A 55,740-nucleotide genomic window follows, 5' to 3' on the forward strand; every position below is an offset into this window, starting at 1 on the left:
CCCGTCGAGGACATGCCGTTCCTCGAGGACGGCACGCCGGTCGACATCATCCTCAACCCGCTGGGCGTGCCCGGCCGAATGAACATCGGGCAGGTCCTGGAAAACCATCTCGGGTGGATCGCCGCCCGCGGCTGGGACATCTCCGGGGTGCGGGAGGCCTGGGCGCAGCGCCTTCGGGAGAAGGGCTACGAGCGGGTCGAGCCGCGCACCAACGTGGCCACGCCGGTCTTCGACGGGGCGAACGAGGAGGAGATCGTCGGCCTGCTCGGGCACACGCTGGAGACCCGCGACGGCGACCGGCTGGTGCGTGAGAACGGCAAGGCACTGCTGTTCGACGGGCGTTCCGGGGAGCCGTTCCCGTATCCGATCGCCGTCGGGTACATGTACATCCTGAAGCTGCTGCACCTGGTGGACGACAAGATCCACGCCCGGTCCACCGGCCCGTACTCCATGATCACCCAGCAGCCGCTCGGCGGTAAGGCCCAGTTCGGTGGCCAGCGCTTCGGTGAGATGGAGGTGTGGGCGCTGGAGGCCTACGGCGCGGCGTACGCCCTGCAGGAGCTGCTGACCATCAAGTCCGACGACGTCCTCGGCCGGGTCAAGGTCTACGAGGCCATCGTCAAGGGGGAGAACGTCCCCGAGCCGGGCATTCCGGAGTCCTTCAAGGTGCTCATCAAGGAAATGCAGTCGCTGTGCCTGAACGTCGAGGTGCTCTCCAGCGACGGCATGTCCATCGAGCTGCGTGACACCGACGAGGACGTCTTCCGCGCGGCCGAGGAACTCGGCATCGACCTGGCCCGGCGCCCGAACGAGGGCGCCATGTCGGTCGACGAGATCTGACCCCGACGTGCTGGTGCCCGTGTACGGCGGGCACCAGCCGGGGTCACCCGGAGCCCGGCGGCGCCGGAGCGGGCACCTCACTCACGCGCAGGACGGCGCGGCAGGCGCTTAGGCCCCGCTCCGGGGCTTGTGCCTATGGGCGGCGGCTGGTGGCTCAGGCTCTGCCTCGGGGCTTGTGCCGTAGGCGGCGGTCACCTGCTCGCGCAGGTCGCGGGGGAGCAGGTCGGCGGCTGCGCGGATCGCCTCCTGACCGGTGTCGTCGGCGTGTGGGGCCAGCCTTAGCGCGAGCCGTACCGCGCGCTCACGCAGAGCCGGGGTGTTCACCTCGAACACCGGAGCCAGCGCCCGCACCGCGCCGCCGCCCCTCGGCGCTGGCGTGCGGGCCAGCCACCGCACGGCGGCCAGCACGAACTTCTTCTCACGCCGGTACGCCAGCGCCCCCACGGCCTCGGCGAACAGTTCGTCGTCCAGCAGCCCCGCGCTCTCCGCCCTCCCGAGCTCCTCCAGCGCGAGCTGGACCAGCGGCGGCGACGCCCTCGGCAGCAGGCGGACGAAGCCGACAACCGGCAGCTCGTCCGGCTCCGGTGCCAGCAGCCGCCACAGCCGGACGAACGGGGTGATCTCCTCGGCCGGGCCGTCGGCCAGGAACCGTCGGGTGCAGCCGCCGATCAGCGTCGCACGTGGCACCCGGCCCTCGTCGGCCAGCACGGCCAGCTCGGCCAGAATGCTCTGCCCCGAGTTCCACCGCTCGTCCATGTCCAGCGGGCCGGCCACGCCCTGCGCCTCGAAAAGGCGCGGCGCCATGGCGTCGAGCAGCGGATCGCGGTCGAGGCCGACACGGTGCCAGCGCCGCCGCAGCATCAGCCGCCACACCCAGCCGACGACGAAGGCGTCGCCGTCCGGCGGCTCGATGCCGGTCTCGGCCACCAGCGCGGCGGTCAGGTCCCAGCCGGGCATCCCGTCGTCGCCCCGCCGCGACCTGCCGGTCGGCGGGCGCAGCCGTTCCGCCAGCCGTACGGCCAGCTCACGACGCCACTCCACGCTACGGCGGCGCAGCACGGACGTGAGCCGGTGCGCGTCGCGCTCGGCGTCGGCAGGGCGGCGCAGTTCCCTGCGGTTCAGCCAGGTGGCCACCTGCTGGGCGCCGGTGAAGCAGGCCGCGCCCGCCAGCCGGTAGCCGGGCGCCAGGCCCTCGATGTCCCGGCGTGCCTCGACTCCGCCGTGCAGCTCCTCGGCCAGGTGGCCGGGCAGCTGGATGGCTACCGCGCGCCGGCCCAGGTCGTTCAGCCCGTCGAGGAACGTCGCCAGCTCGTCGGCCTCGCCCGCCTCTATACGGTCGAGTACCTCCTGCCAGGGGTTCACGCGGGTGCCTCGTCAGCCGAAGCGGTGCGGGCCGTCACCGCGGCCCGTCCCAAACAAGCGATCATGGCCGGGACCATAACCACCGCCCCCGACAATCCCGGCGCTACGTCATGCGACCGGCGGGCCGAGCCACCTGCCGTCGATCATGATGTCGCGCTCGGCGAGCTCGTTCACCTCGCGCCAGGCCTGCACATGGAGCGGGACAACGCGGTAGTACGGGTAGGAGGCGCCCTGCTTGCGCGGGTCGAACCCGGCCTTGGCGGCGAACGCGTCGGCGACCTCGACCGGCAGTTCGGCGGACGGGATCACCTCACCGAGCTCGCCGTGGATCAGGACGACGTCGCGCGTGGGCCCGAGCGCCACCCTGATCCTGCCGGTGGACTCCAGGAATCTGGCCGTCGGGTTCGTCCTGGCCGTGGAGATGAGCATCGCCTCGCCGTCCCACAGGAACGACAGCGGCATCAGGTACGGCAGGCCGGCCGGATCGGCGGTCGCGAACCAGGCGTCGACGTCGCGGTCGAGCCGGTCCAGGGTGTCGCGGATACGTCGGCCGAGGTCACGGGCTGGAGGTTGCACAGAGGTCAGAGTAGCGCCGGGCGCACACGCACGCGCCGTCGGGAGCCGTAGCGCACGTGCACGGGCAGGGCGCATGTACGCGCGCCATTCACGAATCCGTCAGTGCGCCGGAGTAGGGTCCGAGGAGTTATCAACGCGGAAGGGGTCTATACCGTCATGACCACGCACACGCTCACGACTCCCGACGTGGACCTCGTCTACGACGTCCACGGCCCGCTGCCCACGGCCGACGGACGCCCGCCGCTGTTCCTGATCGGCCAGCCCATGGACGCCACCGGCTTCAGCTCGCTGGCCGAGCACTCCGCCGAGCGCACGGTGATCACCTACGACCCGCGCGGGCTCGGCCGCAGCACCCGTAAGGACGGCCGGGACGATCACACGCCCACCACGCAGGCCGGCGACGTGCACGCCATCATCGAGGCCCTCGGCGCGGGCCCGGTCGACCTGTTCGGCAGCAGCGGCGGCGCGGTGACCTCGCTCGCGCTCGTGGCCGCCCACCCCGGCGACGTGGCCACGCTGGTGGCGCACGAGCCGCCGCTCATCCCGGTGCTGCCCGACGCTGATGCGGCCGAGCGGGCCAGGGCGGGCGTCCGCGAGGCGTACGAGAAGAACGGCTGGGGCGCCGGCATGGCCGCGTTCATGGTGATGACCGGGTGGAAGGGCGAGTTCACCGACGAGTACTTCGCGCAGCCCGCGCCGGATCCGGCCGCGTTCGGGATGCCGGCCGAGGACGACGGCCGTCGCGACGACCCGCTGCTGTCCGACCGGTCCTGGGCGGTCAGCAGTTACCGGCCCGACGTCGCCGCGCTCGCCGCGGCCCCGACACGGATCGTCGTCGCCGTGGGGGAGGAGTCGGCGGAGGTCTTCACCGGACGGACCGCGGTGGCGACGGCCGAGCTGCTCGGCCAGCAGGTCACGGTCTTCCCCAGCCACCACGGCGGCTTCCTCGGCGGCGAGTTCGGCTACGCTGGCCAGCCGGAGGCCTTCGCCCGCAAGCTGCGCGAGGTCCTCAACGGCTGAGCGTCGAAGGGGCGGGGTTATTCTCCCGATATGTGCTGATATTGGCCAGTATGGCGCGCTTGGTTTCGGCCGCACCGCCGGGCAGGAGGAGCGTGCCGCCCGCCCGCACCGCGACGGCACGCTGTAGCAGAGGGGCCGTGCTCGCCGGACGCCTGGAGCCAGGAGATGATCGACACCCCAGGGCGCGTCACACGTGGGCTGTCTCGGGGAGAAATCGATGCGAGGAGGTCAGGGGGGTGGAGGCGACTGGCGCGCTGGCGGAGGCCGACTGGCGGGCGCATCGCCCCGCGATCTTCGGGGCGGCCTACCGGATCCTCGGCACCGTGGCCGAGGCCGAGGACGTGACGCAGGAGGTCTGGCTGCGGGCCGCCGCCGCGGACCTGTCCGGGGTGCGGGATCTGCGGGCCTGGCTGGTGACCGTGTCCGCCAGGACGTCGTACAACGTGCTGCGGTCGGCGCGGGTCCGGCGCGAGTCCTACGTGGGCCCCTGGCTGCCGGAACCACTGCTCACCGGCCCCGACGCCGCCGCCCAGGTGCTGATCGACGAGTCGGTGAGCACCGCGATGCTGGTGGTCATGGAGACGCTCACGCCCGCCGAACGGGTCGCGCTGGTGTTGCACGACGTCTTCGACTTCCCCTTCGACCAGATCGCCGACGTGCTCGGGAACACGAGCGCCGCCAGCCGTAAGCTCGCCTCCCGGGCGAGGGCGCGGGTCGCGGCGGCCGAGGAACCGCCCCAGGCCTCCAGGGCGGAGATCGAGCGGGTGCTCAAGGCGTTCAAGGCCGCCGCCGACGCGGGGGACATGGCCGGGCTCATCAAACTGCTGGCCCCCGAGGCCGTCTACGTCGGCGACGGCGGCGGCAAGGTCACCGCGGCGCGCAGGCCGCTCCAGGGCGCCGAGCTCATCGCCAAGCTGGCCGTGCGCACGATCGAGATCCTGCGCCCCGACGCTTATCGGATCATCGAGGTGAACGGCAGGCCTGCCATGGCCACCTACGCCCGGGGGAAACTGGTCTGGGTCGACACCGTGGAGGTCGCCGGCGGGCGGATCACGGCGTTCAGGAGACTGGCCAATCCCGAAAAACTCGCTCACCTCGGTCACATCCGAACGCCCTGTCTTGTCTCCCTGCCGAAACCCCCGTTCCCCGGGGGTGAAAGCTGAGAGAGGACGGGACGATGGCTCACGTTGTGATCATCGGAGGTGGCTTCGCGGGCGTGTGGAGCGCGGCGGGAGCGGCGCTGGCCCGCGCGGACGCGGACCTGCGCATCACGCTCATCGCGCCGAACGAGCACCTGGTGCTGCGGCCACGTCTGTACGAGCCGGAGCCGGACCTGGCCAAGGTGGACCTGAGCAGGGTTCTCGGCCCGATCGGGGTCGAGCATCTGCGGGCCACGGTGAGCACGATCGACACCGGCCGCCGCGTCGTGGTGGCCGACGGCGTGGAGATCGGCTACGACCGCCTGGTGCTGGCGGCGGGCAGCAAGCTCGTGCAACCCCAGGGGCTGCCCGGCGCGGAGAGGCTCTTCGACATCGACACCCTGGACGGGGCCCGGCGACTGACCGATCATCTACGGGAGCTCGACGACTACTCCGCCGTGGTCGTCGGCGCCGGTTTCGTCGGGCTGGAGGCGGCGACCGCGCTGGCCGCGCGCGGCCGGGTGCTGCTGGTGGACCGGTCGCCGGTGGTCGGGCACCAGCTCGGCCCCGGCCCGCGCGCGCACATCGAGGCGGCGCTGGACGAACTGGGCGTCGAACGCCGGCTGGCGACCACGGTGACGGAGGTCGGCGACGGGTACGCGGTGCTGTCCGACGGGACCAGCGCCGCGGCGGACGCGGTGGTCTGGTCGGTCGGGATCCGCGCCAGCGAGCTCACCCGGCAGATCTCCGGCGAACTCGACCACCTCGGCCGGGTGCCGGTGGATCGGACACTGCGCGCGCTGCCGGAGGTGTTCGCCGCCGGTGACACGGCCGCGGCGCCGTTCGACGACGAGCACACGGTCATGCAGGCCTGCCAGCACGCCACCCCGCTCGGCCGGGTCGCCGGGTACAACGCCGCGGCCGACCTGCTCGGCCGGCCGCTGCGCGACTTCACGCCGGCTCCCTATGTCACCTGCCTGGACCTGGGCGGCGCCGGCGGGCTGTTCACCCGGGGCTGGGACCGCAGGGTGATGGCCTCGGGCGCCGCGGGCGCGGACATCAAGCGGCAGATCAACCAGCACATTCACCCCCCGGTCGACGACGCCGAGCTGATCCTCGCCGCCGCCGACCAGGTCTACCTGGCCCTCCCGTTCTTCCCACGCGCGGAGGAGGAGGCCGCCTGAGCTTCACTCACGGTGCGGCGGCCCGCCGGGCCGCCGCACCGGGCGTCATGGGGTGCCGGAGCGGCAGGTCGGGGTGGTGTGGAACTGAACGGACGCGCCGCTGCCGTCGGAGACCACGGCGCGGATGTCGTACCGGAACGTGGGCTGGCAGCCGATGCCCACGAAGCTGCGGTTGTCGAAGGCCGGGATGTGGTTGCCGTTGACGAACCAGCGGATGGCGACCGGCGCGGTCGCGCCGCTGAAGGAGACCTCGCAGAGGAAGCGCCGGGCGATCGCCTCGCAGCTGCCGCTGTCGAGGGTCAGGGCCATCGCGCTCGCCGACTGGGTCGTCGAGGCGGAGGCGGCGGAGGTGAGCGCGCCGGGCGCCGTGAGCAGGCCGGCCGCCAGCAGGGCCGGTAGTGCGATTTTGTACGACTTACGCATTCCAATCTCCTTTTGGGTGATCGGTTCTCGTGTGGCGACGGGATGGCCCGTCCAACCCCTTGCTTCGCTGGGTCGGGGGTCGCGGATGAAGGGGCGGCCTCAGTGTAGAGATCTCAGAGCGGCCGCCGGGAGGTTTCCGGCTCGGCGTACGGGACGCCGGCCGTACGCGATCTCAGCAGGATGACCAGAGCCTCCCCGAGCAGTCCGGCGCCGATCGACAGCGGCATGGACCTGGCCTCGGCATGCATCCCCGCCGCCACGGCCAGCACGCCCACGCCCACGCTGATGGCCAGCGTGACGGCCCAGACGACCAGGGTCTTCCAGGTGTAGCGGTGCCACAGGACGCCTTCGCGGGCGTACACGATGGTGGTGGCGGCGCGGATCACGCCGAAGAGCACCCCGAGCGCGATCGTGACGACCAGCCACCCGAGGTCGGCCGGGGACAGGTGCCGCTGCAGCAGGCCGTGCGCGCCGATGGCGACCATGACGACCGGGGGCACGTAGACGTCCTTGGCGATGAGCGGCCGGCCGCGCATCCGCCCGGCCACGACGTAGCCGATCAGGCCGACGATGAGGAGTATTTTTAGCACGTCCATGCCAAATAAAATAGCAGGGGTGTGCTATAAAGGCCATATGCCGAAGGTGGTCGATCCGGAAGCCCGCAGGGACGAGGTCGTGGACGCGGTGTTCCGCGTGGTGCGCCGCGCGGGCTTCGAACACGCGTCCCTCCGCAACGTCGCCGAGGAGGCCGGGCTCGCGATCGGCTCGGTCCGGCACTACTTCGACAGCCACACGGACCTGATGGTGTTCGCGATGCGGGCCTCGCTCGACCGGGTGGCCGCGCGGCTGATGGAGCGTGTCGGGCCACTGCTGGCCGAGCAGGACCGCGACGCCAGGGCCGAGGGCGCGGAGCGGATGTTGTCGGAACTGCTGCCGCTCGACGATCAGCGGCGGGACGAGACCACGGTGTGGCTGGCGTTCGCGACGGCCGCCCGCACCCGGCCCGAGCTGGAGCCGCTGGCCAGGGAGTCCTACGACGGCATGCGCACGCTGGTGCGCCGGATCGTCGACGGCCTGGCCATGCGGCGCCCGCTGGACGCGGAACTGGAGACCGAGCGGCTGGCCGCGCTCATCGACGGACTGACGCTGGAGGGCGTGCTCCGGCCGGACCGGATGACACCCGAGCTGATGGCCCGCACCCTGCACCACCACCTCCGGACACTCACCGGCCACCCGTGAGGCGGGAATCTGCGGGCTTGCGGCGCGTCCGAGCACCTGTCGCACGTGGTGCGCCTGATCGGCCTGCCCTGGCAGGATCGTGCGCGGGACCCGTACTGGGCTGACCGGGGCTTCTGACTGGGGGCTCGGTGGGCTGGCACGAGGGGGCGGCGGAGTTTCGTCGGGTGGCACGAAGATGCGGCGGCGGGCAGGTACCACTGTTCGTGCATGAAGAAAGCAGCGGTGCTCGCCGCCCTGGCTCTGGTCACGGCCGCGTGTGGTGGCGGGGGCACGCAGGCCCCCGCGGGTGGTCCGGTCGCGGGCGGCACGTTCACCTACGCCCTGTCCGCCGACCCCGGCGTGCTCGATCCGGCCACCGGCGTGCTCGGCGCGACGAACCTGGTGCTGTCGGTCGCCTACGACACCCTGGTCGCCAGCACCGAAGACGGCGCGATCGTGCCAGGTCTCGCGGAGAAGTGGGAGGTCAAGCCGGACTCGGTGACCTTCACCCTGCGCAAGGACGTCACCTGTTCCGACGGCTCCAAGCTCACCCCGGCCGACGTCGCGCAGAACGTCAACCACATCGCCGACCCGGCCACCAAGTCGCCCATCTACGGCGTCCTGCTGCCGGTCGGGATGAAGGCCGTGGCCGACGACGCGGCCGGGACGGTGACGCTGTCCACGCCCAAGCCGTTCTCCTTCATCCTGCAGAGCGCCGAGAGCCTGTTCATCGTCTGCGGCAAGGGCGTGAAGGACCGCGCGTCCATCGCCCGCGCCACTTCCGGTACGGGCCCGTACGTGCTGAAGTCGGCCGCGCCCGGCGACTCGTACACCTTCGAGGTCCGCAAGGACTACGCCTGGGGCCCGAACGGGGCCACCTCGAAGGGGCTGCCGGACAAGGTGGTGCTGAAGGTCGTGCCCAACGAGCAGACCGCGGCGAACCTGCTGCTGGCCGGGAGCATCAACGGGGCCACGTTCTACGGCGCCGACCGTACGCGCCTGGAGGCGGCGCCCGGCATCGGCAAGATGTTGCCGTCGGCCGGTCAGCACCAGTTCTTCTACCACCAGGGCGAGGACCGTCCCACCAAGGACCCGGCCGTGCGCAAGGCGCTGACCCAGGCCGTCAACCTGAAGGAACTGGGCGGAATCGCCACCGCCGGGACCGGCAGGCCGGCCACCGGCATGGTCGCCGAGCCCCGGCCGTGCAAGGGCGACAGCGTGGCCGGTCACGTGCCCGCCTTCGACGCCGCCGCCTCCGCCGCGGGGCTGGACGCCGCCGGGTGGAAGGCGGGTCCCGACGGGATCCGGGTCAAGGACGGCAAGCGGCTGTCGCTGCGCTACCTCTACGTCACCACCAGGGGCGCGGGCATCCAGGCGGCCGCCGAGTACCTGGCCGCCACCTGGAAGAAGCTGGGCGTGGAGATCAAGCTCAACGGCGTGCTGGACACCAAGCTGGCCGAGTCGCTCAACGCCACCCAGGACTGGGACGTGGCCTGGCTGCCGATCGGCGTCACCCTGCCCTCGCAGCTCGTCGGCTTCCTGAGCGGCCCCGCGGCGCCCAAGGGGGCCAACTTCGCCCATCTGGCCAACGAGCGCTACACCAAGCTGGTGGAGGAGGCCACGCTGAAGCCCGGCGAGGAGGGCTGCAAGCTGTGGCTGGAGGCGGAGTCGGCGCTGTTCGAGAACGGTGACCTGGTGCCCGTCGCCGACACCACCGTGCTGGTGGCCACCAAGAACGCCACGTTCAGCCTGATCCTCGGGTTGTTCGACCCCACCACGATCCGGCTCACCCAGGGCTGACGTGGAAGAAGCGGGCGTAGAACCGCCGGAACACCGGGTAGGGGAGTAAGGCGCGCAGCCACGGCAGCGTGCGCGCCTGCGTCCCTATCCGGTAGAGGGGGCGCATGCGGCGGGCTTCGACGGCCCTGACGATGCCGTCGGCCACCGGCAACGGCGACGGGCCGTCGAGCTGCAGCCGCCGGAACCGTTCGATGACCCGCGTGCGCACCGGTTCGTAGCCGGGGATCGGGTCGCTCTCCCGCATCGCGGCCGCCGCGCCCGTGCGCACGCTGGTGGCCTCGACGCACGCCACCCGCACCCCGAACGGCGCGACCTCGTAGCGCAGCGCCTCGGCGTAGTGGTTGAGGGCGGCCTTGCTGGCCGAGTAGATGGCGTGGAACGGGATGGCGGCGACGGCCGCGGTCGAGCTCATCAGGACCAGCCGGCCGCCGCCCTGCCCGCGCATGGCGGGCAGCACGGCGCGGACCAGGTGATGGGCGCCCAGCAGGTACGCCCGCAACTGGGCCAGGGCCAGCTCGTCCGAGGTCTCCTCCACGGCCCCGGCGACGTAGAAGCCCACGCTGTACACGAGCGCGTCGAGCCGCCCGTGACGAGCCAGGACGTGGTCGACACACGCGCGGACGGAGCCTTCGTCACCGATCTCCAGGGCGAGCGGGCGCACGCCTGGAATGTCCACGCGGTCCGCCGAGCGGCTGGTGCCGTACACCTGATGACCGCGACGGGCCAGCGCCCGCGCGGTCTCCAGCCCGACGCCCGACGAGGCGCCCGCCACAAGGACCACAGAGATCATGGCCCCGACGCTAGGGGAGTGAGTACAGAAAATCAACCCACCTGGTCATGCTGGGTTCAGGGTCGGGTTTCCGGGTTCGATGACGAAGGAGCCCGAGGTGTGGGCGGGGGCGTTCGGCCGGGTGACGTAGGGCAGCGAGCGGAAGTCGACCTTCATCTCGCTCGTGGTGACCTTGGCGCGCACGTAGCCGCGCCGGCCGTTGAAGAACTTGACGTGCGGGTTCTCGGCCAGGAGCTGCTTGGTGTTGGGGTACTCGTCCAGGCCGTCGCCCGCCGAGGTCACCGAGGTGGTGACCAGCTCGACCGCCACCGGCCTGGACTCGCGCCTGATCTCGCCCGCCCAGTGGGAGTGCACGTCGCCGGTGAGCACGACGCCGTTGCGCCGGTTGTCCTCGATGGCGGCGGCCAGCCGGTCGCGCGAGGCGACGTAGCCGTCCCAGCCCTCGTTGGACCAGCCCTTGGCCTCGCCGTTCACCCAGTCCATCTCCATCATGAAGACCTGCTGGCCCAGCAGGTCCCAGGTGGCGCGGGAGCGGCGCAGCTCGCCCTCCAGCCAGGCCTCCTGCCTGTGGCCGAGGATGGTCCGCTCCGGCGCGAACCGCTCCGTGCAGTCCGGCCCGACGGTCCCGGAGCGGCCGGTACAGGCGTACAGGTCGCGGTACTGGCGGGTGTCGAGCAGGTGCAGGTTGGCCACGGCGCCCCAGCGGATGCTGCGGTACAGCCGCAGCGCCGGGCCGTCGGGCCGCTGGGCGCGGCGCAGCGGCATGTTCTCGTAGTAGGCCTGGAAGGCGGCGGCCCGGCGCGGCAGGAACGGCGGGTCCGGCTGCTCTGGGACGTCGCCCGCCCAGCCGTTCTCCACGTCGTGGTCGTCCCAGACCACGGTCCAGGGCGCGATCGCGTGCGCCGCCTGCAGGTCGGGGTCGGCGCGGTGCTGTGCCAGGCGCAGGCGGTATCCGGCCAGGTCGAAGCACTCGCCGCCGGCCTGGTCGCGCACCGGGCTGCGATAGTCGCCGTACTCGTAGAAGTAGTCGCCGAGGAAGGCGATCAGGTCGGGATGGTCCTCGGCCATGCGCCGGTACGGGGTGAACCAGCCCGTCTGGTAGTCGGCGCAGGAGGTGAAGGAGAGGTTCAGCGCCCGGCTGCGGGTGCCCGGGGCGGGGGCGGTGACGGTCCTGCCGACCGGCGAGATCTCCGAGCCGGCCCGGAAGCGGTAGAAGTAGTCGGCGCCGGGCTCGAGCCCGTGCAGCTCCACGTGGACGCTGTGCGCCGCGTCCGGGCGGGCCACCGCCGCTCCGGCGCGCACGACGCGCCGGAAGTTCTCGTCCTTGGCGACCTGCCACAACACCGGCACCGGCCGGTACGGCATGCCGCCAAGACCGTCGAGCGCGAGCGGGTCCATGGCCAGGCGGGTCCACAGGACCACGCCGTCGGGGGCGGGCTCGCCCGAGGCGACGCCCAGCCGGAAGACATCGGATAAGGGGGCGCGCCGGGCCGCCGCGCGCACCGGGGAGTCCCCCAGTGCGGCGGTCAGGCCCACGCCGGCGCCCCCGGCGAACAACGATCGCCGGGTGATCACGAGGGGTCTCCTACTTGATGGTCGCGTTGCCGTCCGTGACGGCCTGGTCGAGGCCCTGCTTCACCGGGAGCCGGCCCAGGTAGATCTCGTTGAAGATGGAGTTCAGCTTCTGCTCGAAGCCCGTCCAGCCGGTGACGATCGGCATGTTGAACGTGGTGCCCTTGGACTCCTCCAGGTACGGAGTGACGTCGATCTTCTTGGTGTTCTTCCAGTAGTCGACGTAGCCCTGCGCGAGCGCGTCGCCCTTGAGCGCGGGGAAGGCGAAGCCCTGGTCGGCCATCGACTTCTGCGCCTCCTCCGTGCCCAGGTAGGCGGCGAGCTTCTTGGCCTCCTCCAGGTGCTTCGACTTGGCGTACACCGCCTCGCCGAGGCCGTTGATGTTGGCCGAGCGGCCCTTCGGGCCCTCGGGCATCATCGCGACGCCGATCTCGAACGCCGCCTCGGGCGCCACGAACGGCAGCAGCGCGTTGTTGGCCGGGTACATGGCGACCTGGCCGCCCTTGAACATGTCGGCGGCCGTGCCGGTGGGCGGGTTCGTCTGGCTGGCCGGCGGCGAGACCTGGTGCTTGTTGACCAGATCCACGCCGAACTGCACCGCCTGGACCGAGGCGTCGTCGTTGAAGGTGTACTTGCCGAACGGCTTGTCGATGAGCTTGCCGCCGTTGGACTCGATCCAGTTCATCCACTGGGTCTGCGAGTGGTTGGCCGAGGCGAAGCCGTACACCTTGGTCTTGGCGGCGTTGAAGCCGGCCTCGCCGGGGTGCTTGCCGGCCTCGTCCACCGTCAGCTTCCTGGCCAGCTCCAGCAGCGTGCCGGAGCCGTCGGGGGCCCAGGTGAGCTTGTCCGGCATCTCCACGCCGGCCTTCTTGAAGAGGTCCTTGTTGTACAGGACGCCGGGCATGCCCCAGTCCTTGGGCACGCCGTACAGCTTGCCCTCATAGGTGTTGGAGGCGACGACGTTGGGGTGGTACTTCGCGGTGTCCAGCCCGAGCGAGCCGAGGTCGGCCAGCACGCCCTTGGTGGCGAACTCGGGGAAGTAGGTGACCTGCATCCAGAACACGTCGGGACCGCTGCCCGCGACCGCGTCGGCGGTGAGCTTGGTCCAGTAGTCGTCCCAGGGCAGGACCTCGATCTTGACCTTGATGTTCGGGTTGGCCTTCTCGAAGGCGGCCATGACCTTGTCGTAGCCGACCTTCTGCTGCTCGTCCCAGATGCGGTAGGTGAGCGTCACCGGCCCGCCGGCGTCGGAGGATCCGGAGCCGCAGGCGGCCAGGGGGAGCAGGGTCAGCGCCGCCAGGGCGAGGCGGAGACGGGGGGATTTCATGGGGGGCACGCCTTTCACTTCAGCCCGGTCAACACGACCGACCGGACGATGTAACGCTGGAAGAAAATGAAGATCACGACCATGGGGACCAGCGCGATGAGACCGCCGGACATGATCGCGGTGTAGTCGACCCCGATACCGACCTTGAGCGCCGCCAGGGCGACGGTGATGACCTTGGTCTCGTCGCCGCTGGTGATGATCAGCGGCCACATGAAGCTGTTCCACGAGGAGATCACGGTGATGATCGCCAGCGTGCCCAGCGCGGGCTTGCACAGCGGCAGCAGTACCCGCAGGAGGATCGTCAGCGGCCCGGCGCCGTCGATGCGCGCGGCCTCCTCCAGTCCCGCGGGCAGGCCGCGGAAGAACTGCCGCATGAGGAAGATCCCGTACGGCGTGCCGAGGATGTACGGCACCAGCAGCCCGCCCCAGGTGTTGATCAGGTCGAGCTGACGCATGATGAGGAACAGCGGGATGACCGTCACCGCGACCGGCACCATCATCGTCGCGACGAACAGCCAGAACAGGACCTCCCTGCCGCGGAAGCGGAGCCTGGCGAACGCGTAGGCGGCGAACGTGGTGAACACCAGCTGCCCGGCGGTCAGCGCGAGCGTCATGAGCAGCGTGTTCAGGATGAAGGTGGGGAAGTCGCCGCCGAGCAGCTTCTCCAGGTTGGCCGTCGTCATCGGGTCGCCGGGCAGCCAGGGCGCGGTGGTGTGGAGCTGGGCGCGGTCCTTGAAGGCGGTCAGCACGACCAGCAGATAGGGGAAGACGGAGACGAACGCGCCGATGACGAGGACGGCGTAGAGGAGGAATCGCTTCACGGTCTGCCTCAGCTCAGGTCGTAGGTGGTGCGCTTGCTGAAGAACCGGATCTGCGCCATCGTCACGAGCAGAATGATCAGGAAGAGCAGGATCGACAGCGTGGCCGCGTAGCCGAAGTCGAACTCCCTGAACGCGGTGTGGAAGATCTTGTAGTTGAAGACCGTCGTGGACTCGCTGGGCCCGCCCGCCGTCATCGAGTAGATGGTGTCGAAGGCCTGGAAGGCGCCGATCATGTTGGTCACCATGACGAAGAACATCGTGGGGTTGAGCAGCGGCAGCGTCACCCGGAAGAAGCGCTGGCGCGGCGTGGCCCCGTCGACGGAGGACGCGTCGTGCAGCTCCTGCGGGATCCCCTGCAACCCGGCGAGGAAGAACAGCATGTTGTAGCCGGTGTTCTGCCAGACGCTCACCAGGGCGACGGCCGGCAGCGCCAGCGACGTCTCCGACAGCCAGGCGGGCCCGGTGACGCCGAACACCTCCAGGAACCGGTTGATCGCGCCGTCCCTCGGGTCGAAGATCCAGCTCCAGACCAGGCCGAGCACCATCGGCGTGGCGATCCACGGGATCACGAACAGCGCGCGGAAGAACTTGATCCCCCTGAGCTTCTGGTTCACCAGCATCGCCAGCGCCAGCGCGAGCACCGTCTGCAGCGGGATGCACAGCAGGACGTACAGGACGGTGACGCCGAGCGAGCTCCAGACCGTGCCGTCGGCCGCCATCGCGACGTAGTTGTCCAGGCCGACGAAGACCGGGTCCGACAGCAGTTCCCAGTCGAACAGGCTGAGCCCGAAGACGATGAGCACGGGCAGCAGGAGGAAGGCGAAGACGCCGAACAGGCTCGGCGCGACGAACACGTAGGGGTGCAGGGAGTGCCAGCGGCGGCGCGCCTTGCCCCGGCGCCGGTGGCCGGTCGCCGCCGACAGGGGCCGCGCGTCGGCCGTCACGACGGATCCGTCCTGGTCGGGACCAGCAGGCGCCTGGTCGTCTCCAGTCCCCACGCGTCGAGCGCGGCGATCGGGTCGCTGGAGCCGCGCAGCCCGCCGGTGGCCGCGATGTGGGCGGCCCAGTCCTCGCGGGCCTCCACCTCGGGCCTGGCGATGAGGCAGTCGGGGTCGTTGACCCACCAGCGGGCGTGCAGGAACTCCCTGGCCGCCCCGGCCAGGCGGGCGCCGAGCTGCGACGGCTGGCTGATGTCGCCGGACCTCGGCAGCAGCGTGGGGGCGATGTCGGGGCTGACCCGCATGATGTCGACCAGGCCGAGGCTGGGCAGCATCGGGGCGCCGCAGCCGTGGATGGTGGCGCCGGGCCCGGCGCCCTCGCGGATCAGCTCCAGGCCCCTGCGGTAGGCGGCGATCGGGTCCACGTCCTGGTGGCGGCGGCCCGGGAGCGCGCCGGCGTAGATGTAGTCGAGCTTGAAGTGGGTGAGGCCGATCGCGGCCAGCCGCTCGAAGACGTGGACCAGGTGGGCGGCGGCGTCGGGGTGGGTGACGTCGAGGACGGCGAGGTCCTGGTCCCACATGTGCCCGGCGGAGACCCCGGGGACCAGCCAGTCGGGGTGCTCGCGGAAGATCCGGCTGTGATGGCCCGCGAGGAAGGGGGCGACCCAGATGCCGGCCCGCTTGCCGGCGTCGGTGATCGCGCCGACCGCGCGCTCCAGTGAGCCGAACTCCGGCCGTAAGTCCAGCCAGTCGCCGATCCCGGCCTCGTAGCCGTCGTCGATGAGGAACATGTCGGCGTCCACGCGGTGCCGCCGGGCCAGCTCCAGGTTCTCCAGCACGTCGGCCTCGGTGACCTTGTCCCAGTAGCCGTACCAGGTGCACCACATGGGTGGCACCGCGGGGAACGACCCGGGGGCGTGCCCGGTGGCGACCGTGCCGGCCCAGTCGCGCAGTGCCTGGTCGAGACTTTCGGAGGTACGGCTGTGCCGTACCGGGCCGTCGGCGGAGACGATCAGCCGGTCGTGCTCGCGCCGGGCCCGGATCGAGGGCACCTGCAGCGGGCCGGGCGCGGACCACAGCTCGACGGGACCGCCGTCGCCGGGGTCGATCGCGAGCAGGCCCTCGCCCTGGAACACGCCGGCGGGAACCGGCGTCTCGGGGCGGTAGCAGAGGGTCTGGATCGTGGGGTCGGCCGCACGGGGCGGCCGGTCGTCCAGGCGGTAGGCGCCTGTCGGGCTCCACGACTGCCAGCCGTGTTCGAAGACCAGCGCGTTCCGGGGGTCGCAGCTGACCTCACCGACGTCTGCGAACGGCATCAGGCTTGTTTCCTCTCGCTACTTACGAAGGAGTGCTTCATTAGTAGCACCGTCGCGTTCGGCGGGTCAATGCCGATTCCGGCGCGAAAACCAAGGAAAACGCGCCGAAGTGCGCACTGGCATACTGCTCACATAACCAGGAAAGCTCCATTAGGGAGGACGATGACGAACCTTCGCGGCGGTGACCTGTCCCGGCTGAGACAGCTCAACTCGCTGTCGGCCCTGCGCGAACTGCGCGGGGCCGGGCCGCTCACGCTGTCGGCCCTGGCCGAGCGGACCGGCCTGTCCAGACCCTCCACCAAAGACGTCGTCGACGAGCTCATCGAACTCGGATGGGTCGTCGAGGTCGCGCCCACCGCGGGCAGCATGGGCCGCCCCGCCCGGCGCTACCGCTTCCGCGCCGACAGCGGATACCTGGTGGGCATCGACATAGGCGCGCACAACGTCCGCGCCGCGCTGGCCGACCTCGACGGAGAGGTCCTGGCCGAGACCAGGCAGCCCGTCCTGCCCGAAGCCCCGCTCGCCGACCGGCTGGCCGCCATAGAGCGCGCCGTGGACGGCTGCCTCGCGCTGAGCGGCAAACGCATGACCGACCTCTGGACCGTCGCCGTCGGCACCAACGGCGTCGTCACCCGTGAGGGCCACGTCGTCTTCTCCGCCGCGATCCCCGCCTGGCGCGGCCTGGACCTGGCCGCCGAACTGCGCCGCATGTTCCCATGCGAGGTACTGATCGAGAACGACAGCAGGCTGGCCGTACTCGCCGAGTCCAAGCGCGGGGCCGCGCGCGGCGCCGGCGACGTCGTCTTCCTGCACATCGGACGCCGCATGGGCTCGGCTCTGATCATCGACGGCAAACTCCACCGAGGGTACGGCGCGGCAGCCGGCGAGATCGCCATGCTGCCCGAGGCGCGCTGGTTCGACGCCCCGGAGCACCTGCACGCCTGCCCCGCCGTACCCGCTGACGTGCCGCCAGAGGACGCGGCGGGACACACGCTCGCGGCGGCCAGGGACGGCGACCCCGTCGCCCTGACCTGCGTCGAACGCTTCGTCGACGACCTGGCCGTCGGCACCGCCGCCATGGTGCTGCTGCTCGACCCGGAGGTCGTCGTGCTCGGCGGCGGCTTCTCCCGCTCGGCCGACGTCCTGCTGCCGCCGCTGCGCGAGCGCCTCGAACGCGTGTGCATGCGCATGCCGGAGGTCCGCGCCTCGACGCTGGGGGAGGAGTGCGTGGTCTTCGGCGCCATCGAGTACGCCGTCGCCCACCACGACCGCCACCTGTTCGCCGACGACGGGGACCCCGGCGCTCAGCGGTCGCCGGGCTCTTCCGGGCACGGGTCGCCGACGTGGACGCGCGGCACCGGGTAGAGCACGGTGCGCCGCCGCTCCGGCAGCTCCTTGAGCCAGGCGTCGTCGTAGGCGTAGCCGTAGCGGCTGCCGGCCCAGACGGGGCCGTACCGGTAGATGAGGACGCGGCGCTCACCCGGGTTCGTCCGGGTGGAGCCGCCGTGCATCAGCCCGTCCACGAAGAGCAGCGCGTCACCCTTGTTCAGGTACGCAGGGATCGCGCCGGGCAGGGTGTCCATGCGGTCGCCGGCCGCGTAGTCGCCGGCCAGCGGATGCTTGAAGTTCGACTTGTGCGAGCCGGGCACCACCATCGTCGCGCCGTCGCCGGGACCGATGTCGGTGAGCGCGAGGATGATGTTGACCTGGCCGCAGCGGAAGACGCCGTGGTCGTAGCGGTAGCCGCAGCGCAGCGCCGTACGGTATCCGCCGGAGTGCACGGGATGGTGCCCGCCCGACTCCCTGATCGAGGCGATCGTCTCGTCGATGAAGACGCCGGGGATGTAGCTGTCCTCCTCGCCCGCGTAGTGCTTGACCAGCTCGAACCAGCTCGGATGGTCGATCAGCTCCTCGAACGGCCGCCCGGCCGCCACCGCCTGGTGCAGCTCGAAGCCGGTCTCCGGGGTGTAGTCGCGCCGCTGGCCGCCCCGGTACCACTCGCCGCGGGCCAGATCGCGCGGAAAGGCGTCGAACTCGGCGTTGAGCCGCGCCAGCAGATCCTGGTCGACCGCGTTCTCCAGGATCAGGTAGCCGTTGAGGTCGAACATGAAGTCGTCGAGCTCGGACATGGTGCGTACCTCCGCATCAAGGGGTGTTGTCCCCACCCTCCTTCGCCGCGCCCCCGCCGGGCATCCGGGTCAGATCGGCAAGGTGTCGCGTATTCTCAAGGTCGTGCCCCTCGCCCAGGTGATCGGCCTGCGGGCCTTCCACGTGACCTCGGGACCGATGCCGCGGTCCCACATCCACCCCGAGCTGGAGTTCAACCTCGTCCTGTCCGGCACCGCCCGCTACACCACCGCGGCGGGCCCGGTGGACCTGCCGCGCGGCAGGCTCGCGGTCTTCTGGGGCGGCTACCCGCACCGGCTGGTGTCCGAGCGCGACGTCGACTTCCTCTGGGTGACCGTCCCGCTGAGCGCCGTCATCGGCCAGCCCGCCCTGCAGAGCGCGCTCGACCGTCTCCTGCAGGGCCATTTCCTGTACGGCACCGCCCGCGAAGCCACCCACGACCGCTTCCTCATGCGCCGCTGGGAGGAGGAGCTGCGCCTGGGCCGCCGCCCGGTGGCCGACGAGGCCGAGATCTGCCTGCTGGAGCTGCACGCCAGGCTCGCCCGCCTCGCGACCGGCAGGCGACCGGCCACCGGCGCCGTGGAGGCCCGCTCGGCCGAGCGGATGCTCGCCGTCATCGCCCGCGGCTACACCGGCGACCTCACCGTGGAGGAGATCGCGCGGGCGGCCGGGGTCCACCCCACCTACGCGGCCATGGCCTTCAAGCAGGCGCTCGGCATGCCCATCTGGCAGTACGTCACCCAGCTCCGCCTCGCCCACGCCCGCCGCCTGCTGTCCGGCACCGACTGGGGCGTGGACCGGATCGCGCACGCCAGCGGCTTCCAGACCCGCTCCAGCTTCTACCGCGCCTTCCGCCAGGCCCACGACCAGACCCCCACCGAGTACCGCTCGGCAGGCGAGACGTAAGGTCGTCGCATGAGAACGGGCGACCTCGTCGAGGATTTCGAGCTTCCCGACGAGACGGGCCGGCCGCGCCGGCTGTCGGACCTGCTGGCGGACGGTCCCGTGGTGCTTTTCTTCTTCCCGGCGGCGATGACCGCGGGCTGCACCCGCGAGGCGTGCCACTTCCGCGATCTGGCGGCCGAGTTCGCGCAGGTGTCGGCGCGGCCCGTCGGCGTGAGCACCGACGAGGTGGAGAAACAGTGGGAGTTCACCGACACGCACCGGCTCGGCTACCCGCTCCTGTCCGACCCGGACGGCACGGTCACCGCCAGGTTCGGCGTCCGGCGCGGGCTGGCGCTGGCGCCGACCAGACGCCAGACCTTCGTGATCGACACCGACTTCCGGGTGCTGGCGGTGGTCAAGTCGGAGATCCGCATGTCCGTCCACGCCGACAGGGCACTCGAAGCGCTCAGAGCCCGCCGGGTCGGCTGAGCGGCCCGCGGGTGGCCGCCAGGTAGATGCGCCTGCTGGGGATCTCGTCGTCGTACGCCTCGCGGACGGTGACGTCGTCGACCTGGAAACCGGCCGTTTCCGCCGCGGCGCGCAGTTCGTCCGCGGTGTGCTCGGCCCAGTAGACCCGCAGTCCGCTGCCGAGCGGATCGGCGATGACGCCGTCGCCGGAGCCTTCCTTGGCGACGACCAGGAGCTGACCGCCCGGACGGAGCGCCGCCGCCCACGCGGTGAGCGTGGGCGGCAGTTCCCGCTTGGGCTGATCGTGCAGGGAGTAGTACGACACCAGGCCGTCGAGCGGCGGCGTGACGGCCCGCTGGTCCATCACCTCGAACCGGCATCCGGGCTGCTCGCTTCTGGCCAGCTCCACGCAGCGCGGCGACAGGTCGATGCCGAAGGCGTCCAGGCCGTGCCCGGCCAGCAGCGCGGTCACGTGACCGCAGGGCCCGCAGCCCGCGTCGCACACCCTGCCTCCGGCGCCGACCCGCTTGGCGAACGCCTCCAGGACCTCCCGGTCGAAGGGCTTGCCTTCGAGCTCGTGGCGGAACAGGCGCAGATAGTGATCGGCGCGCGCGTCCCAGGCCCGTACGACGTCCGAAGAGCTCCCATCCATGGCGACATCGTAGAGCCGGTCCGCTACGCGAGCTTGGCCAGCCGGTCGGCCTCCTCGACCTGGTCGGTGAGGCCGAGCGACTCCCACCGCTGGAGCGCGAGCGGCACGTTGCCCTCCAGCCAGAGCCGGTCGTGGAAGGCGCCGAGGTCGAACGCCGCGCCCTGGCGGCGGTGGGTGGCGGCCAGCAGATCGAGCACCTGCAGCTTGCCGATCTGATAGCTCAGCCCCTGTCCGGGGTTGCCCGCGAAGAACACGGCCTCCTCCCACGCCGTGGCCCGGTCCATCGGCACCGACTCGGCCAGGACGTCCGCCGCCTGGGCCAGCGTGAGATCTCCGAGCGCGAGCGCGATGTCCACCTCCACCCGCAGCGCCCGCAGCCGCATGGCGTTGGCCACGAACACGGCGCTGTGCGGGGAGCCGTCGAACAGCCCCGCCTGCAGCATGAGCTCCTCGTGGTAGAAGGCGATGCCCTCGTTGGCCGCCGAGTCGTAGTAGCGGCGCCGTACCGGATCGGGGTGGTGCCACGACAGCGCGAGCTGCTGGGCGTGCACGCCCTCGTGAGCGAGCTGGACCCGAGGGTCGCGGGCGGCGGCCAGCTCGAAGTACGGCAGGTCGGGGCGGGGCGGCTCGACGTATCTGATCGCGTCGGCGCCGGGCCGCGACTCGACGCCGATCTCGTGCGGCACGCCGAGCCACGCCAGCGGCGCCAGGTAGGCGGGCATCTCGGCGAAGAGGTAGCGGCGCAGGGTGGCGGGCTGGCTCAGCAGGCCCGAGTCCGTGTAGAAGGCCCGCAACGCCAGCTCGTCGGCCGCCTCCGCCTCGACCAGGGCGGCGGTGCCGGTGGGCAGGGTGGGGTCGGGCACCTCGCGGTGACGGTGCCGGAAAGTGGCCTCCAGCGCCTCGGCCCGGTCCCATTCCTGGCGTCCCATGGCACGCACCTGCTCGGCTCCGTACGGCAGGAGCGCCACCTCGTGCAGGAAGAAGGCGAGCGCACTGGGCCCGACGGCCGTCCGGTCGGTGAAGCCCGGCACCTGCTCGCGCAGCCAGGCGGCGAAGTCGTCGAGCGCGCCTACTGCCGTTTCCGTCGTCTCGCTCAGCCGCGTGGCGTCCGGCAGAAGTGGTGCGAGGGCGGACATCCCGGCTCTCAGCGACGGCCCCGCGCTTTCCAGCAGCGTCAGCGCCGACCGGGCGAACGGCGCTGCGGCGTGACCCGCCAGGTTCTCGCGGCCCTGGGCCAGCACCGAGGGGATCGCGCCCAGCGCGGCGACGATCGAGGCGGCCCGCGCCGCGGTGAACGGCGGGGCGGGCAGGAGCTGGTTGTAGACGGCCACCAGCGCCTGGTCCAGGTAGAAACAGGGGTTGCGCTGCCAGGCCCGCAGCACGTCCAGCTCCCATCGCACCCGGGCGAGCGCCGACCCGAGCAGTCTGGCGTCGACCCTGACCGAGACGGGCGCGTCATCGAGGTCGAGCGCGCGCAGCTCCGCGTCGAAGGACCGCCACGTGTCCCGCCGGGCCGCCACCGCGGCCGCCGACCAGTCCGGCACCCAGCCGGGCGGACGTTCGACCCTGGTGATGTCGTCGCCGCTGTCGGGAGCGGCCGCGACCCGCCACCGCCAGAAGCGCTCCGCCAGATCCCCGAGTGCACCCGCGCTCATCAGTCCCCCTTCTGAGGTGTGTCCGGACACAACAGCACCTTCACCCCCATGCCTACACCAACGTGCGGCTGTTCGTCGCCCCGCGGTGACCCGGCGGGCGAGCGCCTGCCTCCACTGTCGTCCGGCCCGGCCGTCCTCGCGTTACGACGGCCGGGCCGGGTGTTTCCCCGTGTCGCGCCTCGCCGGGGAGCGAATCCGATGCCCCGGGCATGGCCGGCGACGACACGGCTCCCGCGGACTGCGCGGAAGCGTTCGGGCGGGCGATCGCCGCGGTGCCCTCAGTGTGCCGAAGGCGCGGCATCGGGCGGCATCCCCCTTTCGGAGGATCACCCCGGTCAGGGGAGCGTCACCTGGTGCCGCGACTGGAGAAACGGCGGGACGAGGCGGGAGGCGATCTGGAGCAGGAGGTCCTCCCGGCCGTGGGCGGCGACGGCCTGGACGCCGATCGGCAGCCCGGCGGCGCTCCGGCCGAGCGGGAGGCTGATCGCGGGCTGGCCGGTGACGTTGTACAGGGCCGTGAACGGCCCGTACTCCAGCTGTGCCCGCACCCATCCGGCCACCGAGTACGACGGGTCGTCGTAGCACAGGGTGCCGTGCGGCAGCGGTGGTTGCGCCACTGTCGGCGTGAGGAGCAGGTCGTAGCGGGTGAAGAACGTCCCCGCCGTACGGCGCAGCCGCTCCTGTGTCTCGAACGCGGTCAGCAGGTCGAACACGCCCAGCTCCGCCCCCTCCTCGAACACCCGCCGCGAGACCGCCTCCAGCAGCGCCGGTTCGGGCGGGCGCGGCGCGTGCCTGAACACCCCGGTCAGGAACGCGATCTGCGGCGCCACCACGGCCTCGACGAGTTCCTCCGCGGACACGGCCGGCCGGTCCCGCTCGACGTGGTGTCCCTGCTCCTCCAACCGCAGGGCCGCCCGGTCGGTGGCCGCCGCCACCTCGGCGTCGACGGGGGTTCCCGGCCACGCCTCGGTGCTGACCGCGACGCGCAGCCGTACCGGCTCGGCGTGCAGTTCGCTCGCGTACGGCCGCGCGGGCGCGGGCGGCACGAACCGGTCACCGGGCGCGGGGCCGCCCAGCGCGTCGAGCAGGTGCGCGGCGTCGCGGACGGTCCTGGTCAGCACGAAGTCGTGGCTGAGCCCGAACATCGGCTCACATCCCACCCGCCCGCGCGTCGGCATGAGGCCGATCAACCCGCAGCACGAGGCGGGAATCCGGATGGAACCGGCGCTGTCGCTGGCGTGCGCCGCGGGTACGGCTCCCGCCGCCACGAGCGCGGCGGCGCCGCCGCTGGATCCGCCGACACCGTGCGCGAGGTTGAACGGGTTGCGGGTGGGGCCGGTCCTGACCGGTTCGGTGGTGAAGGCGATGCCCAGCTCCGGCATCGTGGTCAGGCCCAGCGTGGCCAGCCCGGCGGCGCGGAAGCGGCGCATCAGGTCGCTGTCGCTCCGGGCCCGCACGCCGCTGCCGAGGCTGCGGCTGCCCAGGTAGAAGGGCACGCCCTCGGCCATGGGGCCCATGTCCTTGATGAGGAAGGGCACGCCGGTGAAGGGCGCGTCGGCGGCGTGCCGGAGGGCGGTGTCGAACAGGGGCGCGGCGAGGGCGTTGAGCCGCTGGTCGGCCAGGGTGAGCGCCTGCCTGGCGACGGTCTCGACCTCGTCGGCGGTGATCTGGCCGCTCCGGAGAAGGGCGCTGAGACCGACGGCGTCGTACTCCATGTATTCGTGAATGTTCATGAGATGTCCGTTCCTCGATCAGGGGCATGACTGCTGGCGACAGGGCGGGCCGCCCTGTCGTGATCGAGGTGGTTCTACGCTCGGTCCATCACGGCCCATCATGCCCATCGCGCACGCGGCCGTCGAACGCTTTATCGCACGCTCGCCACGCGGCAGGCCAGTTGCAGCAGGAGGCGGTGGTCGGCGTTGTCGCCGTCCATGTCGAGCAGGTCGAGCAGCCTTTTGACCCGGTTGGCAATGGTGTTGCGGTGCACGCCGAGCGCCGCCGCCGCGTCGCCGGGGGAGCCCGGGTGGTCGAGGAAGGCCTGGAGCGTGCGGATGGCCTCGTCCTTGCGCCGCGGGCCGAGCTCGTCCAGCGGGGCCAGCAGCCGGTCGACGACGACGCGCGAGCTGTTCATGGCGTACCACTGCAGCAGCACGCGCCGGAACCCGAGGTCGCGGAAGGCGAGCGGTCGGTCCTGGTGGCGGGCGGTGCGCGCGGCCGCCCCGCCGGCGCGGGCCTCGGTCGCGGACGTCTGCAGGCCTTCGAGCCCCTGGTAGGAGCCGCCGACACCGCAGTACATGCGCAGGCCGGCGAACTGCTCCTTGAGCCTGGCGAGTACGGCGGTCGCGGTGCGGGCGAGCGCCTTCGGCTGGGTGACGGCGGGTTCTGACCGGTCGGTACGCACCAGCGTGAGCGCGCTGCCGGCATCCGCGCGGTGCCAGTCGGCGCCGTCGTTCAGGGCCGCCTGCAGCGCCAGGCGGCGGGCCTCGACGGTGAGCTCGTGGCGGGCGGCCTCGCCGCCGGTGAGGCTGTCGAGGTTGTCCAGCTCGATGTGGATCACGGTGTGCCAGCCGTCGACGACGAAGCCCGCGCGCCGCGTCCTGGCCAGGAGCGGCCCGGCGTCCTCGGGCGCGCTCAGCAGCAGCTCCGCCAGCAGCGCCGCCCGCGACGCCGCCGGTCCTTCCGAGGTACGGCGGGCCCGCTCGATAGCGTGCCCGGCCAGCGAGGCGGCCCGATGCAGCACGAGCCGCACCACCGCGTCGGCGGCATCCCCGGTGTCCCTGGCGTCATTGGCGGGCGCGCACCGCAGCCGCGCCCGCACCGCCCCGGCGACCGTCACGGGCACCCCCTCGCCGCCGGGCCGACGCTCGACGGTGACGGGCACTCCTTGGCCGTCCAGGCGGTGCTCGACGGTGACAGGCACTCCTTGGCCGTCCGGGCGGTGCTCGACGGTGATGGGCAGGCCGAGCTCGTGTCCGGCCAGCGCGGCCAGTTCGCCGATCGGGTCGGGCCCCGGCTCGGCCCGGTCCAGCGCCGCCAGTGCGGCCGCCGCCCGGGAGATCGTGCGCATCGGCCCGAGGGCGATCTCCTGCTCGATCGCGATCACGAGCCGCGCCAGGTCCGTGCCCCGCTCCACCGACAGCAGCGAGAGCCCGCGCCGCTCGGCCAGCGTGCTGACCGTCAGCGGCAGCGGTCGGTCCAAGGGCAGCCCGACCAGGGCGAGCGCGGCCACGTTCGCACTGGCGGCGAAGCGCACGGCGACGTCCAGCAGGTCGGGGTTGATCTCGTCGGAGGCCCGGCCGGTGCAGACCCCGGCCTGGCCGTGGCGTGCGGGCGGGATGGCCCGCATGTCCTCGATGAGCGTGACCTCCGCGATGTCGCGGGAGTGCCCGGCGTCGCAGAGCACCGTGACGGCCCGGCCGATGTCGGGCCTGAGCAGAAGTTCGCGGACCACGGTCATCAGCCGCACGGTAGTCCCAGGTGTGCGATGTGCACAAGATACGAATTTGAGATGTGCTATCGCACATATCCCATTTGTCCGGCCCGGCTTAGGGTCATGCACAACCTTCCCGAACCCCCCAGGGAGCGCACATGATCGATGCCAAGCCGCTCGACGTCGCCGACGGCATGCGGCGCCGCCGTATGCACCGGATCTTCGAGGACCGCCCGGTGCCCGCCGAGGTCCTGGGCCGCATGGCCTGGGCGGCGGCCCGCGCCCAGCAGGCCCGCTCGGGTGTACGCCACGTGGTCGTCGTCGACGATCCGGTGCTGCTCGCCACCGCGCGGCAGGTGCTGCCGGGGTTCCTGAACAACGCCCCGGCCATGCTCGCCCTGTGCACCGACCTCGACCAGGCCGGCGCCACCGGCGGCCCGCGCATGGTCGAGCACGTCAGCCGCCTGGACTCCGGCGCGGCCTGCGCGCACCTCGCGCTGATGGCGCAGACGCTTGACCTGGGCGTCTGCACCGTCACCAGCTGGGCGGACGAGGCGGTCCGCGCGCTGTTCGGGCTGCCCGCGCACATCCGTCCCGACGTGACGGTCGCCGTCGGCTACGTCACCAAGGAGACGGCCTCGCCCGCGGTGCGCGGGTTCACCTCGGGGCTGCACCACAACGCCTTCGGCGCCGCGTTCGAGGACGGCGCCCGATGACGGCCGCCGATGAAGGGCTGAGCCGCGCCCTCTACGAGACCGTCACGGTGCTGGTCTGCAGCGCGCCGCTCGCCCTGGACGAGACCAGGCTGCTGTCGGCGTTCCGCATGCTCGACGCGGCCGACCGGCTCATGGGGATCATGGCCGATCACGACGACGACTTCCTGCGGCGGGCGCGGGCCGACTTCGCCGACCACCGCATGCTGGCCATGACCGACCAGGCCGCCTTCACCGACTGGATGTCGCGGTACGTGGCCGGCTTCGCCGCGCAGGCGCTGCGCCGTACCCGCGCGGAAGGGGTGTGAGCGGGATGGGCGTCGAGGCGCGCATCAGGGAGCTCGGCCTGGTCCTGCCCGCGCCGCTCGTGCCGCCGGACGGGCTGCGGCTGCCCTTCCCGTCGGTGCGGGTGCGGGGGAACCGGGCCTATCTGTCCGGGCACGGGCCGTTGCTGCCGGACTGGTCGGTGGACGGCCCCGCCGGGCGGGTCGGCGCCGAGGTGAGCGTCGAGGAGGGGTACGCGGCGGCCAGGGCGACCGGGCTGCACATGGTCACCAGCCTGCGCGCGGCCCTCGGCGACCTGGACAGGGTGACGGCCTGGCTGCGGGTGTTCGGCATGGTCAACGTGGCGCCGGGGTTCACCCGGATGCCCGCGGTGGTCAACGGCTTCTCCGACCTGATCCACCAGTTGTGGCCGGAGGAGAGCGCGGTGCACGCGCGCTCGGCCGTGGGAGTCGCTTCGCTCCCGTTCGGCATTCCGGTGGAGATCGAAGCCGAAGTGGAGATCGACGGATGAACCATCAGGAGGTGGGTTCGTGAACAGCATCACGCTCGACGACGTCGAGGACCTCGCGCTCGGCGCGGTCGTCCTGGGCACCGGTGGCGGCGGTGACCCCTACATCGCGAAGATCATGCTCCGCGAGGCCATCGCCAAGCACGGCCCCATCGAGATCGTCAACGCCGCCGACCTCGACCCGGACGGCCTGCTCCTGCCGATCTGCATGGTCGGCGCGCCCACGGTGGTCGTGGAGAAGTTCCCGAACGGCGACGAGGCCGGCCGGGTGCTCAGGGCCCTGGAAAGCCATCTCGGCCGCACCGGCGTGGCCGTGTTACCGCTGGAGAACGGCGGCCTGAACTCGTTGTTCCCGCTCGTGGTCGCCGCCGAACTGGGGCTGCCCTGCGTGGACGCGGACGCGATCAGGCGCGCCTTCCCGCAGATCGAGATGAGCCTGTTCACCCTCGCCGGGCTCTCCTCCACGCCGATGACCATGGCCGACTCCATGGGCAACTACGTGTTCTTCGACTCCGTCGACAACGCCACCGGCGAGAAGCTGGCCCGCTCGTGCGTGGCGCAGATGGGGATGCTCGCGGTGGTCAGCGCCTACGCCGTCACCGCCGGCGAGTGCGCGCGGTTCGGCGCGAACGGCTCGCTGACCTACTGCCTGGAGATCGGGCGCAGGATCCGGGCGATCCAGGAGGGCCGGCCGGGAGCGTACGCGGAGTTCCTGCGGTTCTGCGAGGCCGAGATCCTGTTCACCGGCAAGGTGGCCGACATCGAACGCCGCACCACCGGCGGCTGGGCCAGGGGCACGATCACGCTGACCCACCTCGACGACCCGGGCCGTGCCATGCGCGTGGAGGTGCAGAACGAGAACCTGATCGCCTTCGAGGACGGCGAGCCGAAGGCGATGGTCCCCGACCTCATCACCCTGCTCGACACCGAGACCGGCACCGCCATGACCACCGAGGCGGTCGCCTACGGCCAGCGGCTGCACGTGATCGCGATGCCGGCGCTGCCGCAGTGGCACACGCCGGAAGGGCTCGCGCTGGCCGGACCGCGCGCGTTCGGCTACGACCTCGACTTCGTGCCCATCGGAGGGACCCGATGACGACCATCCGCATCGGCATCGACGTCGGCGGCACCAACACCGACGTCGTCGCCATCGACCCCGCCGGACAGGTCGTGACGTGGCACAAGACCCCCACGACCGCGACGCTGTTCGACGGCATCGAGGCCGGCCTTTCCGCCGTGCTCGCCCGGGTACGGCCCGCCGACGTCAGCCACGTGATGCTCGGCACCACCCACCCGGTCAACGCGCTCATCGCCAGAAGCAACCTGGCCAGGGTCGGCGTGCTGCGCATCGGGGCGCCGGCCACGATGTCGATCTCGCCGCTGGCGGACTGGCCTCGGGACCTGGCCGGCTTGGTGTGCGCGTACAGCGCGGTCGTGCGCGGGGGCCACGAGTTCGACGGCAGCCCGATGGGCCCGCTCGACGAGGACGCCGTGCGCGCCTTCGCCAAGGCCTGCGGCGCCACCGTCGACGCCATCGCGCTGACCGGCGTGCACTCCCCGGCCAACCCCGAGCACGAGATCCGCGCCGGCCAGATCCTCGCCGAAGAGCTCGGCCAGAACTTCCCCGTCACCCTGGGACACCAGATCGGCGGGCTGGGCCTGCTCGAACGCGAGAACTCCGCGACGCTCAACGCGGCGCTGCGCTTCGTCGGCGCCGAGGTGGTCACCGGCCTCGAACAGGCGCTGTCCGCGCACGACCTGCGGGCCGAGATCTACATGACGCAGAACGACGGCACGCTGCTGAGCGCGGCGGAGGCGGCCCGCCGGCCGGTCATGACGATCGGCTCCGGCCCGACGAACTCCATGCGCGGCGCCGCCCACCTGTCCGGGCTGGCCGACGCGATCATCATGGACGTCGGCGGCACCTCCACCGACGTCGGCATGCTCGTCAACGGCTTCCCGCGCGAGTCGGCCCTCCCGGTCGAGATCGGCGGCGTACGCACGAACTACCGCATGCCCGACCTCATCTCCGTCGGCCTCGGCGGCGGGACGGTGGTCCGCGCGGAGGAGGACCTGCGGATCGGGCCGGACAGCGTCGCGCATCGGCTGACCGAGCGCGCCCGCGTCTTCGGCGGCGACACGCTCACCCTCACCGACGTGTCGGTCCTGGCCGGACGCCTCTCGGCGGGCGAGCCCGGCCGCGCGGCCGACGTGCCCCGCCCGCTCGTCGCGCAGGCGCTGTCCTGGGTGGACGAGCGGATCGGCAGGCTGGCCGACCGCATCAAGGTGGCCCGCTCCGACCTGCCGCTGGTCGCCGTCGGCGGCGGCGCGCACCTGATCCCGGACGAGATCCCGGGCGTCAGCACCGTGCACCGCCACGAGTACGCGGCGGTCGCCAACGCCATCGGCGCCGCCATCGCCGAGGCGTCGGGCACGCTCGACCGGACCTACCAGTTCTCCGACGGCGGCCGCGAGGCCTGCCTCGACGCCGCCAAACGAGCGGCCGTCGACGCCGCGGTACGCGCCGGAGCCGACCCCGCCGGCACCCGCATCACCGCCATCACCGAGATCCCCATCTCCTACCTGCCCGGCGACAGCGTCCGCGTCCAGGTCAAGGCCACCGGCCCGCTGACCTGACGCTTCTCAGGAGCCGGTGAACCGGGCGGCCGCGGCCCCGGACAGCCGCCCGGCCGGCAGCCTCCTGCCGGTGACGGCCAGCAGGATGTCCTGGGCAGAGCCGCTGACGAGGTCGCCGGTGCCGGCGCTCCATTCGAGGTCGTCGGCGGCGAAGCGGACCCCGTCGAGGTCGGCGCCGAAGAACGTGATGCTCTTGGCCGTCAGGTCGGCGGGCATCGCCAGCATGAGGCGGTCCGGCGGGACCTTCCTGTCCAGCCCGAGCGGGAGCGTCATGTCGAGCCCGTGGATCACGTCGTGCCGCAGCGCCTCCCCGGGCCCGCCGCCCGGCGGGGTCCAGGGGTGCTCGGCGTTGTCACTCAGGGCGGCCACGAGCCGCCCGGTGTCCATCGCCGCGGCGTCCCGCCTGGCCAGACGGTCGGAGGCGCGGTGGAAGTCGCCGCGGGCGCGCAGGATGGACAGGACGACTCGTGGCATGGAATACCTGAAGGCCATGCTCAGGTGGGCGGCGACCGCGCGTACCGGCCAGCCCGCGCACAGCGAGGGCGTCTGCCACTGCTCGGGGGTCAGCCCGGCGAGGAGCGCGGCCAGGTCGCGCCGCTCGGCGGCGATGGCCGCCTGGACGTCGGTCATGGGTTCTGCCTTTCTCCGATGCGTGCTCACGCCTCATGACGCGCGAGCACCCGGAGAATCGACAGCCCTCAGCGGTCAGATGGAATCGTCGTGCCCGGCCAGCAGCGGATCGCAGACCGGGACGGTCTCGTAGTCTTCCCCCGCCACCGGGCGGATGTCCTGCCAGTGCACCCAGCGCACGTGGCCGCTGTGCCGTACGCCGTCGTGGGTGTTGAGCGTCTGCGGCCGCCGCAGCAGGTAGCCCCAGCGCTCGCCGTCGCGGTCGTCGCCCCAGGCGAGCAGGTAGCGCGCCTCGCCGCGGTCGGCCACCGGAAACATCGCCTCCGCGTACTCCACGATCGGCGGACGCCACAGATCGGGCAAACCCTTCGGTTTCAGCTCCATGAGATCATTATATAGGAACAGGTGTTCGACTGGGTGCTGTTTGGGCCGCGTTCTCGGACTCTTGCCGGTGTCGGTCGATGTCCCTGGCCAGGCGATATGTCGGGAAAAGCCAGGCCGCCCAGGCCGGGCGGTAGCCCACCTGGCGGAGCAGGGCGAGGAAGTAGGACTTGACGGCCTCGGGGGGCTCGGTGTCGGGGTAGGCACTATCGCGCCGTTCAGCATCTCCAGGCGACCTGGACGTCCCGCTCGGGGGAAGCTGCCCGCGCTCGCGGGTGCGCAGCAGCGCCGCATGCTCGGCCGCCCGCCGTGCGCGTTCCGGTACGCCGGCAGCAGCTCGGGATAGTCGTCCACCGCGCCATAGGGGCGCCGACGACCGCGAGGCCATCGCCGCCGCCTGCGCCCGGCTGCGCGCCGCCATCGAGCACCTGCCCGTCCCCGAGCCGATCCGGTACGACGTCGTAGCCCGCCTGAGCCGGATGGGTGGCGGGAACGTGGCCTGCGCGGTGCGTTCCAGCGCCACGGCCGAGGACCTGCCGTCCAGTTCCTTCGCCGGCCAGCAGGACACGTACCTGAACGTGCGGGGCGCCGACGCGGTGATCGACGCCAGGTTCGGGCTGGGGGAGGCGTTCGTCTCCGGGCTGGTCGACGCCGACAACTACCGGGTCAGAGCCGGCCGGATCATCGGCAGGAAGATCGCCGTGCAGACGAAGGAACTGCGCGCCCGGCCGGACGGCGGCACCGAGGAGCGCCAGGTCGAACCCGCCAGGCAGCACGCGCAGACGCTCGACGACGCGCGGATCCGGCGGCTCGAAGCGCTGGGCCGGACGATCGAGGCGCACTTCGGCGCGCCCAGGACATCGAGTGGGCGTTGCGCGACGGAGAGTTCCACATCCTGCAGAGCCGGCCGTGTCCATCGGCGCGCGGCAGGCCCCCGGCCACAATCGAGAGCACCCAGCCTGAGGAGGACCCGATGACAGGGGAACCCGGGTTGATGACGGACAGGGTGATCATGCCGCGGCCGATCACGTTGTTCGCCGACCCGTGGGTGAAGATCCCGGTCGGGGCACGGCGTCGCCGACCCGCGCGGAATCGGCCAGGCGGTCGGCTACTGATCGGCCAGGGCTTGGGCGGTGGCGGCGGCTTGGGCGGCGACCGCCGGGATGCTGGAGGTCACGAACGTTCCGCCCGCCGCCAGATCGCCCACGACGTGCAGCGGAGCGCCGGCCGGCACCTCCAGCCCGCCCTCGGGCCCTGTCGTCGCCAAGCCATCGGCCAGCAGCGAGGCGACCAGGGACGCGGCGGCCTCCGGTACCGAGTGCGGCGCCGGGTTCACGGCGTTGACCACGACGTCAGCCCGCAGGCCACCGTCGGCACGCAGGCCGCTCTCCGCCCGCGGGTCGTTGTCGGTGGTCGTGATGTGGAAGCCCGGAACCACCGCGCGCAGGCCGCGGACGAGCGTGAGCTGGCCGCGCGCCAGCAACCGGTCGAGCTGGACGGCGTTGACCGGGACCATCGGCGAGCTGACGCTGACGGCCGTGCGGCGGTGTTCACCGGTCAGCCGGTCGCGGTCCTCCAGAACGCCCCAGGTCAGCGGGCCCAGCGTGTGCGCCGCCTGCTGCACGATCCGGCGGCCCAGCTCCGGCGCGTCGATCGCGGCGAGCTGGCGGCGCAGCCGTACGACCGGATCCTCGAACGGGGTGGCCAGCAGGTCGGCGGCGAAGGCGTCGAAGTCCTTGCCCAGCTCGTCCAGCTCCGCGCGCAGCAGCCGGGCCACGTCGCCGGTCGTGCGGACGTCGCGCAGCCGGGCCGCCGTCAGGTGCCGTGGCTCGTAGCGGACCGGGCGCTGCCACACGTGGGGCAGGACGCCGCTGCGTGACATCAGGGTGATCGGGCCCGCGTGGCCCGCCGAGGCGAGGGCGACCACCACGTCGACCGCGGTCAGCCCGCTGCCGATCACCGCGACCGCGCTGTCCGAAGGCACGTCCGGCAGGGTGCGGGCGAGGGGGTAGGGGTCGGCGACGTAGCCGGGCGTGCCCGCCAGGCCGAAGAGGTCGTGCGGGGTGCCGCCGCCGACGCACAGCACGACCCGGTCCACGGCCTGCTCATCGCCGCCGGACGTGCGCACCACCAGCTCCGCGCCGTGCCGCGCGACGCGGGTTACGCGGTCGCGGCGGACGTCCACGGGCAGTCGCGCCATGGCGGCTGTGGCGACCTCGCGCAGGTACTCGCCGTACAGGGCGCGGGGCACCAGCGGCGCGCCGAGGCGCTCGTCCAGGTGCGCCGCCGCCCGTTCGCCGAGCCAGCGCGCGTAGTGCTCCTGGTCGCCGTGGCGGATCGACATGATCACGGGCGGCGCGTTCACCCGCACGGCGTCAAGGTCGGGCCCGTAAGCCCGCCCGCTCCACAGCCGCGCCGACGGCTCGAACACGGTGACCGAGGACGGCCGCGCGTCCAGCAGGGCGAGGGAGTCGAGCAGGGCGACCGCGGCGGCCCCGCCTCCGACGATGGCGATTCTCATGGGGGAGATGCTGGCCGCCGCCCCGCCCCGGGCCCATCCCTCATCTGGGGGATGCGCGTCCGCGCCCATGAACAGGCAGGGTGGGGGAGTGGGTTCTCCTTCAGCGGTACGGCGGCGCCGTACCGACGTGCTGACTCGCGCGGAACGGGCGGAACACGCCGACGAGCTGTTCGCCGTCACCTCGGCGCGGCTGCGGCGGGTCGTGGCCTTCGACGCCTCGGTGTGGTCGGCGACCGACCCCGAGACCGGCCTGGTCACCGCCCCGATGCGGGTGGAGAACCTCGGCGGCGGCGAGCACTGCGCTGCCTACTGGGAGAGCGAGATCCTGGGCGAGAGCCCGTTCGCCTTCCGCGACCTGGCCCGTGCCGAGGTGGCCGTGGCGAGCCGGCGGCACGACGGCCGTCGCCCCTGGCAGGCGGAGAACGAGGAGCTTCGCGCGGTCCTGCGCACCGGCCGGCGGACGTGGGGCGTGGTGAGCCTGTTCCGCGACAAGGGGCGGGCGCCGTTCGGGCCGGAGGAGCTGGAGTTCGTGGCGAGCCTGTCGGCGCCGCTGGCCGCGCGCCTGCGCTCCTTCGCCCGGCCCTCGGACGTACGGCCGGCGCCCGACGCACCGGGTCCGGGTCTGGTGCTGTTCGACGCGTCGGGACAGGCGACGTCGGTCAACGAGGAGGCCCGCCACTACCTGGCCAGGCTCCCCGCGGGCCCGTCCGCGGGCAGCGACCTGGGTGTGCGCCTGCCGATCTGGATCGTCACCGCCGCCCTGCAGGCCCGCGCCTGCCCGCCCGGTCAGGCCGCCCGGGTGCGCATCCGCACCGCCGACGGGCACTGGCTGGTGTGCCACGCCTCCGCCCTGAGCGGGCCCGGCGGGTCGGCGGGCCCGATCGTCCTGGTCATCGAGCCCGCCGCCGCCTCCGACATGGCGGTCATCGTGGCCGAGGCGTACGAGCTGTCGCCCCGCGAGCTGGAGATCACCCAGCTGATCGCGCTCGGCCTGACCACCGGGGAGATCGCCGGCCGCCTGTTCATCTCCCACCACACCGTCCGCGACCACGTCAAGGCGGTCTTCGCCAAGGTCCGGGTCTCCAGCAGGGGTGAGCTGGTGGCCCGCCTGTTCGCCGAGAACTTCTGGCCGCGCCGGGTCAGGACTTCTCCGGACGTACCCAGATATCGCGATCGTGCATGAGCTCGATCTGCCGGTTGATGACCTCGGAACGGAACTCCGCGTGGCTGTACGGCTTGCGCGTCAGGTACATGTTCTTGGGGTAGATGGGCTGGTCGTAGATGACGCGGTACTGCTCGGTCTTCAGGTCCTTGATCCAGTTGTCCCACTGGGCGGTGGACCGGAAGTGGCGCAGGGCGCCGATGTCGATTGTGCCCGCGACCCAGGACGAGCCGCCGCTGTAGTCGTGCCGGCCGGCCACCTGCCCCTTGTAGTCGACGATCATCGACTGGCCGCCGAAGGTGTCGATCGGGTCCTCGGAGTCGGCGTCGAGGTAGTAGGTGCCGAGGTTGCAGGCGATGAGGTAGGCGTTGTTGTCCAGGGCCCTGGCGCGGTTCTGCACCTCGTAGATGCCGTTGCCGGCGTGCGGGTGGGGATACGGTCCCCGGTAGATGATCTCGGCGCCGTTCATGGCCAGGCCGCGGGCGTTCTCCGGGTAGGAGCCCTCGTTGGCCATGAGGATGCCGATGCGGCCGATCTCGGTGTCGGCGACCGGGTAGAAGCTGTCGAGCGTCTCGCCGTAGAGCTCCACCCAGCGGTCCCACACGTCGTGGGGCGTCACCGAGTGCTCCACCGGCAGCAGCGGCACCGTCTTGTAGTGCTTGAGGACGATCTCGCCGCGCGGGTCGATGACGAAGCCGAGGTTGAAGAAGAGGCCGGGGAACTCCGGGTGGCGGGCCTTGGCCTGGGCGATGAGGTACGCGTCCCACTGGACGGCCAGCTCGGCCAGCCGGGCGGTCTCCGGGCCGGGCACGTCGATGGCGCAGGTGGCGGCGTAGTCCTCGTGGTCCAGGTCGAGGACCTCGTCGTTGAAGCCCTGGAGCGCGCCTTCCGGGATCGCGATCAGCCGTACCGGGAGGTCGAGGCTGGACAGCCATGAGGCGGCCTTGATCAGGTGGCCGATGTGGTCGATGTTGCGGTTGATGTCCTCACGGGTACGGATGCCGCGCATGGTGGGCACGAGCCCCACCGCCTGATAGGGAGCGATCATGACGAGGCGCCTCCGGCCAGCATCGGTGTGACGTCGAACTTCTGCTTCAGGTAGCCGAACTCGAGCATCAGGTCCGCCACTCGCTGCAGCCGCGCGGCGTCGACGGACGTGGAGTAGCCGCCGAGCTTCATCTCGCCGGCCGTGGCACGGTCGATCTTCGTGTACTTCTCCAGGGCAGGGGCGATCTCGGCGGGGCTGGCGACGGCCAGGTCGGCGGCCTTGCGCACGGCCCGCTGGAAGCCGGCCACGGCCTTCGGGTTGCCCCGCGCGAAGGCCTCCGTGGTGAGGTAGCCGGAGATCGGGAAGTCGGCGGTGGGCCCGGTGAAGAGGTCGCTCAGCACGACCGCCCCCTTCCTGGCCGCCGCCTGGTGGAACGGCTCGGGCAGGAAGGCCACGTCCACCTGGTCTCCCTCCAGCGCCGCGGCCATCTCGGGGAAGGGCCGCTCGACGAACCTGACGTCGGCCGGGGTCAGCCCGGCGGGCTTCAGCAGGGCGCTCACCGACAGCGTGGCCACGTTGTTCAGCGTGTTGACGCCGATCGTCGCCCCCTTGAGCCCGGCGACCGTGGTGATCGGCGAGCCCTTCTTCGTCATGAGGACGAAGTTGCCGGGCTTGGCCACGTAAGCATCGCCAATGATCTTGGTCTTGACCACGCCGCCGGCGGAGGCGGCCAGGGCGGAGACGTAGTTGCTGTGCAGGACGTCGAGCTTGCCGGAGACCAGGTCGGGCATCGCCGCCGCGCCGCCCGCGATCACCTCGACCTCGACTGTGAGTCCCTCGGCCGCGAAGTAGCCCTTGTCGATGGCGAGTTGCACGGGAGCCACCTCGGGAAGGGCCAGCATGCCGATCGTGATATCGGTCTTTTCCCGGCTATTTTCCTGCCCGGCCGAATTGCCGCCGCACGCGGCGATCGCCAATGTGACGGCACAAAGGAGAGAAAAGCGGCGAAACTCTAACACGAGAGCTCCAAGGGCCGATATGACCGTGATCTTGAGACTACCCGTGAATTGCCGCCATGTCATGACCTATTACCTTGCGCGGTGTCATGCCAGGTGAGGATGCGGCGTTCCAGATAAAGAAAGCCCTGGTTGAGCAAATAGCCCAGCACGCCCAGCAGGACGATGGCCCCCCAGACGCCCGGCAGGTCGAAGGCCCGCTGCGCGGCGCGGAGCTGGAAGCCGATGCCCTCGGTGCTGAAGAACTCCGCGATGACCATGAGAATCAGGGCCAGGGAGAGGCTGAGCCGTAGCCCGGCGAAGATCTTCGGTGCGGCGGCCGGAAGGATCACCCTGAACAGGCGCTGCCCGCGCGAGAGGCCGAAGACCCGCGCCGTGTCCAGATGCAGCGGGTCCACGTGCCGGGCCCCGTCGGCCGCGTTGAACAGCACCGGCCACACGATCCCGAACGTGATCACCGCGATCTGCATGCGGGTCCCCGTCGAGAACAACGCCAGCATCATCGGCAGCAGCGCGGGCGGCGGCAGCGCCCTCCCGAACTGGATGGCCGGATCGAGGAGCCGGTGGAGCAGCGGCGACCGGCCCAGGGCCACCCCCAGCGCGACACCGGCCACGCCCGACACGACCCAGCCCGCGAGCAGCCGGCCGAGGCTCGGCGGGAAGTTGGCCAGAGCCACGTCGTTCAGCCAGAGCCGGGCGGGGGAGCCGGTGAACCACAGCTCGCGCATGCGCGCCACGATCACCGACGGCGGCGGGAAGAAGGGGTGCGCCATGGCCCGCGTGGCCAGCTCCCAGATCAGCAGGACGGCGGGCGCCACCACGACCCGCGCGATCACCGGGCCGCCCGCCAGTGGAAGAGGCGGCGTTCCGCCCAGGCGAACGCGCCGTTCGTGACGACGCCCAGCACTCCGGCCCACACGGTGGCGGCCACCGTGAGCGTGAGCCCGTCGGGGCTGCTGCCGGCCAGGATGATGAACGCGCCGATCCCGCTCGACCCGCCGGCCAGCAGTTCGGTGCTGATGGCCAGGATGAGGGCGATCGTCGCGGCCACCCGGATCCCGGTCGCGATGAACGGCGCCGTGCTCGGCAGCGAGACCCGGAGCAACACCGCGATCCGGCCGAAGCCGAAGGCCCGGAGTGTCTCCTTGGCCAGGGGATCGACCTCCTTGAGGCCGTACATGGTGTTGATCAGCACGGGCCAGACGGAGGCGTACACGATCATCGCGATCTTCATGTCGAGCCGCTCGCTGAAGACGAAGGCGGCCAGCGGGATGAGCGCCACGGACGGGATGGGCCGCAGGAACTCGATCACCGGCCGCAGCGCCGCCTCGATCGGCGGCACGCTGCCGAGCAGGAGCCCCGCCGGTACGGCCACCGCGACGGTGAGCAGCAACCCCAATGCCCAGCCCGCGAAAGTGGCGCCGACATCCAGCAGGAATTCGGGATCCACGGCGAGTCGCGCGGCGGTGACGAGCACGGTGGAGGCCAGCGGGAATTGCGCCGTGGAGACGATTCCCAGCCTGCCGGCCGCCTCCGCGAGAACAAACAGGCCGGCCATGCCGATGAGCCCGCAGACTAAGGCGCTTTCCAGGGGATTGCCGCGCTCAGCAGAAATACCGGCCTCCGGGGTTCTTTATCCTGATGCTTTCGCATAACGGCGAGCGAGGTGGGCGAAGGCGTCCTTCAGTTCGAGCGGGCCGACCACCTCGATGTCGGCGTCGAACCGGCCGATGCTGGCGGCCAGGCCGGGCCAGGACCAGGAGCCGAGGATGAGCCGGCAGCGGTCCGGGCCGAGCTCCTCCACGACGCCGTCGCGGGCGAAGGGGGAGACGTCGGCGGCGGGGAGGCTGAGGATCACCTCGCCGCGGCACGGCCAGTCGCCCGAGCCGTCGACGCCCTGAAACCTCCCGGCCACGAACGCCGCCACGTCCCCCAGCTCGCGCGGGGTGAAGCGGGGGCCGGAAGGGGTGCGCGGGGTGACGCGGTCGGCGCGGAAGGTGCGCCAGTCGTCGCGGTCGAGATCCCAGGCGACCAGATACCAGCGCCCACCCCAGGTCAGCAGGTGATGCGGCTCCACCCGGCGCGGGGCCTCGGCGCCCGCGTAGTCGAAGCGCAGCACCTCGCGGGCGTGGACGGCGGCGCCGAGCACGGTCAGCACACCGCTGTCGGCCGGCGGATACAGGCGGGCCCGCTCGACGGTGGTGATCTGGAGCGTGTCGATGCGGCGGCGCAGGCGGGCGGGCATGACCTGCCGGACGGTGTTCAGCGCGCGGGCCGCCGCCTCCTCGATGCCGGCGCCGCTCGTGGCCGCGCTCTGCAGGGCGATGGCCAGCGCGACGGCCTGCTCGTCGTCGAACAGCAGCGGCGGCAGATCGGTGCCGGCGTCGAGCCGGTAGCCGCCGTCGGGGCCCTTCACGGCCGCGATCGGGTAGCCGAGCTCGCGCAGCCGGTCCACGTCCCTGCGCACGGTGCGCGGGCTGATCTCCAGCCGCTCGGCCAGCAGCGCTCCGGGCCAGTCGCGGCGTACCTGGAGCAGGGAGAGCAGCGACAGCAGCCGTGCCGACGTCTTGAGCATGACCTCTATCTTGCCCCGAGAAGAGGACACAAGCTGACCGCTTCTTCTGCGATCTTAGGGGGATGACCGTTCTCGGCACCCGCGCGCTCAACCGCGCGACCCTCGCCCGGCAGATGCTGCTCGACCGCGCCGGCCTGCCGGCCCTGGACGCCGTCGCGCACCTGTGCGGCCTGCAGGCGCAGGAGCCGCAGGAACCGTTCGTGGGGCTCTGGTCGCGGTTGCGGGCCTTCGATCCGGCCGAGCTGTCGGATCTGCTGGTACGGCGGAGCGTGGTCCGTACCCACCTGATGCGCAGGACCGTTCACCTGCTCACCGCCGATGACGTCCTGGCCTGGCGCCCCCGCCACGACGCCATGCTGCGCCAGCGGGTCCTCGGAACCTACCGCCGCGAGCTCACCGGCGTGGACCTGGACGAACTCGCCGCCGCCGGCCTGGCCGTCATGGCCGACGGCCAGGCGCGCTCGATGGCGGAGATCGCCCGCGCGGTGGCCGATCGGTGGCCCGAGCCGGGGACGCGGCCCCTGGGCGAGATGCTGGTGGCCGCGCTCATCCCGATGGTGCAGATGCCGCCGCGCGGGGTGTGGCGGACCAAGGGCGGCGTGCGCAACACGCTCCTTTCCACCTGGCTGGGCCGTGACGTCGTCCCATCGCCCCCGAACGGCGCCGACCCGGCCGGCGCGGCGCTGGTCAGGCGGTATCTGGCCGCCTACGGCCCCGCCGCCACGGCCGACGTGCGCGCCTGGAGCGGCCTGGCCGGACTGCCCGCGGCGGTGGCGTCGATCCGGGCGGAACTGGTCACCTTCCGCGACGAACGCGGCCGGGAACTCCTTGACCTCCCCGACGCCCCGCGCCCCGACCCGGACACGCCCGCGCCGGTGCGGTACCTGCCCGCCTTCGACAACGCGCTCCTCGGCTACGACGACCGCACCCGGATCGTCGACGACGCCCACCGGGGCCTGTCGGTCGCGGGCATGCGGGTCGTCCTGGCCGACGGCCGGGTGGCCGCGACCTGGACCGTCGAGTCCGGCGCGGTGACCGTCACCCCGTTGCGCGCCTTCTCCCGCGCCGAGCGGGCGGAGGTGGCCGAGCAGGGGCAGGCGCTGGCGTCGTTCCTGTCCGACGGTGAGAGCGACGAGGTGCGGATCTCCGCCTGATCTGGCGGGGTGCGGCCGGGACGGTAGGAGGCGGCCGGTGAGGGCAGATGTCGTCCCTCACGTTCAGGAGCCGCCATGACCGACGACCATCCCGCGCCCGACCCACCCCACCCCACCCGAAGCCCAGCCCACGCCCCCACCACAGGCCACACCCCCGCCTCAGGTCATGTTCCGGCTCATGGCCAGGACGCCGGCTCGGGCCATGTCCCTGCTTCGGGGCACGCCTCCGGGCAGGTGGCGGCCGGTGACCGTGATTCTTCCGGTTCTCATGGGCGGGATGAGTCCGTCGGGGGGACGCCGTTCGGGAAGCCGGGGCGGCCGTTCGGGAGCAGCCCGTTCACGTTCGGCTTCACCGCCGCGCTCGGCGTGCTGACCGCCTGGCTGCTGGTCCAGGCCCTGACCGCGGCCGCCTCGATGATCATCCTGATCGTCGTCTCGCTGTTCCTGGCCGTCGGTCTGGACCCCGCCGTGCGGAGGCTGCAAGATCGCGGCCTGCCGCGCTGGGCCGCGATCTCGGTGGTGTTCGCCGGCGTCATCGCCTTCTTCGCCGGGTTCGGCCTCGCGGTCGTACCGGCGCTGTCGCAGCAGGCGGGCCAGTTCATCGACCAGGTCCCCGCCTACGTCGAGCAACTGCAGAACAACCCCCAGATCCGCGACCTGGACCAGCGCTACGGCCTGCTGGAGCGCCTGCAGACCTACCTGACCAGCGGAGATCTCGGCAGGCAGGTGTTCGGCGGGCTGCTGGGCGTGGCCGGGGTGCTGGTCAGCGCGGTGTTCTCGGCGCTGACGGTGCTCATCCTCACGCTATACTTCCTGGCCTCGTTACGCTCGGTCACCCGCACCGGCTACCAGCTCGTCCCCAGGAGCCGCCGCGCCCGCGTGCAGCTGCTCGGCGACGAGATACTCAACCGGGTCGGCGGCTACGTGGCCGGCAATCTGATCATCTCGTTCATCGCCGGGGTGAGCAGCTTCTTCTTCCTGTCGATCGCGGGCGTGCCGTACGCGCTGCCGCTCGCGCTCATCGTCGCCATCACCGACCTGATCCCGCTGATCGGGGCCGGTATCGGCGCTTCGGTGGCCACGTTGGTGGCGTTGTTCGTCTCGCTGCCGGTGGCGATCGCCACGCTGGTGTTCTTCATCGTCTACCAGCAGATCGAGAACTACCTGATCGCGCCGAGGGTGATGAAATCGTCGGTCGACGTGCCCGCCGCCACCACGATCGTGGCCGCGCTCATCGGCGGCGCCCTGCTCGGCGTCGTGGGCGCGCTCCTGGCCATCCCGGTCGCCGCGGCCGTCCAGCTGATCGTCGGCGAGGTCGTCCTCCCACGACAGGAACACCACTGAGCACCCGGTGTCGGTCACCCTCTCGCCAGGCGAGCGTGAACGGGGTGAGGTTGTGTCGTGCCCGAGCCCGGGGCGGCCGTCCCGGGCTCGGGCGCGTCAGCGGCCCAGCCGCGACAGCGCGGGTGGCATGTGCTTGAGCCGGATCCGGTTGGAGCGCCGGACCGGTTCGAGCACGATCATCGCCGCGTCCGGCGGCACGTGCCGCAGGTCGTGGGTGATCAGGATGGTCGTGCGGCCCTCCATCAGCCGCCGCATCGGCTCCAGCACGCGTGCCGCCGTCGCCGCGTCCAGGCCGGTCATCGGCTCGTCCAGGACGAGCACCGGCGCGTTGCGCAGCAGGGCGCGCGCGATCGCGATGCGCTGGAGCTGCCCGCCGGACAGCAGCCGCCCGCGCTGCCCGAGCGGAGTGTCGTACTTGTCCGGCAGCCGGTTGATGAAGTCGTGCGCGTCGGCCAGCTTGGCGGCGGCCACGACCTCCTCGAAACTCGCCCCCGGCTTGCCGTAGGCGATGTTGTCGCGGGCTGTACCGGAGAAGAGCAGGTTCTCCTGCTGCAGGATCGTGATGTGGTCGCGCAGCGAGGCGCTGGTGATGTCACGGATGTCCGTGCCGTCCAGCAGGATCCGGCCGGTGGTGGGCTCGTAGAAGCGCAGCAGCAGCTTGGCCAGCGTCGACTTGCCCGCGCCGCTGGGGCCGGTGCAGACGATGGTCTGGCCGGGCTCGACGGTGAAGGTCAGTCCGGCCAGCGTCGGCCTGGTCCGGTTCGGGTAGGTGAAGCCCACCTGCTCGAATGTGATCCGGCCGGGCACGGGACCGGCCAGCGGCCGGGCGGCCGGGCTGTCGGTGACGCCGGGACGGGCCTTGAGCACTTCCATCACGCGGTCGGAGCCGGCCGCGGCCTCGGAGACGTTGAGCGCCAGTTCGCCCAGGTTCTGCACGGCGGGGTAGAGGAAGGCGAGGTACGCCGCGAACGCCAGCAGTCCACCGATCGTCAGGCGGCCGGCGGTGATCTCCCACGCGCCGAAGCCCAGGATGACGATCATGCAGATGGTCTCGAGCACCTGTACGGCGGGGCCGTACAGGCCGGACAGCCAGGCCTGTGACATGTTGGCCCGCAGCCAGGTCTCGCCCTGGCGGTGCAGGTGGCCCGCCTCGGCCTCCTGGCGGTTGTGGGCCTGCACCAGTGTCTGGTTGGACAGGCTCTCCTCGATGACGCTGTTCATCATGCCGTTGCTCTGCCGCTCGCGGGCCGCCGCGCCCCTGAACTTGGCCGCGAACAGCTTGGAGATGATGATGAACCCGGGAATGAGCGCGAAGGTGATCAGCGCCAGGTCCCAGCGGACGATGAACGCCGCGGTCGAGAACACGATCACGCTGATGACCGTCGTGAACGCCTTGACCAGACCGGACCCGACCAGCGTCTCGATGGCCTCGATGTCGTCGGTGAGCCGGGCCATCAGGTCGCCCAGGCGCCGGTTGTTGAAGAAGTCCGGGGTGAGCGTCTGGACGTGCGCGAACACGCGGTCACGCAGCTTCAGCAGGAAGCGCTCGGCGGCCAGCGCCGTGATGTAGGCGCCGCCGAAGGCGGCCAGGCCGGCGACCACCGCCAGGCCGAGCCAGCTGAGCGCCGGGGTCCAGAACGCCCCCAGATCCTGCCGGGCGAGCACCTCGTCGGTGATGACGGCGAACAGTCCGATGGCCGCGACCTCGCACAGCGCCGCCACGATGGCGAGCACGCCGCCGATGACGAACAGCCTGCGGACGCCGCGGGTGTCGGGCCAGAACTCGGCGAAGGTCTTGCGGATCATGACCGCGGGCGCGAGCTCCGGCCCGTGCGATCCCGATCGCGTCCCGGGCCGGGCGGAAAGGGAGAGCCGGCGGGAAACCCGCCGGCTCTTCCCAGTGGTGGTTACCACCACCACCTCCGCCGACCGCAACCGCAGCGGCGGCGACGACGGCAGCGTCTGCGACCGCCCCACCATCCGCCGCCGCCCCATCCCCAGTCATCCCAGTGACGCGTAGGGAAACCGACAGGAGTCATGATCCCCCTCCTTTGTGCGTGCACTCGCATGCGAGTGCTGCCTGTGCTGACAAATAGGACGCTAACACCCGAATCCCGGCATATCGGCCTTTAGGGGAGTATTTGGGCAGGGTTTGACGCGACGCCCGAGAGGCCGCGCTCGATAATCGGCCGCTCAATCCCGGAAAAACGTCAATCGTGCCTGTTCAGCGGGGTGTCGGAGGCCCGTGCCCGCCGGGCGGGAAGCCGCCGGGGTTGCCGCTTCAAGCTGTTTCGCGGCAGCCACGTTAAAGCGCAAATAAATAGAGGGGCCGATCTCTCACGAAAACGGCAACCTTTCCTATGTGAGCTTTCGCCGAAGTGCCGCTCACCTGGTAGTTTTTCGGTGTCGAGCCTTTCGTTTAGTCGGCAGGTCTGCTGGGCAGTGACGCGGTCCGCCGGGGTCGTCATGGGCGCGCCGGGACCTCGTGATCTTTCCTCCCTTTACTGTTGGCGGGTGCGCGCGGCCTTCAGTCCCGCGCTCGCCTCCGTCTGACCCCAGCGGTCGCCGCTCTGCCTGCTCAGCGTCAGGGCTCTGGTGAAGTGCCTGCGGGCCATCCCGGCATCGCCCACCTCGAGCCAGGTGGCTCCCAGAGCGGTGCGTACCGTGCTCTCGCTCAGCCGGTCGCCCAGCAGCCTGCTCAGCTCCAGCGCCCGCACCAGGTGGCGGCAGGCCAGCCCCGCCTCGCCCGCCTCCAGGTGCGCCAGCGCCACCCCGGTGCGCGCCTGGATCTCCCCCCACGGATCGGCCGTGCTCCTGCTCAGGGACAAGGCCTCCAGCAGGTACGGCATCGCCCGCTCGGGCCGGCCCAGCCTGCGCAGGCTGTCGCCCAGCCCGCTGAGCCCGCGGTTGCCCCCGACCGGGTCGTCCACCTCCCGGTAGAGCATGACGGCCAGCAGGAAGTGGTCGGCCGCCACCGCGTACTCGCCCGCGCGGTGGTGGATGTAGCCGAGGTGGGTCAGTGTCTTGGCCTGCCCGACCGGGTCGCCGTTCCAGCAGTCCAGCACCAGGGCCTGGTGGTGCAGCGAGATGGCGCCCTCCCGGTCGTCCGACAGCCAGTAGGCGACGCCGAGGTTCTTGAGCGTCTCGGCCTCGCCCTCACGGTCACCGAGCTGCTGCACGGCGCTCAGGGCCAGCCGGTGCGTGTGGATCCAGTCGCGCGGGTCGCCGCGCAGCAGGAAGAAGTGCCACAGCGAGCGGGCCAGCTGCCAGGTGTGCACGAGAAGGCCCGCCGCCGCGGCGCTCTCGATGGCGGCGATCAGGTTGGGCAGCTCACGCTCGATCCAGCAGATCGCCTCCTGGCGGTCGGCCAGGTGAAGGGCGGGGACGGCGGCCGGGCCCGAACGCGCGTTGGGCCGCCTGCTGGGCTCGATCAGCCCGGCGGCGTGGTCCGCGACGCGCAGGTAGTGCTCGACGATCCGGCCCAGCGCGGCCTGCCGCTGCTCCCGCGGCTCCTGCTCGGCCAGCACCGCCCGCGCGTAGTCGCGCACCAGGTCGTGGAAGCGGTAGCGGTCGGCCGACGGGCGCTGCAGCAGGTGCGCCTGGATGAGCTGCTCCAGCAGGGGCTCGGCGGCCTCGACCGGCTGGCCGGTCAGCGCGGCCGCGCCCGCGAGGTCCACGTCCACGCCGGGGATCTGGCCGAGCAGGCGGAACATCCTCCGGGCCGGTCCGCCGAGCTTGCCGTAGGAGGTGGCGAAGGCGGCGATGACGCTGCGGCTGCCCGCCTGTAACTCGGCCAGGCGCCGGTGCTCCTGGCGCAGCTTCTCGTTGAGGTGGCCGGGGGTCCAGGTCAGGCGGTGGCGTAACCGGGCGGTGACGATCCTGATGGCGAGGGGGAGGTAGCCGCACAGCCGTACCGTCTCCTCGGCGTCACCCAGGTCGGCGGGCGGGCCGGCGTCGGCGATCTTCATGAACATGGCCAGGGCGTCCTCGGCGCTGAGCTCGCCCAGCGTGATCGTGCCCGTGCCGTCCAGGTCCACCAGCCGGGCCCGGCTGGTGATCATCATCAGGGACGGCGTGGCCCCGGGTAACAACGGCATCACCTGCTCGGCGTCGACGGCGTTGTCCAGGACGATCAGCATGCGCCGCCTGGCCAGCGCCGAGCGCCACAGTGAGGCCCGCCGGCCGGCCTCGGCGGGAATGCCGTCCTCCGGCACCCCGGCGGCGCTCAGCAGCGCCTTCAGCGCGTCGGAGGCCGCCATCGGCGCGACGCCGGAGGTGTGCCCGAGCAGGTCGAGGAAGATCCGGCCGTCCGGATAGCCCTCCTTGAGCTGGTGCGCCGCGTGCAGGACGAGCGTCGTCTTGCCCACGCCCGCCATCCCGTCGACGGTCCAGACGCCGCTGGGCGTGCCGCCGGCCTTGAGCAGCGTGCCCAGCTCCTCCGCCCTGCCGGTGAAGTCGGCGATGTCGCGCGGCAGGTCGTCGTGCGGCAGTTCCTCGGGCGCGGGCTCGGGCTTGTGCTGTGGTACCTCCCGCGCCAGCCGCCACACCCCGCGCAGGATCTCCACCTCCTGCCGGTCGGCCCCCAGAGCGGTGGCCAGCCGCTCGACCAGCGCGGCGTCCTGCGGAAGCTGCTTGCCGGTGCAGAACCGGTGCACCGTCGAATGGCTCAGCTCCAGCCGTCGGCCCAGCGCCTGATAGCTGCGGCCGGAACGCTTTTTCCACGACTGCAGCATGAGCGCGAATTGTTGCCGTGCCTCAGATTCCGGCATCCGTCCCCCCGGTCATGACGGCCTCCGTCATTTCCCACCCTGCCATCCTGCGGATGACCGCGTGGCGGGATGAACCATGGCGAATGCCCAGCTCATCCCGCCCGGATTTCTCATCGCATCTCATTTCCCTGGTGAGACGGGCAAGACCGACGCAATGTCGGACCCGTGAGCGTCATAACGACTTCGTGGGAATCGCTCGGCGCGCCGGCGGTGCTGGCGGTGCGGATCGTCCTGGCCCTGCTGTTCGGCGTCGCGGGGGTGGGCAAGGTGATCAGGCCGGGCTCGGCCGCCCGCGCGGCGGTGCAGTTCCGGGTGATGCGCAAGGAGAGCGCCGTCTTCGCCGTCGGGCTCGGCGCGGTGGAACTGCTCACTGCGGTGGCGCTGCTGGGGCCGCCGCCGCCGCTGACCACCGTGGGGTGCGCGATGGCCGGCGTGCTGTCGCTGTGCTTCATCGCGATCTCGGTGCCGGCGCTGGCGCGCGGGGACCGCTTCGCCTGCGGGTGCCTGTTCGGGCAGGCGCACCTGTCCTGGGTGACGCCGGTGCGCGCGGCGGCCATGGCGGCCGGCGCGCTGGCCGCGCTGGTGGTGTACCTGACCGGGGCGCCCGCCGTACACGCGGGGGCGGTGGCGGACGCGCTCGGTCTGACGGTCCTGGTGATCGGCCTGCCCGCGGCCTTCGGGACCTACCTGACCGTCCAGTCGGCGCACAGGGAGAGGAGGCGGGCATGACCACGGTCCTGGTCTACGGGGCGCTGGTGTGGCTGCTGGTGCTGACGTTGCTGCTGGCCCGCATGCTCCGGTTGATGACCGGGATCGAGGCGCTGTCGCCCCACGGTCCCGCCCAGGTTCAGGATCCGGAGCCGGGACTCGACCGGATCGAAAGCCGAGCAGGAAAGGAGGTGAGCTGAATGCGTGTCTACGAACGTCCGGAAATCACGCTGGAAGGCGGATTCTCGGCCCTGACGAACGCCGGCTGTGGCTGTGTCTGGGAATGGCTTACCGACCGTCTCGACTGGTAGCGGAAACCTGGAGGTGAATGACATGCGCGTCTACGAACGCCCGGAGATCACGTTCGCCGGCGACTTCCACACCCTGACCAACGGGGGCTGCGGCGGCCCGCACTGGGAGTGGATCTACCCGAACTACTGCCGTTAACCGCCCATGAGGTACGGCAGGCGGCCACCGCACCGCCTGCCGTACCGCGACGGAGGGGGAGAGCGACCTTGTCCGCGACAGAAGACCCATGGTTCACCGTCCTGCCCGACCGGGAGGAGAGCACGGACGTGGCCCGGCGGATCCACGACACCTGCGGCGGCGCGCACGAGGTGAGTCACCCCTCCGGACGGCCGTGGCTCATCGGCCGCTGGCCGCCCGGCACGCTGACGGTCGGCAGGAGACCGGGCGCGGCGACGGCGGCCTTCGGCGAGCACGCCATGAGCGAGGCACAGCTGGCCGGAGGCGGGCTCGACCTGTCGGCTTCCGCTCTCGGCAGCGCGTATCTGCTGGTCTCGGAGGGCGGCCGGGTCCGGGTGCGGGGGACGGCCTCCGGGCTGCGCAGGGTGTACACCTGCCGGGTGAACGGGACGCCCGTCGCGGGGAACCGGGCGCTCGTGCTGGCCGGACTGGCCGGGGCCGCGCCGAACCCGGCCAGGCTCGCCACCCGGCTGCTGTTCGCCCACCCGCCGTGGCCGCTGAACTGGCTGCCGGTGTGGGACGGCGTCGACGCCGTGCCGCCCGGCCACGACGTCGTCCTCGACCAGCGCGGCGGCGTCACGCAGGCCCGCTGGTGGAGCTTCCCCGAGCCGCTGGAGCGCGAGGAGGCGGTCGCGGCGCTCAGGACCGCGCTGAGCGAGGCGGTCGCCCTGCGCGCGGGCCCCGGCCGCACGGTCGTCGCGCACCTGAGCGGCATGGACTCCTCGTCGGTCTGCTCCCTGGCCGCCCGCACCGGCGCCGACGTCGTGGCGCTGACCGCCGCCCAGCCCGACCCCATGGACGAGGACGTGCTGTGGGCTCAGCGCACCGCCGCCGCGCTGGCAGCCGAGGGACACCCGGTGCGGCACGAGATCATCTCCGCAGAGGAATGCCCGCTCGTCTACCACGACATGCTCGGCGCGCACGAACGCTTCGACGCGCCGTTCCTGCTGCTGCACCACCGCAGCCGGCTCATGCACATCCTGCGGCGCGGCCAGGCGTACGCGCCCGCCGCCCACCTGGTCGGGCTGGGCGGGGACGAGGCCGCCACGATGCTGCCCACCTGGCTGCCCACGCTGATCAGGCAGGCGCCGCTCACCGGGATGCGCCACCTGCTGACGGCCTCGGCCAAGAACCGCTGGCCGCTGCGGCGGACGCTGCGGCACCTGGTCACCGGCAGGGCGTACGACGGGTGGATGCGGGCCGCCGCCGGCCGCCTCGGGCGCGACGGGCACGGTGTGGACGGGCCCGCGCTGGGGTGGGATCTGCCGCCGACGATGCCCGCGTGGGCGACGCCGTACGCGGTGGAGCTGGCCGCCGGTGAGCTGCGCGAGGCGGCCGAGCGCCACCCGCCGCTGGCCGGGGGGCGCGGCGCGCACCACAACCTCGCCGCGATCCACGGCGGCTGCCAGATGGTCGGCGACTTCCAGCAGATCGCCGCCGCCCGGGGCATCACCATGTCCGCGCCGTTCTTCGACGACCGGGTCGTCGAGGCGGCGCTGGCCGCCCGGCCCGGAGACCGCTACGACCCGGCCAGGTACAAGCCGGTGCTGGCCGACGCCATGCGCGGCATCGTGCCCGAGGTGACGCTGGGCCGTACCACGAAGTCGGAGACCTCCGCCAGCGCGGTCATGGGCAGCAGGAAGCACCGCGACCAGATCATGGCCCTCGCCGAGGACAGCCTCCTGGGCGAGCTCGGCCTTATCGACCAGGACCTCTTCCGCGCCACCTGCAGAGGGCCGATCGACGTGCTGACCCAGCACCGCCGCATCGAGCCCACGCTGGCGTGCGAGATGTGGCTGCGCACCGTGAAGGAGGACGAGCGTGTACGCGCTGGCGCCTGACATCTCCGCCGTCGACACCGACTACGGCATAGCCCTGCTCCACCAGGTACGCGGCGAGTACTGGAGCCTCAACCCCACCGGGGCGATCGTGCTGCGCTCCGCGCTGGAGTCCGGCGACCCCGGGCACGCCGTCGACCGGCTCGTGGCCGCCTTCGACGTGGACGGCGGCGAAGCAGCCCAGGACGTCGCCCACCTCATGGACAGCCTCGTGACCATGGGCATCCTCGTGCGGAGGCCGGCATGAGCGTCGACCCCACGATGGCCCTGGCGCCGCGGGCGTACCCGCCGCTGGAGCGCTGGCGCGCCCGCCTGGCCGTGCTGGCGGCGAAGGCGCTGGCCAGGCGCTCGCCGAGCACCATCGTCAAGGTGCTGAGCCGGATCAGCACCGGCACCCGCCCGGCCACCTACGCCGAGGCCAGCCGGGCCCGCGAGGTGGTCACCCGCACCAGCAGGGCGTGCGCGAGCCCGAAGGGCTGCCTGCCCCGCTCGATCGCGACCGCGCTGCTGTGCAGGTCGCGGGGGAGCTGGCCGACCTGGTGCGCGGGCGTGCGGGTGCTGCCGCCGTTCGGCGCGCACGCCTGGGTCCTGGCCGAGGGCCGGCCCGTCGACGAGCCCGCGCCGCCGGGCTACCACCGCGTCCTGCTGCAGGTGCCACGGGAGGCCACCCCATGAGCGAACTGCCCGAGATCCCGATGCCACGCGGCTGCCCCTACCGCCCGCCGCCGGGCTACGACCGCCTGCGCGAGCACGGTCCGCTGGCCCGCGCCGTCCTGCGCGACGGCACCCCCGTATGGGTGGTGACCGGATACGCGCAGGCGCGTGCGCTGCTGGCCGACCCGCGGATGTCGTCGGACGCCCTGCACCCGGGCCACCCGCACCTGGCGCGGGAGAAGGGCGCGCCGCCGACGGACCCGGAGCGCAAGAAACCGGCGCTGAGCTTCGTGGAGATGGACGACCCGCTGCACGCCGAGCACCGGCGGATGGTCATCCCGCACTTCAGCCTGCGCCGTGTGCGCGAGCTGCGCCCGCACCTGCGCTCGCTGGCCGACGGGCTGATCACGGCGATGATCGACGCGGGACCGCCCGCCGACATGGTGAGCGCCCTGGCCGCGCCGCTGCCCGCGCTGACGCTCTGCGCGGTGCTCGGCGTGCCGCCCGAGGACCGGGCCCTCTTCACCGAGCACCTGCGCTGGCCCACGCTCCTCGACCCGGCCACCGGCCCGCCGTTCCGGGTGGTCTACGACCTGCTCGCCCGGCTCCTGCGCGACAAGGCGGCCCGGCCGGGCGACGACGTGCTCTCCGCCCTGGCCCGCCGGGTCGCGGACGGCGAGCTGAGCGAACGGCAGGCCCGGGAGATGGCCGCCATGCTGGTCGTCGCCGGGCACGAGACCACCGCCAACTCGCTCGCGCTGAGCGTGCTCATGCTGCTGACCAGGCCGGGCGGGCTGAAGGCGCTCACCGCGGCCACGATGCCCCAGGCCGTCGACGAACTCCTGCGCCACGCCAGCGTCGCCGACCCGCTGCCGAGGGTCGCCACCGCCGACATCCCGCTCGGCGACGAGCTGATCAGGGAGGGCGACGGCGTCGTCGTGCTGCTGGCCGCCGCCAACCACGACGCCGCGGCCTTCCCCGCCCCCGGCGACCTCGACCTGGGCCGCCACGCCGCCCGCCACCTGACCTTCGGCCACGGCCCGCACCAGTGCCTGGGCAACAACCTGGCCAGAGCCGAGCTGGAGACCGCGCTCAGCGCGCTGCTCACCCGCCTGCCCACGCTGCGGCTGGCCGAGCCCGCCGAAAGCCTGCCGGTCAAACCCGCGCTGTCCCTGCAGGGCGTCACCCGCCTGCCCGTCACCTGGGGGCCGTGATGGCCGCCTGGCGGACCCTCCTGTCCCAGGTACGCCCGCACCGGGGCCGGATCATCGCCGGAGGCCTGCTCGGCCTGGCCGGCGGCGCGGCGGGCCTGATCCAGCCGGTCGCCGCCAAGATGGTCACCGAAGACCTCCTGGCCGGAACCCCGGTGCTCAGCACGCTCGCCATGCTCACCTCGCTGCTCGTCGTCGGCGCCGTGCTGTCGGCCTGCGGCCGCTACGTGCTGGAGGTCGCCGGCGAGAACGTCGTGCGCGCCGCCCGCGACCGGCTCACCGAGCGCGTCTTCCGCCTGCGCCTGGCCGACTTCGACCGGCTCGAACCCGGCGACCTCATGTCCAGGCTCACCGCCGACATCACCCTGCTGCGCTCGGCCACCACCAACGCCGTCGTCACCGGAGCCACCGGCCTGGTGCTCGGCGTCGGCGCGCTCGCGCTCATGGCCACCACCGACCTGGTGCTGCTCGGCGCCACCGCCGCGGTCCTGGCGCTCACGCTGGCCGGGATGGCGCTGGTCATGCCGCGCGTCTCGGCCGCCACCCAGCGCACCCAGGCCGCCGTCGGGCTGCTCGGCGCGATCGTGGAGCGCGTGCTCGGCGCCTACCGGACCGTCAAGGCCAGCGGCGGCGAGCGCCGCGAGAGCGCGCGGGCCGCGCAGGCATCGGGTACGGCATGGCGGCACGCGATCACCGCCGCCCGCTGGCAGTCGGCGACCGGCGTGGCCGGAACCCTGTCGACCCAGGTCACCTTCCTCGTCGTGCTCGGCCTGGGCGGCCTGCGGGTGAGCCAGGGCACGCTGACCCTGCCCTCGATGATCATGTTCCTGTTCTGCCTCATGTATCTGTCGGGCCCGATCGGGCAGATCCTGTCGGCGTTCACGCAGGTGCAGGTGGGGCTGGCGGCGGTCCGCCGCATGCAGGAGGTCGACCGGCTGCCCGCCGAGCCCCTGGAGGCTCCCGGTGACCCGGGCGGCGACGGTGCCTCGGTCCGGTTCCGCGGGGTGCGCTTCGGCTATGGCGGCGCGGTCGTACTGGAGAACGTGGACATCAGCGTCGCGCCCAGGACCATGACCGCCGTCGTGGGCCCGTCGGGAGCGGGCAAGAGCACGCTGTTCGGCCTGCTGGAGCGCTTCTACGACGTCGAGGACGGCGCCGTCGAGGTGGCCGGGCGCGACGTGCGGGACTGGCCGCTGGCCGAGCTGCGGGCCGCCATCGGCTACGTCGAGCAGGACGCGCCCATCCTCGCCGGGACGCTGCGCGACAACCTGCGCTACGCCGCGCCCGACGCCACCGACGAGCAGATCCACGAGGTGCTGGCGCGGGCCCGGCTCACGCCCCTGCTCGACCAGCTGCCCCAGGGCCTCGACACGCCGGTCGGCCACCGCGGCACCACGCTGTCCGGCGGGCAGCGCCAGCGGATCGCGGTCGCCCGCGCCCTGCTGCGCCGTCCCCGGCTGCTGCTGCTCGACGAGATCACCTCCCAGCTCGACGCCGCCTCCGAGCAGGCCCTGCGGCAGGCGGTCGAGGAGATCGCCGCCACCACCACCGTCATCGTGATCGCCCACCGGCTGTCCACCGTGGTCAACGCCGACACCATCATCGTCCTGGAGGAGGGCAGAGTGCGCGCCGCCGGAACCCACCGGGAACTGCTCATGGCCGACGACCTCTACCGCGACCTCGCGGCCGGTCAGCTGCTGCCCACGGCGATCTCATGAACGAACGCATCTACGTGGCCGGCCCCGACACCTCGTCCGTGGCCGTGCTCGACGCCGTCACCCTCGAACACCTGGCGAGCGTCGGGGCGGGGGCGCGGCCGTACGCGCCGGCGCTGGCGGGCGAGCGCCTGTACGTCACCGACTTCGGAGGGCGCAGCGTCACCGTCATCAGCACCGCCACCCTGGCCGTCGTGGGCCGCATCCCCGTCGGCGACCACCCCGGCGGCATCGTCATCGACCCCGCGGGCCGCCACGCCTACGTCACCAACTACCAGAGCAGCGACGTGTCCGTGATCGACCTGCGGCGCGACACCGTGACCGGCACCATCGCCGTCGGCCGCAACGCCGCCGCCCCGGCGCTGGCGGGCGAGCGCCTGTACGTGACCAACTTCGAGAGCCACGACCTGTCCGTGATCGACACGGCTGCGGGCGAGGTGATCGCCACCGTCCCCGTCGGCCCCCACCCCAACGGCGTCGCCGTGACCCGCGACGGCGCCCACGTCTACGTCACCACCACCGGCGCCAACCTGCCCGGCCAGGACAACGACGTGCTGGTCCTGGACGCGGCCACGCTGGAGGAGGTCGCCACCGTCCGCGTCGAGTCCGGCCCCTACGGCATCGCCGCCTCGCCCGGCCACGACCGCGTCTACGTCACCCACTACTACAGCAGGAGCGTCATCGGCATCGACACCGTGACCAGGCGGATCGTCTCCCGTACCGAGGTCGGCGAAAGCCCCGAGGCGCTCACCCTGTCCCCGAAGGGAACCCGCCTGTACGTCTGCAGCACCCGCGCCCACCTGGTCTCCGCCATCGACACCGCCACCGGCCAGATCGTCGCCACCGCCCCGGTACGCCGCCCCGCCGGGGTGGCCGCCTAGCACCTCGCGACGTCGCCGGTGTTCAGGGTGCCAGAATCTGCCGGGTGATGGTGGGGTCGGTGATGGCGGTGTCGCGGGCCAGCAGGAACGCCTTGCTGAGGATGAGCGCCAGCTTGCCGTCCTCCTCGAAAGGCAGGAACAGCCCGGCGTGCGGGTCGTCGGCGGAGACCACGCACAGGTAGGCGTCGTTGGGCTCCATCAGGATGTTCGCCGACCCCAGATGGATCTTGTAGGTGCGCAGATCCCCCCTGACCACCAGGAACCGATCGGTCAGCGTGCACCGGCCGGCGATCGCCGTACGCCCGATCAGCCGCTCCAGCGCGTCCCGGCGGACCTCGGCGGTCGGCGTCAGCGGCCCGAACGAGCCGCTGCGCCAGTAGTCCCGCAGACGTTCCGGCCCATCCTCGGCCCACCGTTGTTCGGTCGTGATCGAGGCGACGGCCACGAACAGGTCGACGTCGCGCAGCGCCTCGCTGAACACCAGCGGCGGCACCTCCGTCAACAGCGCGTCCCGCCACTTCCCCTCGGCCTGCCGCTGGAAGGACACCCGGGAGGTGCCGGCATAGGCCTCGGTGTACAGGCCGTGCTCCAGGCTCGCCCGCCACCGCCCGCCCGCCAGCGTGCGCCGGGCCTCGCCGTCGCCGCCGCCGTCCCACCGACCCAGGAACTCCGCCCGCCAGCCGCGCTGCTTGAACAGCGCGTACAGCTTGCGGTAGTCGACCACGTGCCCGGCGAACCGGTGGGAGTGGGTCCCGCTCGCCTCCTCCGCGGGCGTGAGCGGATAGACCTCCCTGAAGGCCTGCTTGAACGGCTGCCGCAGCTCCTTGCCCAGCACCACGTCCCGCCATTCCCGCACCTCGTCGGCGCTCGCGCGGGCCGGATGCCACAGCCGCACCGGCACGTCGGGCACGCCCATCCCCAGCTCGGCCCGCCACACGCCCGGCGCGACCTCGAACTCCCAGATCAGCTGCCCGGCAACGGCATGCCCCTCCAGCCGGCGGTAAGGCGGCGCCGTCTCACCCGCTTGCCCTGTGTGTCCGCTTTCCTGGCTGGCGTGTACGGCCTCCTGACCTGTGTATCCGGCTTCCAGTGCCCTCACCAGGGTGGCTCGTTGGGCGGCGGCCTGCTGGGTCAGCTCGCGCAGCCGCTTGACCTCGCCGGGATGCTCCCTCTTGACCACCGCCGGGACCGCCTTGAGCTTCTTGTCCCCGTGCCACCAGGACAGCTCGACCGCGCCGTCGGTGGAGATCACCGCCGTGTGCTCGCCCACGGTCTGGCGTACGCGGCCGTCGGGCAGCCGGAACGCCACCTCCAGCCGCTCGGCCAGCGCGGGCTCGATGCGCTTGAACATGCGGTCGAGCTGCTTGGGCACCCCGGCGTGCCGGATGGCCCGGCGGGCGGCGCGCAGCGCGGAGATCGCCTCGGGCGTCGGGTGCTCCTCCACCGCGCGGGCGATCTCGAACAGCACCGCCTGCGAGGGCAGGGTCCTGGCCTGGGTGGGCGCCACCGCGACCCCGAGCAGCAGCGGCTCCAGCAGTTCGGGCAGCCACGGTTCGTCGCGGTGGAGCGCGACCCGGGCGGCCCGTCCGATGCTCCCCTTCTCCCCGTCGGCGAACGCCTGGTCCGCCTGGTAGGCGATCTCCCCGGCCTGGATCGCCGCGACGCGGTCCCGCGCCGCCTCCAGCGTCTCGCGGGCGAAGTCCGGATAGCCGGGTAGCCCGCAGAGCCACGCGGTCACGCCCTGGGGCGGCTCGTCCCGCATCACCTCGGCGAACAGCGCCCGCCGCTCCACGTCCCAGCCGAGCACCAGGTCGAACTCGGCCAGCGCGATCGGCCCCTGCTCCCGGCCGAGCCGGTCTCGCACCTCGCCGTCCATGCCCGCCAGCCCAGCCGCCACCAGCGCGGAGAACGGCGCGTACACCGGGATCGTGTCCGGCAGCAGGAACCCGGCCAGCTCGCGCGCGGGCGCGACCAGCCGCTCCGGCGCCACCCCGACCAGCCCGGTGCTCAGCTGGGAGGTC

52 protein-coding genes (1 of these 52 only partly in view) are annotated in these 55,740 nt (G+C 72.1%); 26 read left to right on the forward strand and 26 right to left on the reverse strand.

Annotation, left to right across the window (positions count from 1 at the left end; genetic code table 11):
• A partial coding sequence (locus HNR40_RS50160; RefSeq protein ID WP_446685796.1) for a DNA-directed RNA polymerase subunit beta occupies nt 1-840 on the forward strand: 840 nt, incomplete at its 5' end.
• 108 nt (nt 841-948) lie between these two features.
• Here the strand turns inward: HNR40_RS50160 and HNR40_RS50165 are convergent.
• Nucleotides 949-2,202 carry a hypothetical protein gene (locus HNR40_RS50165; RefSeq protein ID WP_184974990.1) on the reverse strand — a complete coding sequence of 418 codons (1,254 nt, stop codon included), beginning with the start codon at nt 2,200-2,202 and terminating at the stop codon, nt 949-951.
• A gap of 108 nt (nt 2,203-2,310) precedes the next feature.
• Nucleotides 2,311-2,778, reverse strand: coding sequence for a pyridoxamine 5'-phosphate oxidase family protein (locus HNR40_RS50170; protein ID WP_184974993.1), 468 nt, complete (start codon nt 2,776-2,778; stop codon nt 2,311-2,313).
• A 156-nt stretch (nt 2,779-2,934) separates the two neighbouring features.
• Between HNR40_RS50170 and HNR40_RS50175 the strand changes: the two genes are divergently transcribed.
• From HNR40_RS50175 to HNR40_RS50185, 3 genes are all read left to right on the forward strand, one after another.
• Nucleotides 2,935-3,798, forward strand: coding sequence for an alpha/beta fold hydrolase (locus HNR40_RS50175; RefSeq protein WP_184974996.1), 864 nt, complete (start codon nt 2,935-2,937; stop codon nt 3,796-3,798).
• Between the two features lie 236 nt (nt 3,799-4,034).
• A complete protein-coding gene (gene sigJ / locus HNR40_RS50180) occupies nt 4,035-4,961 on the forward strand; it encodes an RNA polymerase sigma factor SigJ (protein WP_184974999.1) in 927 nt (308 codons plus the stop codon).
• Between the two features lie 14 nt (nt 4,962-4,975).
• On the forward strand, nt 4,976-6,121 hold the full coding sequence (locus HNR40_RS50185; protein WP_184975002.1) for an NAD(P)/FAD-dependent oxidoreductase: 1,146 nt from the start codon (nt 4,976-4,978) through the stop codon (nt 6,119-6,121).
• Between the two features lie 45 nt (nt 6,122-6,166).
• On the opposite strand, the gene HNR40_RS50190 is transcribed toward HNR40_RS50185, so the two are convergent.
• Both HNR40_RS50190 and HNR40_RS50195 read right to left on the reverse strand, forming a co-directional pair.
• Nucleotides 6,167-6,544, reverse strand: coding sequence for a hypothetical protein (locus tag HNR40_RS50190; protein WP_184975005.1), 378 nt, complete (start codon nt 6,542-6,544; stop codon nt 6,167-6,169).
• Nucleotides 6,545-6,657: 113 nt separating this feature from the next.
• Complete coding sequence (locus tag HNR40_RS50195) at nt 6,658-7,140, reverse strand: DUF1453 domain-containing protein (protein ID WP_184975008.1); 483 nt, start codon at nt 7,138-7,140, stop codon at nt 6,658-6,660.
• A 37-nt stretch (nt 7,141-7,177) separates the two neighbouring features.
• Here HNR40_RS50195 and HNR40_RS50200 point away from each other — a divergent pair, with 37 nt between their 5' ends.
• Together HNR40_RS50200 and HNR40_RS50205 are read left to right on the forward strand one after the other, a co-directional pair.
• Entirely contained in the window at nt 7,178-7,783 is a 606-nt protein-coding gene (locus tag HNR40_RS50200; RefSeq protein ID WP_184975011.1) for a TetR/AcrR family transcriptional regulator, read from the forward strand.
• A 207-nt stretch (nt 7,784-7,990) separates the two neighbouring features.
• Nucleotides 7,991-9,562, forward strand: coding sequence for an ABC transporter substrate-binding protein (locus HNR40_RS50205; protein WP_184975014.1), 1,572 nt, complete (start codon nt 7,991-7,993; stop codon nt 9,560-9,562).
• Here the strand turns inward: HNR40_RS50205 and HNR40_RS50210 are convergent.
• From HNR40_RS50210 to HNR40_RS50235, 6 genes are read right to left on the reverse strand one after another with little or no spacing between them, the layout of a single operon-like run.
• On the reverse strand, nt 9,549-10,352 hold the full coding sequence (locus tag HNR40_RS50210; RefSeq protein ID WP_184975018.1) for an SDR family oxidoreductase: 804 nt from the start codon (nt 10,350-10,352) through the stop codon (nt 9,549-9,551). The genes HNR40_RS50205 and HNR40_RS50210 overlap by 14 nt on opposite strands.
• A gap of 45 nt (nt 10,353-10,397) precedes the next feature.
• Entirely contained in the window at nt 10,398-11,927 is a 1,530-nt protein-coding gene (locus HNR40_RS50215) for an alkaline phosphatase D family protein (protein ID WP_184975021.1), read from the reverse strand.
• 10 nt (nt 11,928-11,937) lie between these two features.
• Nucleotides 11,938-13,251, reverse strand: coding sequence for an ABC transporter substrate-binding protein (locus HNR40_RS50220; RefSeq protein WP_184975024.1), 1,314 nt, complete (start codon nt 13,249-13,251; stop codon nt 11,938-11,940).
• 14 nt (nt 13,252-13,265) lie between these two features.
• Nucleotides 13,266-14,072 carry a carbohydrate ABC transporter permease gene (locus HNR40_RS50225; RefSeq protein WP_221341820.1) on the reverse strand — a complete coding sequence of 269 codons (807 nt, stop codon included), beginning with the start codon at nt 14,070-14,072 and terminating at the stop codon, nt 13,266-13,268.
• 8 nt (nt 14,073-14,080) lie between these two features.
• The gene (locus HNR40_RS50230; RefSeq protein ID WP_221341821.1) at nt 14,081-15,016 is read right to left on the reverse strand and encodes a carbohydrate ABC transporter permease; all 936 of its coding nucleotides are present in this window, start codon (nt 15,014-15,016) and stop codon (nt 14,081-14,083) included.
• Nucleotides 15,013-16,326 carry a glycoside hydrolase family 36 protein gene (locus HNR40_RS50235; RefSeq protein WP_184975028.1) on the reverse strand — a complete coding sequence of 438 codons (1,314 nt, stop codon included), beginning with the start codon at nt 16,324-16,326 and terminating at the stop codon, nt 15,013-15,015. Before HNR40_RS50235 ends, HNR40_RS50230 begins: the two co-directional genes overlap by 4 nt.
• A gap of 162 nt (nt 16,327-16,488) precedes the next feature.
• Between HNR40_RS50235 and HNR40_RS50240 the strand changes: the two genes are divergently transcribed.
• Entirely contained in the window at nt 16,489-17,691 is a 1,203-nt protein-coding gene (locus HNR40_RS50240) for an ROK family transcriptional regulator (RefSeq protein WP_184975030.1), read from the forward strand.
• Here the strand turns inward: HNR40_RS50240 and HNR40_RS50245 are convergent.
• Entirely contained in the window at nt 17,631-18,455 is an 825-nt protein-coding gene (locus HNR40_RS50245; protein ID WP_184975033.1) for a phytanoyl-CoA dioxygenase family protein, read from the reverse strand. The genes HNR40_RS50240 and HNR40_RS50245 overlap by 61 nt on opposite strands.
• An 82-nt stretch (nt 18,456-18,537) precedes the next feature.
• Between HNR40_RS50245 and HNR40_RS50250 the strand changes: the two genes are divergently transcribed.
• The gene (locus HNR40_RS50250; protein WP_184975036.1) at nt 18,538-19,359 is read left to right on the forward strand and encodes a helix-turn-helix domain-containing protein; all 822 of its coding nucleotides are present in this window, start codon (nt 18,538-18,540) and stop codon (nt 19,357-19,359) included.
• A gap of 9 nt (nt 19,360-19,368) precedes the next feature.
• A complete protein-coding gene (locus HNR40_RS50255) occupies nt 19,369-19,827 on the forward strand; it encodes a peroxiredoxin (protein ID WP_184975039.1) in 459 nt (152 codons plus the stop codon).
• Here HNR40_RS50255 and HNR40_RS50260 read toward each other — a convergent pair.
• From HNR40_RS50260 to HNR40_RS50275, 4 genes are all read right to left on the reverse strand, one after another.
• The gene (locus HNR40_RS50260) at nt 19,805-20,458 is read right to left on the reverse strand and encodes a class I SAM-dependent methyltransferase (protein ID WP_184975042.1); all 654 of its coding nucleotides are present in this window, start codon (nt 20,456-20,458) and stop codon (nt 19,805-19,807) included. The genes HNR40_RS50255 and HNR40_RS50260 overlap by 23 nt on opposite strands.
• A gap of 23 nt (nt 20,459-20,481) precedes the next feature.
• The gene (locus HNR40_RS50265) at nt 20,482-22,113 is read right to left on the reverse strand and encodes a DUF885 family protein (RefSeq protein ID WP_184975045.1); all 1,632 of its coding nucleotides are present in this window, start codon (nt 22,111-22,113) and stop codon (nt 20,482-20,484) included.
• Between the two features lie 335 nt (nt 22,114-22,448).
• Nucleotides 22,449-23,846, reverse strand: coding sequence for an amidase (locus HNR40_RS50270; protein ID WP_184975047.1), 1,398 nt, complete (start codon nt 23,844-23,846; stop codon nt 22,449-22,451).
• A gap of 131 nt (nt 23,847-23,977) precedes the next feature.
• The gene (locus HNR40_RS50275; protein WP_184975049.1) at nt 23,978-25,570 is read right to left on the reverse strand and encodes a PucR family transcriptional regulator; all 1,593 of its coding nucleotides are present in this window, start codon (nt 25,568-25,570) and stop codon (nt 23,978-23,980) included.
• Nucleotides 25,571-25,701: 131 nt separating this feature from the next.
• On the opposite strand from HNR40_RS50275, the gene HNR40_RS50280 reads away from it, so the two are divergent.
• Genes HNR40_RS50280 through HNR40_RS50300 form a run of 5 tightly spaced genes read left to right on the forward strand, consistent with a single transcriptional unit; the run spans nt 25,702 to nt 29,686 of the window.
• Nucleotides 25,702-26,259, forward strand: a complete 558-nt coding sequence (locus HNR40_RS50280) for a nitroreductase family protein (RefSeq protein WP_184975052.1) — start codon at nt 25,702-25,704, stop codon at nt 26,257-26,259.
• On the forward strand, nt 26,256-26,564 hold the full coding sequence (locus HNR40_RS50285; RefSeq protein WP_184975055.1) for a DUF6092 family protein: 309 nt from the start codon (nt 26,256-26,258) through the stop codon (nt 26,562-26,564). Before HNR40_RS50280 ends, HNR40_RS50285 begins: the two co-directional genes overlap by 4 nt.
• Before the next feature lie 5 nt (nt 26,565-26,569).
• Nucleotides 26,570-27,052, forward strand: coding sequence for a RidA family protein (locus tag HNR40_RS50290; RefSeq protein ID WP_184975058.1), 483 nt, complete (start codon nt 26,570-26,572; stop codon nt 27,050-27,052).
• 19 nt (nt 27,053-27,071) lie between these two features.
• Nucleotides 27,072-28,145: an S-methyl thiohydantoin desulfurase family protein gene (locus tag HNR40_RS50295; protein ID WP_184975061.1), complete on the forward strand. Its 1,074-nt coding sequence runs from the start codon at nt 27,072-27,074 to the stop codon at nt 28,143-28,145.
• Entirely contained in the window at nt 28,142-29,686 is a 1,545-nt protein-coding gene (locus HNR40_RS50300) for a hydantoinase/oxoprolinase N-terminal domain-containing protein (RefSeq protein ID WP_184975064.1), read from the forward strand. Before HNR40_RS50295 ends, HNR40_RS50300 begins: the two co-directional genes overlap by 4 nt.
• 6 nt (nt 29,687-29,692) lie before the next feature.
• On the opposite strand, the gene HNR40_RS50305 is transcribed toward HNR40_RS50300, so the two are convergent.
• The gene (locus HNR40_RS50305; RefSeq protein WP_184975068.1) at nt 29,693-30,316 is read right to left on the reverse strand and encodes a maleylpyruvate isomerase family mycothiol-dependent enzyme; all 624 of its coding nucleotides are present in this window, start codon (nt 30,314-30,316) and stop codon (nt 29,693-29,695) included.
• A 75-nt stretch (nt 30,317-30,391) separates the two neighbouring features.
• Nucleotides 30,392-30,700: a hypothetical protein gene (locus HNR40_RS50310; RefSeq protein ID WP_184975071.1), complete on the reverse strand. Its 309-nt coding sequence runs from the start codon at nt 30,698-30,700 to the stop codon at nt 30,392-30,394.
• A gap of 272 nt (nt 30,701-30,972) precedes the next feature.
• Between HNR40_RS50310 and HNR40_RS50315 the strand changes: the two genes are divergently transcribed.
• Complete coding sequence (locus HNR40_RS50315; RefSeq protein ID WP_184975074.1) at nt 30,973-31,674, forward strand: PEP/pyruvate-binding domain-containing protein; 702 nt, start codon at nt 30,973-30,975, stop codon at nt 31,672-31,674.
• 131 nt (nt 31,675-31,805) lie between these two features.
• Here HNR40_RS50315 and HNR40_RS50320 read toward each other — a convergent pair whose 3' ends face one another.
• Nucleotides 31,806-33,218, reverse strand: a complete 1,413-nt coding sequence (locus HNR40_RS50320; protein ID WP_184975077.1) for an FAD/NAD(P)-binding protein — start codon at nt 33,216-33,218, stop codon at nt 31,806-31,808.
• Between the two features lie 88 nt (nt 33,219-33,306).
• On the opposite strand from HNR40_RS50320, the gene HNR40_RS50325 reads away from it, so the two are divergent.
• Nucleotides 33,307-34,401 carry a helix-turn-helix transcriptional regulator gene (locus HNR40_RS50325; RefSeq protein ID WP_312896846.1) on the forward strand — a complete coding sequence of 365 codons (1,095 nt, stop codon included), beginning with the start codon at nt 33,307-33,309 and terminating at the stop codon, nt 34,399-34,401.
• On the opposite strand, the gene HNR40_RS50330 is transcribed toward HNR40_RS50325, so the two are convergent.
• From HNR40_RS50330 to HNR40_RS50350, 5 genes are all read right to left on the reverse strand, one after another.
• On the reverse strand, nt 34,358-35,428 hold the full coding sequence (locus HNR40_RS50330; RefSeq protein WP_184975082.1) for a nitrilase-related carbon-nitrogen hydrolase: 1,071 nt from the start codon (nt 35,426-35,428) through the stop codon (nt 34,358-34,360). The genes HNR40_RS50325 and HNR40_RS50330 overlap by 44 nt on opposite strands.
• Nucleotides 35,425-36,450, reverse strand: a complete 1,026-nt coding sequence (locus HNR40_RS50335) for an ABC transporter substrate-binding protein (RefSeq protein ID WP_184975085.1) — start codon at nt 36,448-36,450, stop codon at nt 35,425-35,427. Before HNR40_RS50335 ends, HNR40_RS50330 begins: the two co-directional genes overlap by 4 nt.
• Nucleotides 36,447-37,220 (reverse strand): ABC transporter permease, encoded by a 774-nt coding sequence (locus tag HNR40_RS50340; protein WP_312896848.1) that lies wholly within the window; start codon nt 37,218-37,220, stop codon nt 36,447-36,449. The genes HNR40_RS50335 and HNR40_RS50340 overlap by 4 nt, the downstream gene beginning before the upstream one ends.
• Nucleotides 37,217-37,942, reverse strand: a complete 726-nt coding sequence (locus HNR40_RS50345) for an ABC transporter permease (protein ID WP_184975088.1) — start codon at nt 37,940-37,942, stop codon at nt 37,217-37,219. The genes HNR40_RS50340 and HNR40_RS50345 overlap by 4 nt, the downstream gene beginning before the upstream one ends.
• A gap of 75 nt (nt 37,943-38,017) precedes the next feature.
• Entirely contained in the window at nt 38,018-38,959 is a 942-nt protein-coding gene (locus tag HNR40_RS50350; RefSeq protein WP_184975091.1) for a helix-turn-helix transcriptional regulator, read from the reverse strand.
• A gap of 62 nt (nt 38,960-39,021) precedes the next feature.
• On the opposite strand from HNR40_RS50350, the gene HNR40_RS50355 reads away from it, so the two are divergent.
• Together HNR40_RS50355 and HNR40_RS50360 are read left to right on the forward strand one after the other, a co-directional pair.
• Nucleotides 39,022-40,113 (forward strand): winged helix DNA-binding domain-containing protein, encoded by a 1,092-nt coding sequence (locus HNR40_RS50355; RefSeq protein ID WP_184975094.1) that lies wholly within the window; start codon nt 39,022-39,024, stop codon nt 40,111-40,113.
• 75 nt (nt 40,114-40,188) lie between these two features.
• On the forward strand, nt 40,189-41,457 hold the full coding sequence (locus tag HNR40_RS50360) for an AI-2E family transporter (RefSeq protein ID WP_184975097.1): 1,269 nt from the start codon (nt 40,189-40,191) through the stop codon (nt 41,455-41,457).
• Between the two features lie 96 nt (nt 41,458-41,553).
• Here the strand turns inward: HNR40_RS50360 and HNR40_RS50365 are convergent, their stop codons facing one another.
• Nucleotides 41,554-43,263: an ABC transporter ATP-binding protein gene (locus HNR40_RS50365; protein WP_246510814.1), complete on the reverse strand. Its 1,710-nt coding sequence runs from the start codon at nt 43,261-43,263 to the stop codon at nt 41,554-41,556.
• Between the two features lie 695 nt (nt 43,264-43,958).
• Nucleotides 43,959-46,190, reverse strand: coding sequence for an XRE family transcriptional regulator (locus HNR40_RS50370; protein WP_184975100.1), 2,232 nt, complete (start codon nt 46,188-46,190; stop codon nt 43,959-43,961).
• Between the two features lie 201 nt (nt 46,191-46,391).
• On the opposite strand from HNR40_RS50370, the gene HNR40_RS50375 reads away from it, so the two are divergent.
• From HNR40_RS50375 to HNR40_RS50410, 8 genes are all read left to right on the forward strand, one after another.
• On the forward strand, nt 46,392-46,955 hold the full coding sequence (locus tag HNR40_RS50375) for a MauE/DoxX family redox-associated membrane protein (protein ID WP_184975105.1): 564 nt from the start codon (nt 46,392-46,394) through the stop codon (nt 46,953-46,955).
• A complete protein-coding gene (locus HNR40_RS50380) occupies nt 46,952-47,134 on the forward strand; it encodes a hypothetical protein (protein ID WP_184975108.1) in 183 nt (60 codons plus the stop codon). The genes HNR40_RS50375 and HNR40_RS50380 overlap by 4 nt, the downstream gene beginning before the upstream one ends.
• Before the next feature lie 315 nt (nt 47,135-47,449).
• Entirely contained in the window at nt 47,450-49,261 is a 1,812-nt protein-coding gene (locus tag HNR40_RS50385; protein WP_184975111.1) for an asparagine synthase-related protein, read from the forward strand.
• A complete protein-coding gene (locus tag HNR40_RS50390) occupies nt 49,242-49,505 on the forward strand; it encodes a lasso peptide biosynthesis PqqD family chaperone (protein ID WP_184975114.1) in 264 nt (87 codons plus the stop codon). Before HNR40_RS50385 ends, HNR40_RS50390 begins: the two co-directional genes overlap by 20 nt.
• Nucleotides 49,502-49,933 carry a lasso peptide biosynthesis B2 protein gene (locus HNR40_RS50395; protein WP_184975116.1) on the forward strand — a complete coding sequence of 144 codons (432 nt, stop codon included), beginning with the start codon at nt 49,502-49,504 and terminating at the stop codon, nt 49,931-49,933. Before HNR40_RS50390 ends, HNR40_RS50395 begins: the two co-directional genes overlap by 4 nt.
• Complete coding sequence (locus tag HNR40_RS50400; protein ID WP_221341822.1) at nt 49,930-51,126, forward strand: cytochrome P450; 1,197 nt, start codon at nt 49,930-49,932, stop codon at nt 51,124-51,126. Before HNR40_RS50395 ends, HNR40_RS50400 begins: the two co-directional genes overlap by 4 nt.
• Nucleotides 51,126-52,841: an ABC transporter ATP-binding protein gene (locus tag HNR40_RS50405; RefSeq protein WP_184975119.1), complete on the forward strand. Its 1,716-nt coding sequence runs from the start codon at nt 51,126-51,128 to the stop codon at nt 52,839-52,841. The genes HNR40_RS50400 and HNR40_RS50405 overlap by 1 nt, the downstream gene beginning before the upstream one ends.
• Nucleotides 52,838-53,719, forward strand: coding sequence for a YncE family protein (locus HNR40_RS50410; RefSeq protein ID WP_184975122.1), 882 nt, complete (start codon nt 52,838-52,840; stop codon nt 53,717-53,719). The genes HNR40_RS50405 and HNR40_RS50410 overlap by 4 nt, the downstream gene beginning before the upstream one ends.
• Nucleotides 53,720-53,741: 22 nt before the next feature.
• Here the strand turns inward: HNR40_RS50410 and HNR40_RS50415 are convergent, their stop codons facing one another.
• Nucleotides 53,742-55,740 carry the 3' portion of a DUF4132 domain-containing protein gene (locus HNR40_RS50415; RefSeq protein WP_184975125.1) on the reverse strand. The gene runs 77 nt beyond the window's last position, so 1,999 of the gene's 2,076 nt are visible here — the last part of the coding sequence; its start codon lies beyond the right edge, outside the window — the gene reads right to left on this strand; the stop codon is at nt 53,742-53,744.

The sequence above is a fragment of the Nonomuraea endophytica genome (assembly GCF_014203235.1).
Classification (GTDB): domain Bacteria; phylum Actinomycetota; class Actinomycetes; order Streptosporangiales; family Streptosporangiaceae; genus Nonomuraea; species Nonomuraea endophytica.

What these genes read in the sequence shown, in the direction of transcription:
- HNR40_RS50175 (WP_184974996.1), top strand. Translation starts at nt 2,935, where the DNA reads ATGACCACGCACACGCTCACGACTCCCGACGTGGACCTCGTCTACGAC.
- HNR40_RS50185 (WP_184975002.1), top strand. Translation starts at nt 4,976, where the DNA reads ATGGCTCACGTTGTGATCATCGGAGGTGGCTTCGCGGGCGTGTGGAGC.
- HNR40_RS50190 (WP_184975005.1), bottom strand. Translation starts at nt 6,544, where the DNA reads ATGCGTAAGTCGTACAAAATCGCACTACCGGCCCTGCTGGCGGCCGGC.
- HNR40_RS50195 (WP_184975008.1), bottom strand. Translation starts at nt 7,140, where the DNA reads ATGGACGTGCTAAAAATACTCCTCATCGTCGGCCTGATCGGCTACGTC.
- HNR40_RS50200 (WP_184975011.1), top strand. Translation starts at nt 7,178, where the DNA reads ATGCCGAAGGTGGTCGATCCGGAAGCCCGCAGGGACGAGGTCGTGGAC.
- HNR40_RS50205 (WP_184975014.1), top strand. Translation starts at nt 7,991, where the DNA reads ATGAAGAAAGCAGCGGTGCTCGCCGCCCTGGCTCTGGTCACGGCCGCG.
- HNR40_RS50210 (WP_184975018.1), bottom strand. Translation starts at nt 10,352, where the DNA reads ATGATCTCTGTGGTCCTTGTGGCGGGCGCCTCGTCGGGCGTCGGGCTG.
- HNR40_RS50220 (WP_184975024.1), bottom strand. Translation starts at nt 13,251, where the DNA reads ATGAAATCCCCCCGTCTCCGCCTCGCCCTGGCGGCGCTGACCCTGCTC.
- HNR40_RS50235 (WP_184975028.1), bottom strand. Translation starts at nt 16,326, where the DNA reads ATGCCGTTCGCAGACGTCGGTGAGGTCAGCTGCGACCCCCGGAACGCG.
- HNR40_RS50240 (WP_184975030.1), top strand. Translation starts at nt 16,489, where the DNA reads ATGACGAACCTTCGCGGCGGTGACCTGTCCCGGCTGAGACAGCTCAAC.
- HNR40_RS50245 (WP_184975033.1), bottom strand. Translation starts at nt 18,455, where the DNA reads ATGTCCGAGCTCGACGACTTCATGTTCGACCTCAACGGCTACCTGATC.
- HNR40_RS50255 (WP_184975039.1), top strand. Translation starts at nt 19,369, where the DNA reads ATGAGAACGGGCGACCTCGTCGAGGATTTCGAGCTTCCCGACGAGACG.
- HNR40_RS50260 (WP_184975042.1), bottom strand. Translation starts at nt 20,458, where the DNA reads ATGGATGGGAGCTCTTCGGACGTCGTACGGGCCTGGGACGCGCGCGCC.
- HNR40_RS50265 (WP_184975045.1), bottom strand. Translation starts at nt 22,113, where the DNA reads ATGAGCGCGGGTGCACTCGGGGATCTGGCGGAGCGCTTCTGGCGGTGG.
- HNR40_RS50270 (WP_184975047.1), bottom strand. Translation starts at nt 23,846, where the DNA reads ATGAACATTCACGAATACATGGAGTACGACGCCGTCGGTCTCAGCGCC.
- HNR40_RS50275 (WP_184975049.1), bottom strand. Translation starts at nt 25,570, where the DNA reads ATGACCGTGGTCCGCGAACTTCTGCTCAGGCCCGACATCGGCCGGGCC.
- HNR40_RS50280 (WP_184975052.1), top strand. Translation starts at nt 25,702, where the DNA reads ATGATCGATGCCAAGCCGCTCGACGTCGCCGACGGCATGCGGCGCCGC.
- HNR40_RS50285 (WP_184975055.1), top strand. Translation starts at nt 26,256, where the DNA reads ATGACGGCCGCCGATGAAGGGCTGAGCCGCGCCCTCTACGAGACCGTC.
- HNR40_RS50290 (WP_184975058.1), top strand. Translation starts at nt 26,570, where the DNA reads ATGGGCGTCGAGGCGCGCATCAGGGAGCTCGGCCTGGTCCTGCCCGCG.
- HNR40_RS50300 (WP_184975064.1), top strand. Translation starts at nt 28,142, where the DNA reads ATGACGACCATCCGCATCGGCATCGACGTCGGCGGCACCAACACCGAC.
- HNR40_RS50305 (WP_184975068.1), bottom strand. Translation starts at nt 30,316, where the DNA reads ATGACCGACGTCCAGGCGGCCATCGCCGCCGAGCGGCGCGACCTGGCC.
- HNR40_RS50310 (WP_184975071.1), bottom strand. Translation starts at nt 30,700, where the DNA reads ATGGAGCTGAAACCGAAGGGTTTGCCCGATCTGTGGCGTCCGCCGATC.
- HNR40_RS50320 (WP_184975077.1), bottom strand. Translation starts at nt 33,218, where the DNA reads ATGAGAATCGCCATCGTCGGAGGCGGGGCCGCCGCGGTCGCCCTGCTC.
- HNR40_RS50330 (WP_184975082.1), bottom strand. Translation starts at nt 35,428, where the DNA reads ATGATCGCTCCCTATCAGGCGGTGGGGCTCGTGCCCACCATGCGCGGC.
- HNR40_RS50335 (WP_184975085.1), bottom strand. Translation starts at nt 36,450, where the DNA reads ATGACATGGCGGCAATTCACGGGTAGTCTCAAGATCACGGTCATATCG.
- HNR40_RS50345 (WP_184975088.1), bottom strand. Translation starts at nt 37,942, where the DNA reads ATGGCCGGCCTGTTTGTTCTCGCGGAGGCGGCCGGCAGGCTGGGAATC.
- HNR40_RS50350 (WP_184975091.1), bottom strand. Translation starts at nt 38,959, where the DNA reads ATGCTCAAGACGTCGGCACGGCTGCTGTCGCTGCTCTCCCTGCTCCAG.
- HNR40_RS50355 (WP_184975094.1), top strand. Translation starts at nt 39,022, where the DNA reads ATGACCGTTCTCGGCACCCGCGCGCTCAACCGCGCGACCCTCGCCCGG.
- HNR40_RS50360 (WP_184975097.1), top strand. Translation starts at nt 40,189, where the DNA reads ATGACCGACGACCATCCCGCGCCCGACCCACCCCACCCCACCCGAAGC.
- HNR40_RS50365 (WP_246510814.1), bottom strand. Translation starts at nt 43,263, where the DNA reads ATGATCCGCAAGACCTTCGCCGAGTTCTGGCCCGACACCCGCGGCGTC.
- HNR40_RS50370 (WP_184975100.1), bottom strand. Translation starts at nt 46,190, where the DNA reads ATGCTGCAGTCGTGGAAAAAGCGTTCCGGCCGCAGCTATCAGGCGCTG.
- HNR40_RS50380 (WP_184975108.1), top strand. Translation starts at nt 46,952, where the DNA reads ATGACCACGGTCCTGGTCTACGGGGCGCTGGTGTGGCTGCTGGTGCTG.
- HNR40_RS50395 (WP_184975116.1), top strand. Translation starts at nt 49,502, where the DNA reads ATGAGCGTCGACCCCACGATGGCCCTGGCGCCGCGGGCGTACCCGCCG.
- HNR40_RS50400 (WP_221341822.1), top strand. Translation starts at nt 49,930, where the DNA reads ATGAGCGAACTGCCCGAGATCCCGATGCCACGCGGCTGCCCCTACCGC.
- HNR40_RS50405 (WP_184975119.1), top strand. Translation starts at nt 51,126, where the DNA reads ATGGCCGCCTGGCGGACCCTCCTGTCCCAGGTACGCCCGCACCGGGGC.
- HNR40_RS50410 (WP_184975122.1), top strand. Translation starts at nt 52,838, where the DNA reads ATGAACGAACGCATCTACGTGGCCGGCCCCGACACCTCGTCCGTGGCC.